The sequence below is a fragment of the Pseudomonas sp. GW823-FHT05G12 genome (assembly GCF_058795575.1).
In genome coordinates this window covers 4,030,049-4,086,380 of sequence record NZ_CM179501.1, presented here as the reverse complement: position 1 = coordinate 4,086,380, position 56,332 = coordinate 4,030,049, and the positions used below count along the sequence as shown (strand labels likewise).

Genomic DNA, 56,332 nt, shown 5'->3' with positions numbered 1-56,332 from the left:
GCCGGTTTGCTCGACGTACAGAAACCGACCTGGTCGGGCGCGATGACCCGGTAACCGGCCTTGCTAAGGGCGTCGATGGTGGTTTCCCAGGTGGCGGCGCAGAAGTTCTTGCCGTGCATCAGCACCACGTTGTGGCCGTTGGCCTGGCCCTGGGCGGGCACGTCCATGTAGCCCATCTGCAGGGCCTGGCCCTGGGATTTGAAGTCGAAATGCTTTAGGGGGTGCGGGTAGCTGAAGCCTTCGAGCTGGGGGCCGTAGGTAGGCGACTCGGCAGCGATGGCCGAACTGCTGGCAAGGCAGGCCAGGGCAAGGGCGGTTGCGCGCAGCATGGGGGCACTCCGTGTAGGGCCGGGTTGAATGGGGCGACTGTAACAGGCAGTGGACCACGCGAAACCTGAAAGGTGTTACCAGGCGTGAAACCAGCCCAGGGTAATCATCGCAAGCACCGCATAGCGGCCAGCCTTGGCCAGGGTCACCAGCAACAGGAAGCGCCAGAATGGCTCACGCATTATCCCGGCGATCAGCGTAAGCGGGTCGCCGATCACCGGCATCCAGCTGAGCAGCAGCGACCATTGCCCCCAGCGTTGGTAGCGCTGCTGCGCACGCGCCAGCTGGGCAGCGCTGAAAGGGAACCAGCGCTTGTCGCGCAGGTGCTCGATGGCCCGGCCCAGCAGCCAGTTGACCACCGAGCCGAGCACGTTGCCCAGGGTGGCTACCAGCAGCAGGGTCGCCCAGGCCTCGGGCTGGCGCAGCAACAGGCCGACCAGCACGGCCTCCGATTGCAGCGGTAGCAGGGTGGCGGCACCAAAGGCGCTGAGAAACAGCGCCCCCAGGCTGAGCATCAGTAGTTGGCGACCACGGTGTCCTGGCCATCCTGGGTCACCCCGATGACCTGGTAGGCATCCTTGTGGTCACCCATCTCCATGCCGGGCGAGCCCATGGGCATGCCCGGCACCGCCAGGCCCTTGAGGTCGTTGCGCTTGGCCAGCAGGCGCACCTGCTCGGCCGGCACGTGGCCTTCGACGAACTTGCCGTCGATCACCCCGGTGTGGCACGACGCAAGGCGTGGCGCCACGCCGAGGCGTTGCTTGACGGCGCTCATGTTTGGCTCGACGTGGTCGTTGACGGTAAAACCGTTGTCACGCAGGTGGCTGATCCAGGCCTTGCAGCAGCCGCAGTTGGGGTCGCGGTAGACGTCGATGGTCTCGGCGGCCTGGGCCAGGCCGGTGACGGCCAGCAGGCTCAGGGTCAGCAGGTGTTTGCGCAGCATGGTGAAGCACTCCTTTAAAAACGCAGGCGGATACCGGCGACCAGGCGGGTCTGGCCCAGATCTTCGCCGTCTTCTCGGGCCTGGTTGGCACGCGAGCCGTGCAGGCGGTTGAAACTGAGCCCGACGTAGGGGGCGAAGCCGCGCGTGATCTCGTAGCGCAGGCGCAGGCCCACCTCGCTGTCGGCCAGCCCCGCACCTTGTTCGCGCCCGGCGTCGTTGCGCCCGTAGAGGTTGGCCTCCAGGGTCGGCTCCAGTATCCAGCGGTTGGTCAGCAGCATAGCGTAAGCGGCTTCCAGGCGCAGCGCGGTCTGTTGCCGCTCGCCTGCATAGGCGGTGGCTTGCAGCTCCAGGCCGTACAACGGTGTGCCCTGGATGCCGAAGGCGGCCCAGGTTTGGCCACTGGCAGGCTTGAAGTCCTGGCGTACACCGGCCACCAGTTCCCACCACGGGCTCACGGCATGGCCCCACAGCGCCTGCAGCTCGGCCTTGTGGGTCTTGCCCTGTTCGCGTTCGCCTTCGGTGCGCAGCCACAAGCGGTCGATATCGCCGCCGACCCAGGCGGTGGCGTTCCAGTTCAGGGCACTGCTGCTCTCGAAGTTCTGGTATTCGAGCTTGTCCACGATCACTGCCCAGTTCAGCGCCCGGTCATGCGCCTGGTGCCCTGGCAATGGCGGGAAGGCGGCGCGGCGGTCGGCGTCGGTGATGACAGGCAGGGGCGTGCGAGGCTGGCTGAGGGAAGGCTGGTCATGGCCCATGCTTTCATGGTCCATAGGCATGGCCTGATGGCCCATCTGGCCGTGGTTCGTGTGTTCGGAACCCGCGGCCATCGCCCGTTCACTGGCCAGCAAGGTCAGCAGCGCCACGCCTGCCACGATGCTGCGGTTGCGGGTGTCATTCATCGACGCGTACCTCGCGGAGCATGCCGGTCTCCATGTGGTAGAGCAAGTGGCAGTGGTAGGCCCAGCGGCCCAGCGCGTCGGCAGTCACCCGGTAGGAGCGTCGGCTGCCGGGCGGGATATCGACGGTGTGCTTGCGCACCAGGAACTGGCCATGCTCGTCTTCCAGGTCGCTCCACATGCCATGCAGGTGGATGGGGTGGGTCATCATGGTGTCGTTGACCAGGGTGATGCGCACGCGCTCACCGTAGGTCAGCCGCAGCGGTTCGGCGTCGCTGAACTTGATGCCGTCGAACGACCAGGCGAAGCGCTCCATATGGCCGGTCAGGTGCAGCTCAATGTCACGCGATGGCGGGCGGCCATCCGGGTCGGGGTAGGGGCTGCGCAGGTCGGCGTAGGTCAGCACGCGGCGACCATTGTCACGCAGGCCTATGCCAGGATCGGCCAGGTTTGGACGCGGTGCCATGGTCTGCATGTCCACCAGCGGGTTGCCGGTTTCACTGACCGGGTGTTGCTGCATTGCTGACATGGCGGCGTGGCCCATGCCGGCCATGCTGCCGTGGTTCATGCCCGCCATCGCATCCATACCGCCGTGGCCCATGTCCTCCATGCTCAGCACTGGGCGTGGGTCGGGGGCAGGCACCGGTGCCTGCAGCCCGGCCGCACGGGCCAGGGTGCCGCGGGCGAAGCCGGTGCGGTCCATGCTCTGGGCGAACAGGGTGTAGGCGGGTTGGTCACCCACGGTCACCAGCACGTCGTAGGTCTCTGCCACGGCAATGCGCAGTTCATCCACGCTCACAGGGGTTACCGGCAAGCCGTCGGCGGCGATCACCGTCAGCTTCAGCCCGGGGATGCGGAAGTCGAAGTAGGTCATGGCTGAGGCATTGATCAGCCGCAGGCGCACGGTTTCGCCTGGCTGGAACAGGCAGGTGAAGTTGCCTTGTGGTGGTTGGCCGTTGAGCAGGTAGGTGTAGGTGGCGGCGCTGATATCGGCGAGGTCGGTTGGGCTCATGCGCATGCGCGCCCAGGCCGTGCGTTCGGCGACGGTGGGGCTCCAGCCGTTTTCGGCCACGTCATCGATGAAGTCGCCAACCGTGCGCTTGTGGAAGTTGTACGCGTCGGACTGCGTCTTCAGCGTCGCCATCAGTTGTTCCGGCGCCTGGTCTGACCAGTCGCTCAATAGCAGCACATGATCGCGCTGGTAGCGGTGCGTTTCGGGCTCGCGTGGCTCGATCACGATTGCCCCGTATACCCCGGCTTGCTCCTGCAGCCCCGAATGGCTGTGGTACCAGTAGGTACCGCTCTGGCGCAGGGTGAACTGGTACAGGTAGTCGCCGCCGGGCTCGATGCCAGCGAAGCTCAGGCCAGGCACGCCGTCCATGTTGGCCGGCAGGATGATGCCGTGCCAGTGGATCGAGGTGTCCTGCGCCAGTCGGTTGCGCACGCGCAACGTCACGGTGTCACCTTCGCGCCAGCGCAGCAGTGGGCCGGGCAGGCTGTTGTTGACGGTCAGTGCGGTACGCGGCCGGCCTGTGATGTTGACCGGGGTCTGGCCAATGAACAGCTCGAAATGCTGGCCGGCCAGATCTCGGCCTTCGGCGGCCTGGGCCAGCGGGCGCCACAGCCCCAGGCCCGCCAGCGTGCTGGCGGCGCTCAGGCCTTTGACAAACGTACGGCGGGAGGGGTTGCGCAACATGGCGTGGCCTCATGCGGAAGAGCCACGATGTTCGCTGCCGCCTGCTGTCAGGTAGCTGAGGTGCACATTACAGTGCTGTCAGCTTGCTGCTTCGTCGATGCGCAGATCGCGCATCAGCAGGCCGTAGTCGAGGGCAACCTGTTCCGGGATCGGCAGATACACCACATGGCCATCGCCCGGTGCGACCTCGATGGCGTGCTGCTGGCGGTTGCACAGGCGGTGCAGGTCGAAGTGGTAGTTACCGCGCGGGGTCATCAGTTCCAGATGGTCGCCCACGGCGAAGCGGTTCTTCACCTTGACCTCAGCCAGGCCGTCGACGCGCACGCCAGTCAGTTCGCCTACGAATTGCTGGCGCTCGGACACCGAGTTGCCGCGCTGGTAGTTCTGGTACTCGTCGTGAACGTGGCGGCGCAGGAAACCTTCGGTGTAACCGCGTTGCGCCAGGGATTCGAGGTTGCCCATCAGGGCGCGGTCGAATGGTCGCCCGGCCACCGCGTCGTCGATCGCCTGGCGATACGACTGTACCGCGCGGGCACAGTAGAAGTGCGATTTGGTGCGGCCCTCGATCTTCAGCGAATGCACGCCCATCAAGGCCAGGCGCTCGACGTGCTGGATGGCGCGCAGGTCCTTGGCGTTCATGATGTAGGTGCCGTGTTCGTCCTCGAACGCCGGCATTTCAGTGCCGGGGCGGTTGCTTTCCTGCAGCAGGAACACTTGGTCGGTGGGTGCACCCAGGCCCAGGGTGGGCTGCACTTGGCGCACGATGTCACCGGTGGCGTTCTCGGTGGCCGGCGTGGCGTCGTACTTCCAGCGGCAGGCATTGGTGCAGGTGCCCTGGTTGGCGTCACGCTTGTTGAGGTAGCCCGACAGCAGGCAACGGCCGGAATAGGCCATGCACAGGGCGCCGTGCACGAACACTTCCAGTTCCATGCCCGGCACCTGCTGGCGGATTTCCTCGATTTCGTCCAGCGACAGCTCCCGCGACAGGATCACCCGGCTCAGGCCAAGTTGCTGCCAGAACTGCACGCTGGCCCAGTTGACGGTGTTGGCCTGCACCGACAGGTGCACCGGCATCTGTGGGAAGTGCTGGCGCACCAGCATGATCAGGCCGGGGTCGGACATGATCAGCGCGTCCGGCGCCATCTCGATCACGGGTGCCAGGTCCTTGAGGAAGGTCTTGAGCTTGGCATTGTGCGGGGCGATGTTGACCACCACGTAGAAGCGCTTGCCCAAGGCGTGCGCCTCCTCGATCCCCAGAGCCAGGTTGGCGTGATCGAACTCGTTGTTGCGCACCCGCAAGCTGTAACGCGGCTGGCCGGCGTAGACCGCATCGGCGCCGTAGGCAAACGCGTAGCGCATGGTCTTGAGGGTGCCGGCGGGGGCCAGCAGTTCGGGCTTGGCAGTAGGGTTCATGTGCGCACCGGGGCAAAAGGCGGGGATGCTAGGGTCGATGGACAAGGTGCGTATTGATTTGCGTCAAGTGAGCACGGCACTTTTGTCCAGGCGCGGTGCACTAATCACTCATAAGCCATTTGAGGAACTGCGATGAACGAAACCGCGCTACAGAACAAGGCCCTGGCAGTACTCTTGGCGTTGGTGACCATTGCCTTCTTCTGGATTCTTCTGCCGTACTACGGCGCAATCTTCTGGGCGGTGATCCTCGGCATCCTGTTCGCCCCGCTGCAGCGTCACTTGCTGATCCGCTGCGGGCGGCGGCGTAACCTTGCCGCGGCCACGTCCACGCTGGTGTGCCTGCTTGTGGCGATCCTGCCGGTGATCATCATCAGCGCCCTGCTGGTGCAAGAGGGCGCCACGCTGTACCAGCGCATCGAAAGCGGGCAGCTGGACATTGCCGGTTACGTCGAGCGCGGCAAGGACATGCTCCCGGCATTCGCCCAGCGTGGGCTGGACAACATGGGCATGGGTAACCTTGACGGGTTGCGTGACAAGATCACCAAGTGGGCAACCCAGGGTAGCCAGGTATTGGCCAGCCGGGCGTTCAGCTTTGGCCAGGGCACATTCGAGTTTCTGATCAGTTTCGGCATCATGATGTACCTGCTGTTCTTTTTCCTGCGTGATGGCCCGGAAGTTGCGCGCCGGGTGCGGATGGCCGTCCCGCTGCCCGAGCACCAGAAGCGTCGTTTGCAGTTGAAGTTCAATCGTGTGGTGAGGGCGACGGTGAAGGGCAACGTACTGGTGGCCATTACCCAAGGTGCGTTGGGAGGTTTTATTTTCTGGGTGCTGGATATCCCGAGTGCGTTGGTGTGGGCGGTGCTGATGGCGTTTCTGTCGCTGCTGCCGGCGGTGGGCGCGGGCATCATCTGGGCGCCGGTGGCGGCGTATTTCCTGCTGACCGGGGCGATCCTGCAAGGGGTGGTGCTTACCGCGTTCGGGGTGCTGGTGATCGGCCTGGTGGATAATGTGTTGCGGCCAATCCTGGTGGGCAAGGATACGCGCATGCCGGACTACCTGATCCTGGTGTCGACGCTTGGCGGGCTGGCGGTGTTCGGCCTCAACGGCTTTGTGATCGGCCCATTGATCGCGGCGCTGTTCGTTTCCAGCTGGGCGATCTTTGCCGCGACCAAACCGCGGGTGCAATTGCCACAATAGCGTTCTAGCTCAGGTTTGTCGGCCGTAGGAGCGGGTTCATCCGCGAAAAGGGCCGGGCCTGCTGGCCAATTACCACCCGCCATTCACCGTTGCCGCCGCTACCGTATTCGGGGGTAAACCCGCTCCTACGCCGGATCGGGGGTAGACACAGGTCGGTGGTTGGGCACAGGCCGTGGTGTAGGAGCGGGTTCACCCGCGAAAGGGCCGGGTCTGCTGGCCAATTTCCACCAGGCGTTCACCGTTGCCGCCGCTACCGTATTCGCGGGTAAACCCGCTCCTACGCGGGATCGGGGGTGGACACAGGTCGGTGGTTGGGCACAGTCCGTGGTGTAGGAGCGGGTTCACCCGCGAAAGGGCCGGACCTGCTGGCCAATTTCCACCCGCCGTTCACCGTTGCTGCCGCCACCGTATTCGCGGGTAAACCCGCTCCTACGCCGGATCGGGGGTAGACACAGGTCGGTGGTTGGGCACAGGCCGCGTGTAGGAGCGGGTTCACCCGCGAAAGGGCCGGGCCTGCTGGCCAATTACCACCCGCCGTTCACCGTTGCCGCCGCTACCGTATTCGCGGGTAAACCCGTTCCTACGCCGGATCGGGGGTGGACACGGGTCGGTGGTTGGGCACAGGCCGCGTGTAGGAGCGGGTTTACCCGCGAAAGGGCCGGGCCTGCTGGCCAATTTCCGCCCGCCGTTCACCGTTGCCGCCGCTACCGTATTCGCGGGTAAACCCGTTCCTACGCCGGATCGGGGGTGGACACAGGTCGGTGGTTGGGCACAGGCCGTGGTGTAGGAGCGGGTTCACCCGCGAAAGGGCCGGGCCTGCTGGCCAATTTCCACCCGCCGTTCACCGTTGCTGCCGCCACCGTATTCGCGGGTAAACCCGCTCCTACACAGATTGGTGGCGGACACACATACAGCGAAACCGCAGGGGTCAGAAGGCTTGCGGCATCTCGCCCTTGGCCAGGCGCCGGTTGATGTCGGCAATCACTTCGGGCAGGTCGTTGATGGTGTCGATCAGGTAGTGCGGGCGGGAGCCGGCAAACAGTGCATGGATGCGCTGGCGCTCGCTTTCCAGTTTCTCGGCACTCAACGCCCGGAAGCCTTCCCAGGTCAGGCCCAGAGCATTGCCCGAGCAGACCAGCGCCACGGTCCACATGCCGGCACGGCGGCCTTCAAGAATGCCAGGCACGGTGTCGTCCACCTTCACGCAGGCCGCTACATCGTCAATCCCCAGCGCAATCACGTTGGCCAAGGCCTGGGCCGGCCATGGGCGGCCGTTCGGGGTTTCATCGGTGGCCACTACATGGTCGGCTACGTAGCCGTTCTGCGCAGCCAGTTCCACCACCTTGTCCATCACCACTTTCGGGTAGCCCGAGCACGAGCCGATCTTCAGGCCGTCCTGGCGTAGACCGGTGAGGGTGTCCAGCGCACCGGGGATCAGTGCCGAGTGCACGGCGATCTTCTCGATCTGCAGCGGCATGAAGCGGTTGTAGATGGCGGTGACGTCATCATCGGTCGGGGTACGGCCGAACACCTTGCGGTAGCGCTCGGCAATTTCCGGTACGTCGCACAGGGTACGGATATGGTCCCATTTGCCCATGCCCATCGGGCCTCGGGCTTCCTCGATCGAAACCTGCACGTCGAACTCGGCAAAGGCCTCGACAAAGATCTGGGTGGGAGCGAATGAGCCGAAATCGACCACGGTGCCAGCCCAGTCGAGGATGGCGGCTTGCAATTGGGTGGGGTTGTTGTAGTCCATGTGCGCAAATTCCTGAGTTCGGGTGGGCAAAGCGTCAGATGTCCAGCACTTCCATTTCCCGCAGCACGTCGGCCACGGCATTCACGGCGGCCTGCATGCCGTCCGCCCCGACCACACCGATACAGCCGACGCGGAAGGTTTCGACCTGGGTCAACTTGCCCGGGTAGAGAATGAAACCCTTGGCCTTGACCCGCTCGTAGAAGTCCTTGAACTGGTAGCGGGCATCGGTGGGGGCGTGGAAGGTGACGATGATCGGCGCCTGGATCTCGGCAGGCAGGAAACTGCGCAGGCCGATGGCTGCCATGCCATCGAGCAGCGTCTTGCAGTTGTCTGCGTAGCGCTGGTGGCGGGCCGGAAGGCCACCTTCCTCGTTGTATTGCTGCAGTGCTTCGTGCAGTGCAGCGACCACGTGGGTAGGCGGGGTGAAGCGCCATTGCCCGGTCTTGGCCATGTAGGCGTGCTGGTCGTGCAGGTCCATGGCCAGCGAGTGGGCATTGCCTTCGGCGGCCGCCAGGGCGTTTTTTTCGGCGAAGACGAAGCCCATGCCGGGTACGCCTTCCAGGCACTTTCCGGAGGCCGCGATCAGTGCTTCGAAGGGGATTTCGCGGGCATCGATCGGCAGTGCACCGAACGAGCTCATGGCATCGATGATCAGGCGCTTGCCATGGCGTTTGATCACCTGGGCGATCTCGGGCAGCGGGTTGAGGATGCCGGTGCTGGTTTCGCAGTGGATCAGCGCCACATGGGTGATGGCCGGGTCTTCGGCCAGCAGCCGGTTGACGTCGGCGGCGGTGGTCGGCTGGTCTTCGGCCGTTTCGAAGGTGCTGTAGGTGCGACCCAGCACTTTGCAGATCTTCGCCAGGCGCTGGCCGTACGCGCCGTTGATCAGTACCAGAACCTTGCCATCGCGTGGCACCAAGGTGCCGATGGCCGCTTCCACGGCGAAGGTACCGCTGCCTTGCAGGGGCACGCAGTGGTGGCTGCTGGCGCCGTCGATGATGGCCAGCAGTTGTTCGCAGACGCTGGCAGTCAATTGGTTGAAGTCACGGTCCCAGGAGCCCCAGTCCACCAGCATGGCTTGGCGGGTGCGGATTGATGTGGTCAGGGGACCTGGGGTCAGCAGAATCGGGGCGTTGCTCATTCCGTTATTCCTCACAAGCGGTGGGCTGAAACTACGGGGCCTAGGTTGCAATTCACGCTGCCATCAATCAAATTGTTTGTTGTTATCCCAGCTATAAGTCAGGCCGATGAATATGAACCTGTTCCAGCTACGCGCCTTCGACGCCGTGGCCCGTGAGGGCAGCTTTACCCGTGCTGCCGAGCGCCTGTTCATCAGCCAGCCGGCGGTGACCGGGCACGTCAAGGCCCTGGAGGAGCACTACCAGATCACCTTGTTGCGGCGTACTGCACGGCGCGTGGAGCTGACCGAGGAGGGCACGCGCCTGGCGGCCATCACCCGCGCCATGTTCGGCCTGGCCGAAGAAGCGCAGGCCATGCTCGAGGCCAGCCGCCAGTTGCTGACCGGGCGCCTGGAGGTAGCTGCCGACGGCCCGCACCGGGTCATGCCGATGCTGGCGCTGCTGCGTGAACGGTACCCAGGCGTCACCGTCAACTTGCGCCTGGGCAATGCTCAGGAGACCTTGGCTGCGCTGCTCGGCGAGCATGCCGACGTGGCGGTGCTGACCGAAATAGAGCCGCGCAAGGGGCTGCATCTGCAAAATCTCTGTGAGTCGCGCCTGTGTGCGCTGTTACCGGTGGGGCACACCTGGGCCAGCGAGCGGGAGGACTTGCCGTTGGCCGAGCTGCACCAGCAGATCATGGTGCTGCGCGAACCCAGCTCCACCACCCGGCGCACCTTCGACAAGGCCTGCATCAAGGCGGGCGTGCATCCGCGTGTATTGCTGGAGCTGGACAGCCGGGAGGCGGTAACCGAGGCAGTGGCCTCGCAGCTGGGGATTGGCGTTGTTTCTTCCACTGAAGTGGCCAATGATCCCCGTGTGGTGGCACGCCCATTGGCCGGCGAGGGCCTTGTCAACCAACACGTAATCGGCTGCCTGGAGCGTCGTCGCGAACTGCGCCTGATTCAGGCATTCCTGGGCCTGGCAGCGGGGCTATGATGGCTGTTTGCTGCGGGGCACCCTAGGCTCTGTATGAAAAGCCTTGATACTCGGTGATGCTGCGTTGAAAACAGCCTCGGAATGCTCATTTACAACCCGTAAACTCCGCTTCCTCGGCTGTTTTCGCCTTGCCTGACCTTCGTCTCAAGGCTTTTCATACAGACCCTAATATGGCCGGCAATCAGCCGACAGGACCGTCGATGAGCGACAAAGACACCATTTCCATGCAGCTGGTGCGCGAAGCGCTGTTGCAGACCTGCCCTGCCGGTGAGCCTGACAGTGGCTTGCTGGCCAGGGCGGGCATCGCCGTTGAACAACTGCACCTGCCAGAGGCAAGGGTCAGTGCCGAGTCCTATGCCCGCCTCTGGCGCTTGCTGGCCCGGCGCTGCAACGACGAATTCTTCGCGATGGACCCGCGCGGTCTGTGCAGTGGCAGCCTGGCGTTCATGTGCCGTGCCAGCATGGGCCAACCGACCCTGGGCGCAGGCCTGGAAACCTCGTTAGCATTTCTGTCGCTGATGCTTCAAGACATGCAGCCCAGCCTGGTGCGCCAGCAAGGCCTGGCCGAAATTGTCATCAATGAGCCGCGTGACGAACCGCGCCGCGCGTTCACCTATTTCACCTTCTGGATGATCGTGCATGGGGTGACCTGCTGGCTGGCCGGGCGGCGCATCCCGATTCTGAGCATTGATTTGCGTTGTGCCGAACCACCCTTTTGCGACGACTACCGGGTCATGTTTTCGGAGAACCTGCATTTTGAGCGTCCACGCACACGCATGATCATTGCTTCGCAATACCTCGACTTGCCCCTGCGGCGCAGCGAGGAGGAGCTGCAGCGTTTTCTGGCCGAAGCGCCGGGCAATATCCTGGTCAAGTACCGTGACCCGGCCAGCCTCGGGCGGCGTATCCGCACCGACCTGTTGCGCCTGGCCCCTGAGCAATGGCCCGATGCTGACCGCCTGGCCCGGCAGCTGTGCCTGTCGCCATCGACCCTGCGGCGGCGTCTGGCAGAAGAGGGGCAGAACTACCAGGGCTTGAAGGACAGCGTACGACGGGAGCTGGCGATCGCCTGGCTCAGCCAGGAAGACGTGGCCATGGGCGAGCTTGCCGAGCGTTTGGGGTTCGCCGACAGCAGCTCGTTCTATAAGGCATTTCGCAAGTGGTTCGGCTGCAACCCGGGGCATTATCGGGCATTGATCCAGGCGCGAGGGGCAGGGCACTGAAGGGCGAACGCTTCCTGCCGTAGCGCATTACCGCGCGGGCCCAGAAGGCTTACCGAGCAGGCGCCGATCGAACCCGTTCCCTCTGCATCCTGGTCCGGCATTTGAACAACATGGTTGGCTTCGTCAAATAGCTGTGGAACCCACCATGATTATCAATGCGACTGACCATGACCCATTCATCGGTGCCCGATTACCTGAGTGGCTCAAACGCGCGTCAAGGGGCCAGATCAACACCCTGCGCACCAGCCTGAACGCGCACCACGCCAGCCAAGCACGCTTGAGTGGCCTGACACTTGAGTTACTGCCGCTCCAGCAGTTTGCCGAGAAGCACCTGGCGGCGTTGCTGGATGCACCGTTGCCGGACGGGCAGGTATTTGCCCAGCTCGAGTGGCTGCGGGTGGCGCCACGCTTCGGCACACTGCCAGGTACCTTGCAACAGACATACGGGTACAGCCAGACGCGTGAGAACGGGTTACTGCGGCTGATGCGCAACTTTGCTGCGAATACCCGCTACTACGAGGGCACGGGGCTGGTTTTGCCAGGCAGCGATAAACCATTGAATGCATCGCTGGAAGCATTGATTACGGCCTGTCGCAATCTGGACGTTGGTCAGCGTTATCAGGACGCGTTGCAAAGGATCTTCCCGCCAGCTACCCAGGCGGTGCTGGCTGAAGACAAACGTTCGGGGTTGAAGCTGGCGACCGAGCTTGCGGCATTGCAGGGAAACATAAGCGTCGATGTGCAGCTCGCCTTGCGTGAGGTGGTGGACCCCGCTCAGGAGGGGCGACAACAAGGGCTCGAAGGCAAACCCATGCTGTTGAGGGCAATAGGGAAACCTGTGGTCGATGGCTTGCTGTTCCACCTGCATGACAAGGCGGGAAATGAACGGGGCATCGTACTTTACCTGCCTGGTGATCCCCGGCAGGCATTGCGGTTCTTCGACAATGCCGCCTCCATGAACAGTACCGTGGCGATGTTGTTGCAAGATCCCGGTTACTGGCAGTACTTCACACAGCTCATCAGCCTTGAGCACCGTGCAGGTTTTGTCAGTACCCTCGGCAAGCGCCTGAAAGACAAGCTGCCGGACCTGGAGCTTGAGGGTGAAACACCTGGAGGAGGGGTTTTCACGCAACTGGCGACTCGGCAAGTGCAACGGGTCAAGGAAGATGCCCGGTTGCTGCTGGTACCAACCGCTGACGCTGATAGCCGGGCGATTAGCGCCAGACACGCTGAGTGGAAGGCGGCAGGTCTGGACCTGGTAAACCTCGCCGGCCTTTTCATCCCGGCTGTGGGGGGCGTGCTGCTGGGGCAGGTGGTTGCCCAGACGTGCGCCGAAGTGTTCGAAGGGATGAGGGATTGGTCGAAGGGGCACCAACACGAAGCGCTGCAGCATCTGCTGGGGGTCGCCGAAACCTTGGCGGCTACCGCGGCGACGGTGGCGGGTGTCAGTTTTGTGCGCAGTGCGTTTGTCGCGGGCCTGGAGCCGGTAAGCGTTGGGAATGGGCGCGGTCGGCTGTGGCAATTCAACGCCAGGAATTATCGATCATTGCCGGGCCCTGTCGATCTGCTCGAGGAGGAGCGCGGTGGCGAGGCGGGCTGCCGCTGGGTCCGTATCGATGGACGTTCCCTCGAAGTGCACCAGCCCGTCGCCGATGGCCCCTATCGCCTGCGCCATGCAGCGAGTGAGGGGGGCTACGGGCCGGTCGTGTTGCACAACGGTGAGCGTGGCTGGCAGCTGATGCGTGAGCAACCCTTAAGCTGGCAGGCGCCTGCCCGCATGCTGGATGCATTATGGCCACAGCTTTCCCCTGTCGACGCGCATCAGGCCGAGCAGATAATGCGGGTGGCAGGTATCGATGCAGACTTGTTGCGCGGCGTTCTCGTGGAGAATCGCCCGGCGCCGGTGAGCCTTGGCCAAACGTTGCGCGCCTTCCAGGCGCATGCACGCATTCAAAGGTTTTTCCAGCGTGTTCGGCTGAAGGCGTTGATGCCATCGGACAGGGAGCTGCTGGCCTGGTGTGAAGCAAGGCCAGGCGTGGGCGCCGGACTGGAGCAGATGCAGGTGCATGAGGCCGGGTTGCGGCCGCAATTGTTTGCTCACCTGACAGAACAGTCACTGGCAGCAGACCCGCTCAGCATGTTGGTAAAACGCGACTTCCCGGGTTTGCCTTCGGCCTACATAAATGAAGTAACCGGCCAGGCGCATGAGCTTGAGCACCAAATGGCGCGGGTCGAGCGGCGGCTGCCATTGCCGTGCGCGAAGAACGCCCGTTCGCTCTTGCGTCTGGCTCGCCTGAGCCGGGGGCTGGCGGGGTTGTATCTGAGCACGGCGTACAGTGATGTCACCGGCGAGTTGGCCCTTGCGTTGCTGGATAGCTTCGAACTCGAGCAACTTGACCTCGACTTGCGCGACCGCGGGCTGGATGGGCGGTCTATCAGGCGCCTCGGTAGCGGCGGGCGAACCGAGGCAAGAAGAATAGTGGTCCGGCATGAAGGCAGGTTTCTGATCTACAACGGGTCAGGTGTGCCACACGTGCTTATCGCTGACGAGCCGGGATGTATCTTCGAGGCGCTTTTTGCCGCACTGACATCAGAGCAGCGGGCAGCGATGCAACTGGTGGGCAGTGCGGCGGCGAGCCAACTGCGTGAGAAGCTTCTGGCGCGGTTACCCGCTACCCATTGGGATATCGCGCGCATGCTCGGCTGGCCAGAGGAGCAGGCCTGGCTCAATCCAGGGCGTCGCATGGACGATGGGCGCGTGGGATACCCGCTCAGTGGTCGCCCTGGCGCTGCTCCCAGGGATGAGCGAGCGATCATTCGCGATCAGCTACGATCGCTTTATCCTGGCCTGGACGAGGCCGCGCTCGATGTGGAGCTGGCGCGTGTGCAACAAGGCCCGCAGCCAGTCTTCGAGCGCCTGGTAGAACTGCAGGAAGCCCATGACCACTTGGTGCTGTACCTGAATCGCTGGGTCGGTGCCGAGTTGCAGGAGGGTCGACGCGCCGCCCGCAGGTTGACGGCCGATAGCATCCTGCGAGCCTGGCGACTGCAGGGCGAGCCTGTTTCGGCCGGCGAGGGGCAAACACAAGGGCAGCGCTTGTCGATGAGCGGTTTGAGTTTGCGCACACTGCCGGCACTGCCGCCGAACATCGATTTCCATCGCATTACCCTGCTGAGCGTGAACGACACCCGGATTACTGACATACCGGTCGACTTCCTTCGCCCCTTCACTGCCCTGACGCACCTGAACCTCAACAACAACGCGTTGATGCGTCTACAAACAGGCATTGCCCATTTACCGAATCTTCAATCGCTTCGGTTGGCGCATAACGAGATACGCCTCGATGCCCAGGCGATCGGCGTTTTGCATGGTTTGTCCAACCTTGCGCATCTTGATCTCAGCCATAACCGGCTGGAAGCGCTGGACATGAGCTTTCATCAACTTTCTCGGCTGACTAGCCTGAACCTGCGTCATTGTCGCCTGGGCAGTTGGCCGCGTCGCCTGGAGCTCTGTGGTCTACTCGAGTGTGCTGACCTGCGCAACAATCAACTCCGCGAAGTGCCCACCGAGATCCAGCTGATGCCTTATGCATTTCGACGCGCCATTCTGATAGAAAACAACCCCTTGTCGGTCATGCAGCAAAGAGGGTTGTATGCACTCGATGTGATCGAAGAGCACCGGCACTCACCTGAGCAGTTGGGTTCAGTTGACCTGGTCAGGGCCCGTACGCGTTGGGTAGGCCATACGGATGCGACGGTTCAGGCCGAGCGGGAGGGCGTGTGGCTGCGGTTGCTGGAGCAAGCGGGTAGCAGCAGGTTGTTCAGGTTGTTGGCTCGCCTGGAGATGACAGCGGACTACAGCGAAGCGGGTGAAGGGCGGGATGCGCTGGTTGACGGCGTATGGACACTGCTGGCTACGCTGGACGGCGACCCGGTGCTGTGCCGGCGGATCTTTGAGCAGGCCGGCCGGCCACTGTCATGTTCGGACGCCGTTGCCAGTCACTTCAGTGCACTGCAAGTATCGGTGAGGCAGGCGCAGGCAGAAGCCGCCGCAGCCAACCCTGAAAGCAGGGGAGAGTTGCTCGAACTGGGCAGGCAACTGTTCCGGCTGGATCAACTGGAAGGGATTGCCTACCAGGATGGCCGGCAGCGTCTGGCTGCCAGTGAACATGTTGACCAGTTGGCATTGGGGCTGGCTTACAGGGTGCAACTTCGTAGCCGTTTGCGGTTGCCCAACCAGCCGTATGCCATGCGCTATCCCGAGTCTGTCGCGCTGACACAGGCCCAGGTAGAGGATGCGTTCCTGCGGGTTACGCGCGCGCAGACCATCGAGGGCCTGACCGATAGCCTGAGCCAGCGCGCGTTCTGGCGCCGTTACCTGCGCCAGCAACATGACCAAATGTTCGATGCCCTCAGTGCGGATTACACTCGGCGCACGCTTGAGCTGCAGGCTCAACGTCCTGTCTTGGCGCCCGCGGCCTTCGAGCAGCAACTACGCCGGCTGCAGGAACAGCAGGTCCTCGATATCGAGCGCCTGGTCGCAGGGCTCACCCAGTCCTACCTGCGTGCAGCCGAGCGCGCAGAGGGGTGATTAGCGGCGGCCAAACCAGTCATCCAGATTGACAGCTTTGGCCATTGCCGCCGCGCATGAGCGGCGCGAACATCGTCGGACCGATGCTTCAACTCCAAAAACAAGAAACCAGGAGTCCGATGATGCGCGATTACGCCGAGGCCGCTCGTACGTTCGACCATGACCAGGCCGTTGTGACGGCATTGCACGGCAACCTTGAAGCCCTTAATGCCTGTGTCGAATGCTGTGACCGGCATGCCGGTGACGGCAGGCTGGCACTGATTCATGAGGACCGCGATGGTAACAGCGCGCGCTATAGCTTCGATCAGCTTCAGGTGCAGGCTGCCCGGTTCGCCAATGTGTTAAAGGCGCAGGGGGTAGGCGCCGGAGACCGGGTTGCCGGCTTGATGCCGCGTACCCCTGAACTGCTGGTGACCATCCTCGCTACCTGGCGCCTCGGGGCGGTTTACCAGCCCTTGTTCACCGCGTTCGGCCCCAAGGCCATCGAGCACCGGCTTGAGCAATCCCATGCCCGAGTGGTGGTCACCGATAGCCACAACCGCGCCAAGCTGGACGACGTGCATGCCTGCCCGACCATCATCACTGTCAAGGCCCGCAGTGGTGAGCTGGACTTCCAGCAATGCCTGGAACGCGCAGCGGACGTATGTGAGCCGGTGATGCGCTCAGGCAACGATCCATTCCTGCTGATGTTCACTTCCGGAACCACTGGCCCGGCAAAACCCCTGGAAGTGCCACTGCGTGCGATCGTCGCGTTTCAGGGCTACATGCGTGATGCCATCGAGCTGCTGCCCGAGGACAACTTCTGGAACCTGGCCGACCCGGGTTGGGCTTACGGCTTGTATTACGCCGTTACCGGTCCGTTGTCGCTGGGGCACGCCACCACGTTCTACGATGGCCCGTTCAGTGTCGAGAGCTGCGCCCGGGTGATCGACAAGCTGGGTATCACCAACCTGGCCGGTTCGCCGACCGCGTATCGCTTGCTGATTGCGGCGGGCAAAGATTTCTCGGCACCGATCAAGGGCCGCCTGCGGGTGGTCAGCAGTGCCGGCGAACCGCTTAACCCCGAGGTGATCCGCTGGTTCGCCGACGAGCTGGGCGTGACCATTCACGATCACTACGGCCAGACCGAACTGGGCATGGTGCTGTGCAACCACCATGGCCTGCAGCATCCGGTGCACCTGGGTTCTGCCGGCTATGCCATCCCCGGCCACCGCATCGTGGTGGTGGACGAGCAGGGCAACGAACTGCCAGCCGGCCAGCCAGGCATCCTCGCCGTTGACCGTGAGCAGTCGCCTCTGTGCTGGTTCGGCGGTTACCACGGCCTGCCGACCAAAGCCTTCGTCGGCAAGTACTACCTCAGCGGCGACACTGTCGAGCTGAACCCGGATGGCAGCATCAGCTTCGTTGGCCGTAGCGACGACGTGATCACCACCTCCGGTTACCGGGTGGGGCCGTTCGATGTGGAAAGCGCGTTGATCGAGCACCCGGCGGTGATCGAGGCAGCGGTGATCGGCAAGCCCGACCCGGAGCGTACCGAGCTGATCAAGGCGTTCGTGGTATTGGCCAGCGGCTACGCCGGCAGCGTCGAGCTGGAAGAAACCTTGCGCCAGCATGTGCGCCAGCGCCTCTACGCGCATGCCTACCCCAGGGAAATCGAATTCGTCAGCGAGCTGCCCAAGACCCCGAGCGGCAAGCTGCAACGCTTCATCCTGCGCAACCAGGAAGTCGCCAAACAACAAGCGCAACAGGCCACCCCTGCCAGCGTCTGAAAGGAAAGTACTCATGCACATAGCCAATAAACATTTCATCGTCAGCGGCGCCGCTTCCGGGCTGGGTGCTGCGACTGCACAGATGCTGGTCGAGGCTGGCGCCAAGGTCATGCTGGTCGACCTCAATGCCCAGGCTGTCGAAGCCAAGGCCCGCGAACTGGGCGACAATGCCCGTTTCACCGTGGCTGATATCAGTGACGAGCAGGCGGCCCAGTCGGCTGTCGATGCAGCTGTCAGCGCCTTTGGCAGCTTGCATGGGTTGGTCAATTGTGCCGGCATCGTCGGTGCCGAGAAGGTGCTGGGCAAGCAGGGCCCGCATGGCCTGGCCAGCTTCGCCAAGGTCATCAACGTCAACCTGATCGGCAGCTTCAACCTGTTGCGTCTGGCTGCGGCGGCCATGGCCGAAGGGGCTGCCGATGAGAGCGGCGAGCGTGGGGTCATCATCAACACGGCCTCCATTGCCGCCTATGACGGCCAGATTGGCCAGGCCGCCTACGCTGCCTCCAAGGGGGCCATTGCCAGCCTGACCTTGCCGGCCGCGCGCGAACTGGCACGCTTCGGCATCCGCGTGATGACCATCGCTCCGGGTATCTTTGAAACCCCTATGATGGCCGGCATGAGCGAAGAGGTACGTGCTTCGCTGGCTGCCGGCGTACCGTTCCCGCCCCGCTTGGGCCGCCCGCAGGAATACGCCGCGCTGGCCCGCCATATCATCGAGAACAGCATGCTCAACGGTGAGGTCATCCGCCTCGACGGTGCGCTGCGCATGGCTGCCAAGTAAGGAGAGCGAACATGACCCTCGCCAATGACCCCATCGTTATCGTCAGCGCCGTGCGCACGCCCATGGGCGGGTTGCAGGGCGACCTCAAGAGCCTGACTGCGCCGCAACTGGGCAGCGCCGCCATTCGTGCTGCCGTGGAACGTGCCGGCATCGATGCCGCCGGTGTCGAGCAGGTACTGTTCGGCTGCGTGCTGCCGGCCGGCCAGGGCCAGGCGCCGGCACGCCAGGCCGCGCTGGGCGCCGGGCTGGACAAGCACACCACCTGCACCACCCTGAACAAGATGTGCGGCTCGGGTATGCAAGCCGCGATCATGGCCCATGACCTGCTGCTGGCCGGCACCGCAGACGTGGTAGTGGCGGGTGGCATGGAAAGCATGACCAACGCGCCGTACCTGCTGGACAAAGCCCGTGGCGGATACCGCATGGGCCACGGCAAGATCATCGACCACATGTTCATGGACGGCCTCGAAGACGCCTACGACAAAGGCCGTCTGATGGGTACCTTTGCCGAGGACTGTGCCCAGGCCAATGCCTTCAGCCGCGAAGCCCAGGACCAGTTCGCCATCGCCTCGCTGACCCGAGCGCAGGAAGCCATCAGCAGCGGCCGTTTTGCCGCCGAGATCGTGCCGGTGGAAGTCACCGAGGGCAAGGAAAAGCGCGTCATCAAGGATGACGAGCAGCCGCCCAAGGCGCGTCTGGACAAGATTGCGCAGCTCAAACCGGCGTTTCGTGAAGGCGGCACCGTGACGGCGGCCAACGCCAGTTCGATTTCCGACGGCGCTGCGGCGCTGGTACTGATGCGCCGCTCCGAGGCCGACAAACGTGGCCTCAAGCCATTGGCCGTCATCCACGGCCACGCCGCCTTTGCCGACACCCCGGCGCTGTTCCCGACCGCCCCGATCGGCGCTATCGACAAACTGATGAAACGCACCGGCTGGAACCTGGCCGAAGTTGACCTGTTCGAGATCAACGAGGCCTTCGCCGTGGTCACCCTGGCGGCCATGAAACACCTCGATCTGCCACACGACAAGGTCAATATCCACGGCGGCGCTTGCGCCCTCGGCCACCCGATCGGCGCTTCTGGCGCACGTATTCTGGTCACCCTGTTGTCGGCCTTGCGCCAGAACAATCTGCGTCGAGGTGTGGCGGCCATCTGCATCGGCGGTGGCGAGGCCACGGCCATGGCTGTTGAATGCCTGTACTGAGGTGAACCATGCTGGTAAATGACGAGCAACAACAGATCGCCGACGCGGTACGTGCCTTCGCCCAGGAGCGCCTGAGACCGTTTGCCGAGCAATGGGACAAGGAACATCGCTTCCCGAAAGAGGCCATCGACGAGATGGCCGAACTGGGCCTGTTCGGCATGCTGGTGCCGGAGCAGTGGGGCGGTAGCGACACCGGTTATGTGGCCTATGCCATGGCCTTGGAGGAAATCGCTGCGGGCGATGGCGCCTGCTCGACCATCATGAGCGTGCACAACTCGGTGGGTTGCGTGCCGATCCTGCGCTTCGGCAACGAGCAGCAGAAAGAACAGTTCCTCACCCCGCTGGCGACAGGTGCGATGCTCGGTGCTTTCGCCCTGACCGAGCCGCAGGCTGGCTCCGATGCCAGCAGCCTGAAGACCCGCGCCCGCCTGGAAGGCGACCATTACGTGCTCAATGGCAGCAAGCAGTTCATTACCTCGGGGCAGAACGCCGGCGTCGTGATCGTGTTTGCAGTCACCGACCCGGAGGCCGGCAAGCGTGGCATCAGCGCCTTCATCGTGCCGACCGATTCGCCGGGCTACCAGGTAGCGCGGGTGGAGGACAAACTCGGCCAGCACGCCTCCGACACCTGCCAGATCGTTTTCGACAATGTGCGCGTGCCAGTGGCCAACCGGCTGGGCGCGGAGGGTGAAGGCTACAAGATCGCCCTGGCCAACCTTGAAGGCGGCCGTATCGGCATCGCCTCGCAAGCGGTGGGTATGGCCCGCGCGGCGTTCGAAGTGGCGCGCGACTACGCCAACGAGCGCCAGAGCTTTGGCAAACCGCTGATCGAGCACCAGGCCGTGGCGTTTCGCCTGGCCGACATGGCAACGAAAATTTCCGTTGCCCGGCAGATGGTATTGCACGCCGCTGCCCTTCGTGATGCGGGGCGCCCGGCGCTGGTGGAAGCGTCGATGGCCAAGCTGTTTGCCTCGGAAATGGCCGAAAAGGTCTGTTCGGACGCCTTGCAGACCCTGGGCGGTTATGGCTATCTGAGTGACTTCCCGCTGGAGCGGATCTACCGCGACGTTCGGGTTTGCCAGATCTACGAAGGCACCAGCGACATTCAGCGCATGGTCATTGCGCGCAATCTTTGAAGGAGCAGACTGCATGGCATTCGAAACCATCCTGTTGGACATCCACGGCAAGGTTGGCCTGATCACCCTCAACCGGCCGCAGGCGCTCAATGCGCTGAACGCGCAGATTGTCGGCGAGATCAACCAGGCTCTGGACCAGCTCGAGCGCGACCCGAACATCGGCTGCGTGGTGCTGACAGGCTCGGCCAAAGCCTTTGCTGCTGGCGCCGACATCAAGGAAATGGCCGAGCTGCAATACCCGCAGATCTACGTCGACGACCTGTTCAGCGACGCCGACCGCATCGCCAATCGCCGTAAGCCGATCATTGCTGCAGTGTCTGGATTTGCCTTGGGCGGCGGCTGTGAGCTGGCGATGATGTGCGACTTTATCCTCGCTGCGGACAATGCCAAATTTGGTCAACCGGAAATCAACCTGGGCGTGCTGCCGGGCATGGGCGGTACCCAGCGCCTGACGCGTGCGGTGGGTAAGGCGAAGGCCATGGAGCTTTGCCTGACCGGCCGCCTGATGGGCGCGGAAGAAGCCGAGCGTGCAGGCCTGGTGGCGCGGATCGTGCCGCAGGCAGAGCTGGTGGAAGAGGCGCTGAAGGTGGCGGCGACCATTGCCAGCAAGTCGATTCCGGTGAGCATGATGGTCAAGGAGAGCGTCAACCGGGCATTTGAAGTCACCCTCAGCGAGGGGGTTCGCTTTGAGCGTCGGGTCTTCCATGCGGCTTTCTCCACCGAAGACCAGAAAGAAGGCATGGCCGCATTCATCGCCAAGCGTGAGGCACAGTTCAAGGACCGTTGATCAGACTCGGTTCGTTGCCGTTGCCGTTGCCGTTGCCGTTGCCGTTGCCGTTGCCGTTGCCGTTGCCGTTGCTGTTGCCGTTGCTGTGGCTTTTGCTTCTAAGTGCGCGATAGTTCAGGCGACGCAGATTGCGACTTCAGGAGGCCGAGCGTAGGGCTTGCGGAGGGAGGTGACGGGCATGGATGCCCGTCAAGCGCTGAGGCCCCATGGATGGGGCCTGCAGCGCGTACTCCCGGGAGCAAGCCCGGAGCGAGGGAACCCCGGAGCGTAGCGCAGGGGCCGGATGATGGGAGCGCAGCGTTTTTTGGTTACTTTTTGTCGCGTTTGACAAAAAGTGACCCGCCGTAAGGGCGGAAAGGTGACTATGCGCCACCTGCGTGAATGAATACCTACTCGATGTGAATGCCCACATCCAAGAAGCAAGAAGCAAGAAGCAAGAAGCAAGAAGCAAGAAGCGAACTCGTCTGTTTTGACTCAGCGAACCGTCCATTTGCGATGGCGACGCTGACTCACCTTTTCGCCCTTACGGCGAGTCACTTTTTGTCAAACGCGACAAAAAGTAACCAAAAAACGCTGCGCTCCCATCATCCGGCCCCTGCGCTGCGCTCCGGGGTACCCTCACTCCGGCCTTGCTCCCGGCAGGACCGCGCCGAAGGCCCCATCCTGGGGCCTCAGCGCTTGACGGGCATCCATGCCCGTCACCTGCCTCCGCAAGGCCTGCGTTCGGCCTCCTGAAGTCGCGAAGATCAAGATCAAGATCAAGATCAAGATCAAGATCAACGGCAACGGCAACGGCAACGGCAACGGCAACGGCAACGGCAACAGCAACAGCAACAGCAACAGCAACAGCAACAGCAGGCGGATGGGCACTGCCAGAATCACAGTTTACTACTGGCCCTTCAGCTGAGCTGGGGTGCCGACCGGCGGATTGTGAGCAGTGGAAGCAAATTCGCACCCATTTGCAGTTGCTCCACGCGGCGTGGCGCCTTAGACTGCCGCCCCCTGTAAAAGAGTGCCGGTTGGCGCTTGAAGAATTCCGCTGGCGATGCATAGGCATCGACGGCACATGAATCGCCCAAATGCACATTTTTTCATAGAGAAATCGATGACCAAGGAACAGTTGCTGGCCATGTCGGCCGATGACTACATGAACGCCGACCAGCTTGCCTTCTTTACTGAGCTGCTGCAGGCGATGAAAGTCGAAACCCATGAACGCATCGAACTCAGCCGCACCACCATCGAAGGCCTGGACACTCCGTCAGACCCTGCCGACGTGGCTTCGGTCGAAGAAGAACGTAGCTGGCTGGTAAATGCCATCGACCGCGACCAGCGCCTGCTGCCACAGCTTGAAATGGCCCTGGACCGTATTGCCGACGAAAGCTTCGGCTGGTGCGATGACAGTGGTGAGCCTATCGGCCTGAAGCGCTTGCTGATCAGCCCGACCACCAAGTACTGCATCGAAGCTCAGGAGCGCCACGAGCAGCTCGACCGCCACCAGCGCCAGGTATAAAACCGCGCGTGGTGCCAAGCCCCTCGGAGCTATCCCTGGGGCTTTTTGCGTTTCTCGACGAGACCGTTTTTGTTGCGCCTTACGAAACACTGCTGTACCGCAATGCGCTGTTTCCGCACCACTGTCAGGCGTATCATGGCTTTATCGTTAGGGTGCTAATTAAGTTCCGGAGGGAATGATGAATAGCCGAGTCGATGTGGCTGTGATGATAGGGTCAGGTGTGCCGGCCACCTTGCAGGCGCTGGGCAAGCGTATTTGCTGGGTTGTGCTGGTCAATGGCGAGCGTCGCGGCACCGCCTTCGCCACGCGCGAAGAAGCGCTTGAGTGCCAGGCTGCCTGGCAGCAGCAGCTGAAGAAAGGGCTGGCTGCCTGAAAATGTTTATTGCCTCTCGACGGGTTTCGGTGTTTTCGGGCATATTTGTCCTACAGTAATGCGCACATGGATGCCAGGGCTTGTCTTCTAGCAGGCTCACGCCATTGGTTGCGTTTTCTGGCGAGTGATTTCAGGCATCACGCTTCCCAAGCCGGGAATGAGCCAAACGCCTTCGGTTGAAGGCGATTCTGGCAAACCAGAGTAAAGATTCCTGCGCGCTGCATCGTCAGCGAGCACAGACATTTCGCATATCGCTTTATTACTCTTTTTGCCTATCGATAAGAAATGGCCGTGCCTCCCCGAGCTTGGGTGAGGGCGGGTTGTAACCGGTTGAGGATTACTTCATTGGCAGTCAGCACACTTGATACACATGCGTTGTTCGCCCTGGGCGACTTGCGCGGTAAATTGGCCCAACTGTTTCAGGGCCGCTTCATCTATGTCACCGAACAGAGTCCCGAAGGCCTGTACATGGCCGAAATCGACACCGAGAGTGCACTGGTAGTCGATGACAAGCAGCGCCTTGAACTGAAAGTCGGCGACCACTTTCGTGCTGCCGTATTGCCCAGCCGCGAAGGTGGCAAGCTGGAAATGCGCTTTCGCGACATCAAGTTGAATGTGTATGGCGTGGGTGATTACGCCTTCGTTTCTGTGCCGGAAGGCGAGGGCATCGTATTTCGTGAAGGCCATGGCGTGATGCTGGTATTCGCCGCGCAGCAGCAAGTGCAGGAAGGCCTGGGCAAGTTGCTTAAAGCAGTGACTGGCAAAGTCGCCAAATGGCGCAAGGGTGAACTGACCACCTTCAAGGCCAGTGAATGACCGACAGTCACGACTCACCAGCCTCGCGGGCCGAGTTTCATCGGCAGCACCAGGCAGATGCCGTAGCTGAGGCAGAACGTTTGCTGGCCGGGCGTGAGAAGCTGCAAGGCGCCTGGTTGACTTGGGTGGCGGCTGAGCTCTATCGCCTCAGCCCGCCACCGTATGCCGCCATGGTCCGGCGCGAGTTGCAGCGTCTCAGCCAAGGTTGAGACGGCAAACCTTCAATTGCCACGGTCCCGGCCGCTGCTGACCTCTTCAGGCACCGGCTCTTTCGACATGCGCTTGCGAAATAGCGCCGCCCGCGCCAGCAACAGCGTGGTTATCGGCACGGTGATCGACAGCAGGATCGGAATCAGCCACGCGTGGAGCACAGGGGTGCCCTTGAGCCACGAAAAGTAGATGATCGAGGCCAGTGCAACGCACCAGGCACCAAGGGTCGAGGCCAGCGCTGGCGGGTGCATGCGCTGGAAGTAGTCTTTCAGGCGTACCAGGCCTATAGCACCGACCAGGGCGAACAGGCTGCCGGTGAGCAATAGCGCGGCGGTGACCAGCTCCAGCCAGAACGGCAGTACCAGGGCTTCAGTCATTCGATCACCTCACCGCGCAGCAGAAACTTGGCCAAGGCAAACGAGCCGACGAAACCAAACAGTGCAATCAGCAGGGCACCTTCGAAGTAGGTGTCACTGGCATAACGGATACCCAGCACCAGCATGGTGAGCATGGCCAGGATGTACAGGTAGTCCAGGGCCAGAACACGGTCTTGGGCGGACGGGCCACGGAACAGCCGGATCAGCGCCAGGCCCATGGCCAGGGCGAAGATGAACAGGCTGGCGAGGACGGCATTGGCGAGCAGGCCTGTCATTGGAAAATCTCCATAAGCGGGCGTTCGTAAGTGTCCTTGAAGTGCTGTATGAAGGCCGCTTCATCGTCCAGCTCAAACACATGCAGCAACAGCACACTGCGGTCCAGTGCCAGTTCGGACCAGACTGTGCCAGGCACCACCGTGGTGATCATCGACAGCGCTGCCAGGCCGTGGGGGTCACGCAATGCCAATGGTATGTGAACGAACGCAGAGCGTGGCGGCTGCTTGCCGGCCCGCAGCACACCACGGGCCACCAGCAGGTTGGAGGTGATCACATCGATGCCGACCCGGCAGATGAGGCGGGCGATGGCCAGGGGGCGCCTTACGTGTGCATGCTGCGGGCGCAGGGGCGCCATCAACAGTGGCGCCAGTATGCCAAGTGCAGCGCCCAGCAGCAGGTTGCCGGGGCTGACCGAGAGGTTCAGCAGCAGCCACAGGCCAAACAGCGAGACCGATAACAGTGGAGCGGGGAACAGTCGGTTCATGGCTGCACCTGTACGTCGCGCGAGGTGGGGCCAGGAATCGGCTGGGCGGCCATCACGGCTTTGATATAGGCATCGGGGGCCTGCAGGCTGGCGGCAGTGTCCTGGGTGTAGCGCAGCAACGGCTCGGCCTTGAAGCTGAGGATGAGGCACAAGCCGAGCAGGATGACGATGGGCAGGCATTCATAGCGCCGCAGCACCGGTGACGGGCGCTCTTCGGGCTTCCAGAAACGCTGGATGCCGACGCGGCCGAAGGCGATCAGCGAGGCCATGCCGGACAGGATCAGCAACGCTACCAGGCCCCAGCCGGCGGCACTCAGCGGCTGCTCGGCCGGTACGCCGAGGCCCAGTGGATTGAACAGCGCGCTGATCAGGTTGAGCTTGCCGACAAAGCCCGACAGCGGCGGCATGCCGATGATCAGTAGTGCGCAGGCAATGAAGCTGAGGCCGAGGAAGGCCATGGTCCACGGGATGATCTGGCCGATTACCACCTGCTGTTCATCGTCGAGGTTGATGCCCTTGGGCGGGAGCAGCGATTCCAGTGGCGGCGGCATGGCGTCTTCTTCTTCGTCCAGCGGCGCTTCATTGGCCGAGCGTGAGCGTTCGACCAGTTCGGCGAGCAGGAACAGTGCGCACAGTGCAAGGGTCGAGTTGACCAGGTAGAACAGCGCAGCGCCGGTCAGGGCCGCCTGGGCAAAACCCACCGCACCCAGCAGCGTGCCGGCCGAAACCAGGATACTGAGTGCCGCCATACGCTCCAGGCGCTGAGCTGCCAGGATCGATACCGCTGCCACCGCCAGGGTAACGAGGCCGCCGTAAACCAGCCATTCGCCGCCGAAGTGAGCCGAGGCCCCGGCCTGCCCGGAGAACAGCAGCGTCCACAGGCGCAGCACGGCGTACAGGCCGACTTTGGTCATGATGGCGAACAGTGCAGCCACCGGCGCGCTGGCTGACGCGTAAGCTGGCACCAGCCAGAAGTTCAGCGGCCAGATACCGGCCTTGACCAGGAAGGCCACGGCCAGGATTGCCGCGCCGGCATGCAGCAGGCCACGGTCGGCCTCCGGTACCAGTGGAACTTTCAGCGCCAGGTCGGCCATGTTCAGGGTGCCGGTCACGCCATACAGCATCGCTGCGCCGATCAGGAACAGCGACGAGGCAAACAGGTTGATAGCGATGTAGTGCAGGCCTGCGCGCACCCGCGCACGCCCCGAACCATGCAGCAGCAGGCCATAGGAGGCGGCCAGCAGCACTTCGAAGAAGACGAACAGGTTGAACAGGTCGGCGGTGAGGAAGGCGCCGTACAGCCCCATCAGCTGAATCTGGAACAGCGCATGGAAGCTGGCCCCAGCACCGTCCCAGCGGGCACGGGCAAATAGCAGCGCGCTGAAACCGATGACCCCGGTCAGGGTCAGCAAGAGCGCGGACAGGTGGTCCACCACCAGCACGATACCGAATGGCGCCGGCCAGTTGCCCGGCAGGTACACGCCGATCGACGCTGCCTGGCCCTGGGTGCGCACCCACAGCAGCAGACAGACCGCGATTGCCAGGCCGGAGAAGGTAGACAGCAGGTTCAGCCTGGCCTTGATGTGCCTGTGCTTTTCACCCAGCAGCAACATTATCGCCGCCGTAATCAGCGGCAGCAGGATGGGGGCGACAATCAGTTGACTCAGATCACTCATTCGTCACGCTCCCGGCCATCCACGTGGTCGGTACCGGTCAGGCCGCGCGAGGCCAGCAGCACCACCAGGAACAGCGCGGTCATGGCGAAACTGATGACGATGGCGGTGAGCACCAGTGCTTGTGGCAGCGGGTCGGTGTAATGCAACAGGTCCTGGGTAACGCCATCCTTGATGATTGGCTCCTTGCCGATGAACAGGCTGCCCATGCTGAAGATGAACAGGTTGACCCCGTAAGAAAGTAAACACAGGCCCATGATCACCTGATAGGTACGCGGGCGCAGGATCAGCCACACCCCGGAGGCAGCCAGCACGCCGATGGCGACTGCAATCACTTCTTCCATCAGGCGGCTCCTGCTTGGCTGGTTTTTGCCGGGTTGCCCGGGCGATAGGCGCGCACCGACTGGTGCGCCAAGGCTGTGAGGATCAGCAACGTCGAGCCGACCACGACGGTGTATACGCCGATATCGAAGAACAGCGCGCTGGCCACGTGCACATCACCCAGCAACGGCAGGTGCAAGTGGGCGGTATGGGTGGTGAGGAACGGGTAACCCAGCAGCATGGCGCCGACCCCGGTCAGGGTCGCGCACAGCAGCCCGGTACCCATCCAGCGCAGCGGCCGCAGGCTCATCTGCGCCTCGACCCACTGGGTGCCGGCCACCATGTACTGGAGGATGAACGCCACCGACATGACCAAGCCAGCGACAAACCCGCCACCGGGCTGGTTGTGCCCGCGCATGAACAGGTACATCGACACCAGCAAGGCGATCGGCAGCAGCAGGCGCACCAGCGCTGCAGGCACCATCATGAAGCCCAGCGCGGTATCGGTGGCATGCCGCGGGTTGATCAGGTCGGTGACCACGTCCGGCGCCAACTGGCGTTGTTGCGCCGGCAGCTGCATGCTCTCTTTCGGAGGACGGAAGCGCCGTAGCAGGGCGAACACGGTCAATGCCACAGCCACCAATACGGTGATTTCACCGAGGGTATCGAAGCCGCGGAAGTCGACCAGCATGACATTGACCACATTGGTGCCGCCGCCCTGAGGCAATGCACGGCTCAAATAGAACGAGGAAATGTCGTTGGGCGTCGGCCGGGTCAGCATGGCGTACGACAGCACCGCCATGCCGCCACCCACGAGCACGGCCAGCAGCAAGTCGCGCAGGCGGCGCAGGCGCGCGCGCTCCAGGCTACCAGGCAGCGGCGACACGCCTTCGATACGCCGTGGCAGCCAGCGCAGGCCGAGCAGGATCAGTACGGTGGTGACCACTTCCACCACCAACTGGGTCAGTGCCAGGTCGGGCGCAGAGAACCAGACGAAAGTGATGCAGGTCATCAGGCCGCAGACGCTGACCATGATCAGTGCCGCCAGGCGGTGGTACTTGGCCTGGTAGGCGGCGCCGATGGCGCAGGCAATGGCGATCAGCCACAGGGCGACGAATACACCGGAACCCGGAATCTTCGGGCGATCACCCCAGCTCAGGCCGCTATTGAGCATCGGCGTGAGGCCCGCGAGGAACGCGGCGAATACCAGCATGAACAGCTGCGACTGCAGCCGCCGGGTGGTGAACAGGCGTTCGATGCGACGCGCCAGCAACATCAGGTGAACCTGGCCGTGCTCGAACAGCCGCTTGCCATTGAAGCGCTCGATCACGGGCGGGTAGGGGAAGCGACCCAGGCGCAGTTGTTTGCGCAGCAACAGGTACAGGACGATGCCGCCGCTCATGGCGACCAGGCTCATGATCATCGGCGCGTTCCAGCCATGCCAGATGGCCAGGCTGTATTCCGGCAGGGTGCCGCCAACCACCGGCAGGGCCGCAGCGGCCAACAGGGGGCCGACCGACTGTGTGGGGAAGATGCCCACGACCAGGCACGTGAGCACCAGCAGTTCCACCGGAGCACGCATCCAGCGTGGCGGCTCGTGCGGGGTATGGGGCAGGTCCTGGGCCGTCGGCCCGAAGAACACATCGACGGTAAAGCGCAGGGCATACGCCACGCTGAAGGTGCCGGCCAGGGTGGCGATCACCGGCAGCGTGGCCTCGACCCAGGCGGTGGAGCTGATGAATACCGTTTCGGCGAAGAACATTTCCTTCGACAGGAAGCCGTTCATCAGCGGCACGCCGGCCATCGAGGCGCTGGCGACCATGGCCAGGGTCGCGGTGTAGGGCACCAGGCGGATCAGGCCGCTGAGGCGGCGAATGTCACGGGTGCCGCTCTCGTGGTCGATGATGCCGGCGGCCATGAACAGCGAGGCCTTGAAGGTGGCATGGTTGAGAATGTGGAATACCGCGGCGACGGCAGCCAGCGGGCTGTTAAGGCCCAGCAGCAGGGTAATCAGGCCCAGGTGGCTGATGGTCGAATAGGCCAGCAGGCCCTTGAGGTCATTCTGGAACATGGCGGCGAAAGCGCCGAGCAGCAGGGTGAGGGCGCCGGCACCGCCGACGATCCAGAACCACTCCTCGCTACCGGAGAGTACCGGCCACAGGCGTGCCAGCAGGAACACCCCGGCCTTGACCATGGTGGCCGAGTGCAAATAGGCCGACACCGGTGTGGGCGCTGCCATGGCGTGGGGCAGCCAGAACTGGAAGGGAAACTGTGCGCTCTTGGTCAGGGCGCCGATGAGTATCAGGGGCAGCAGCACCGGGTAAAGCGCATGCTGGCGGATGGTATGCCCGGCAGCCAGGACCTTGTCCAGGTCATAGCTGCCGACCACATGGCCGAGCAGCAGGGCCCCTACCAGCAGGCACAAGCCGCCTGCACCGGTTACCATCAGCGCCATGTAGGCGCCGCGACGGGCGTCGGCGCGGTGGTGCCAGTAGCCGATCAGCAGGAAGGAGAACAGGCTGGTCAGTTCCCAGAAGAACACCAGTTGGATCAGGTTGCCGGAGATGACCAGGCCGAGCATGGCGCCCATGAAGGCCAGGAAGAACGCGAAGAAGCGTGGTACCGGGTCTTGCGGTGACATGTAGTAGCGCGCATACAGCGATACCAGCGTGCCAATGCCCAGTACCAGCAACGAGAACAGCCAGGCAAAGCCGTCCATGCGCAACACCAGGTTCAGCCCCAGGCTGGGTAACCACAGGAACTCTTCGCGAATGACGCCACCATGGGCAATCTGAGGGTACAGAAGTGCTACCTGGACGGTGCCGACCAGGGCTACGAGCCCGGCAAGAATGGACTCGGCGTTACGTGCGTTGTGCGGCAGCACAGCTGCCAGGCAACTGCCCACGAACGGCAGAAGCAATAGCACTATCAAGGACATAGCGGCCTATTCTGGAGAAGTTTGCAAGAATCATACGTGCCGAGGTGTTTATCACCAACACGCAAGCTGTCGCAGAATCCTACAAACCGGCTGTGACAAGCGGTTTTTTTATAACAGTTTTTTACAAAGAATAGCCGCTGCTGACTGTTTTACAGCCCCGCCTGGCGTTCGCCCGGGTTCTGCACATCGCGTGTTTCGACGGTTTCGCGAGGGCGCCGCACCTTGAGTTCACTGACCACCACGGCGACCACGATCAGCAGGCCGCCGAGCAGCGCCACGCCAGGCAGGCGCTCGCCAGCCAGACGCCCGACGATGCCGGCCCACACCGGTTCACCGGCATAAATGAGTGTGGCGCGGGTAGGCGAGACCGACTTCTGTGCCCAGTTCATCGCCACTTGGATCACTGCACTCATTGCGCCCAGGCCCACTGCGCTGGCCAGCAACAGCCAGGAGAAGTCGGGGATGCGCTCCTGGGTCGGCACGATCATCAGGAACGCCAGCAGCGATGCAGTCGCCAGTTGCACCACAGTAACCCGGCGCACATCGACCTGACCCGCGTAGCGGCTGATCAGAATGATTTCACCGGCGATGGCCACGGCGCTGATCAGGGTGACCAGTTCGCCCTCGCTGAAACGCAGGCTGCCGCCTTCCGGCCCGGCCAGCAGCATCAGGCCGATGAATGCCAGGCAGATACCCATGCTGGGCATCAGGCCAGGGCGACGCCCCAGCACCAGCCACTGCAGCAGCGGCACGAACGGGACGTACAGCGCAGTGATGAACGCTGACTGGCTGCTGCTGATGGTCTGCAGGCCCATGGTCTGCAGGCCATAGCCGAGCATGATCGACACGCCGATCAGCATGCCGGCCTTCAGTTCGGTGAAGGTCAGGCCGGGCAGCGCTCGCGCCGAGACCACACCAACGAACAGCGCGGCTGCCGCAAAGCGCAGGCCGACGAAGAACATCGGGCCGCTGACGGCCATCACGTTATGCACCAACAGGAACGTGCCGCCCCACAACATGGTGATGAATACCAGCACCAGTTCGGCCTTGCTCAGGCGGAAGGTGGCGGCAGGGGTGGGCTTGCTGCTGGGCTGGTTCATGGTCTTGCACACTCGGAAAGGGCGGCGCACAATCGCCGCAAAAGTGGGCAGTATACTGCGCAATCTCGACCAGTGAGCAATATAGTGCACAAGGATTCTTCGCACCGGGCATCGGTGCTGCAACATGTCAGCCTCAATGTGCGCCGCCTGCGCAACGCCGCCGGCTTGAGTCAGGCGGCGCTGGCCGAGCGTTCAGGGGTCAGCCGGCGCATGCTGGTCGCGATCGAGGCGGGCGAGAAGAATGTCAGCCTGACCACATTGGACCTGATTGCCGAAGCCTTGGGCGTGGCTTTCAGTACCCTGATCCAGGCGCCGGAGCTGCGCGACCCCGGGCGCATTGAAGAGCTGGCGTGGGCTGGCGAACACCCGCAGAGCCGAGCGGTGTTGCTGGGCACCAGCCCGGCAAGGCGCGAGGTGGAACTTTGGGAATGGACCCTGGCACCGGGGGAGTGCTATTGCAGTGAGGCCGATGCCGAAGGCTGGAGCGAGCAGATCTACGTGGTCGATGGGCAACTGACGCTGATCATCGAAGATGTCGAGCATCGCTTGCAGGTGGGGCAGTTCCATGTGTTCCCCAGCAATTGCCGGTATGCCTACCGTAACGATGGCGTGGTGGCTGTTCGGTTTGTGCGCAATGTGGTGATTTGAGGCAGCAGGCTTTGGGGCTGCTGTGCGGCCCCAAAGGTCTCAAGCCGATCAGTTTTTCAGCAGCTCGTCGGTCTTCACCACATCGGCATAGGCAAACGCCAGCGCCGCCATCGCCGAATCGTGCACATGAGCCGCCGGCACCTGCTTGCCGTCGAACGTCAGTGGCAGGGTTGCGCAGGCATCGTGCGCCACGGTCACTTGATAGCCCATATCGGCCGCAGCCCGGGTGGCAGCATCAATGCACATGTGGCTCATGCTGCCGACGATGGTCAGCGCCTCGACGCCATGCCGGTCCAGCGTGTGCTCAAGATCGGTACCGAGAAAGGCGTTGACCTTGTGCTTGAGCACCACCGGCTCGCCCGGCAATGGCTCGACCTTGGTGTGGATGGCCGCACCCTGCGAACCGGGGGCAAAGAAGGGGGCATCGGCAGTGTCGAACTCATGCCGCACATGCACCACCAGGTCGCCGCGCTTGCGTGCTGCTGCCAGCAGGCGGGCGGCGTTGTCGGCTGCCTGGTCGACGCCATCGAGGGGCCACTTGCCGCCGGGGAAGTAGTCGTTCTGGATGTCGATGATGATCAGTGCCTGCTTGCTCATGCTGCCTCCTGTGGCAGTAGTCGTCGAGAGACGTTAGTTATAGGCTGTGTTCACCCACCTGAGGATTGGCGCGAACGACACTATGCGGGCAAAAACTGACACCAGCGCTAACCTGGATATCGGCTTGCTGTTGTACCCCGGCGTGCAGCGCGCCGCTGTGCATGGCCTGGCCGACCTGTTCCTGGTGGCCAACCGGGTGGCGGCCGAACTGGGGGCCGTCGAGTTGCCACACATTCGCGTCAGTTGCTGGCAGGCAGATGAGACGGGGCAGTTGTTGCCTGCGTCGGATAACTCTGCTGTCACCGTACCGGGCCTGCGCGTCCTGATCATTCCGCCAAGCCTGGAGTCGGCCCCGCAAACCGAATTGCTCGAACGCCACCGCGCGCCGCTGTGCCTGCTGCACGGGCGTGGTACGGTGCTGGCGTCGGTATGCATCGGTGTATTTTTCATTGCCGCCAGCGGTTTGCTCGACGGGCGCCCGGCCTGCACGCACTGGAACTATGTGCAGGCGCTTGCCCAGCGCTTCCCCAGGGTGCGGGTAGAGGCCCAGCAGCCGTTGCTGGATGACGGCGACATCGTGACCTCGGCAGGGTTGATGGCCTGGACGGACCTCGGCTTGCGCCTGCTGGAGCGCTTTTTGGGGGCGACGGTGGCTCAGGAGACCGCTCGCTATCTGGCCGTCGATCCGGTCGCGGCGCCGCTGCCCGGCGCTGTGTTCAACCCGCGCCTGGACCACGGCGACGAGGCCGTGTTGAAGGTGCAGCACTGGTTGCAGGGCAATGGCGGGCAGGATGCCGACCTGGCCACGATGGCGGCCTGCGCGGGGCTGGAGGCGCGCACTTTCTTGCGGCGCTTTCGTGCCGCTACCGGGCTGCGCCCGACCGAGTATTGCCAGCAGGTGAGGGTGGGGCGGGCGTGCCGCTTGCTGGAGTTTACCCGGCGCACCGTCGAACAGATCGCGTGGGGTGTCGGTTACCAGGATCCGGGCGCGTTTCGCAAAGTGTTCCAGCGTGTCATCGGCCTTACCCCGAGTGACTATCGGCGGCGGTTTGCGGTATCCGGCCAGGGTCTGTAGAAACCACTTGACCTTGACTTTACTTGAGGTCTTACCCTGCTCGGCATCGCGCTGCATGCGTACGTAGCCAGGAGACTGTCGATGTTGGCAACACCTCATGCCTTGTGGTTCACCCAGATGATCGAATACGAAGTACCCAGTATGTACCAGCAAGCATTGGCTCAGGCCCTGGTGGAGCGTAGTGAAGCATTGGCTGCGCGTTGCGAAGGGCTGCAGGGTGTGAGCATCCAGGCCAGCGACGATGGCTGTCGGGTGTTGCAGTACCTGCAATGGCAGTCACGCCAGGCCTGGGCTGCGGCGGCCGTGCACTTCGTCGAGGAATCGTTTCTTGACCTGCTGGGCCAGCATCAGGCACGCGGTGTCAACTTCGCCGCCTACCAGGCCCTGCGCAGCCTGGTGCGCGGGGACGATGGCGTGCTGCATTGCCAGATGGGCGGTCCTCAGGCATACCAAGGTGCGTAGTGCGGGTAGCGGTCCAGGCGGGCACCGATGACCATTTCGCTGATCCATGCCGCCAGGAGCGAGCTATACGCTTTCTGGCTCTGTTCGCTGGACAGCGCGTGGTCGGCGCCGTCGACGATGCGATGGGTGAGCGAGTGGGCGTTGATGAACGCCGAGCGGTAGTTCATCAAGGTACTGTGCGGCACGTAGTCATCCTGCTCGGACTCCACCAGCAACACATCCCCGCCGAATTCGGCGCACGCGGCCAGCGCGCGGTTGTCGGCCGGGCCCAGGGGGCGCTGGCGATAGGCATTCAGGCGTTGACGGTCAAGGGTTTGCTTCGGGCTGCCCCATTCGTCATCCCAGTACATGGCAGGTACCCGCAGGGCCAGCCATCTGACCGGCCGTTCGCGGGTCAGCAGAGTCGCCAGGTAACCGCCATAGCTGCTGCCGATAATGGCGATGGCGCTGCTGTCGACCGCCGGGTGGCTGACCAGTCGATCGTAAGCCACCAGCAAGTCCTGCAGGTTTTGTTCACGGGTGACCGTGAGGCGCTGGCTTTCAGTTTTTTCGTGACCGCGCAGGTCGAAGGTCATGCACACACATCCCAGTCCGGTGATATGCCGGGCGCGGGCCAGGTCACGTTGCTGGCTGCCGCCCCAGCCGTGTACGAAGAGAATGCCCGGCATTTTGGTGCCCGGGCTGACCAAGGTGCCGGCGATGCGGTCATTCTCGACCTGCAGCTCAACGGTTTCACTCTGAATGGCCATGGTCGCGAATCCGCGCAAATTTGCTGAGTTGTCCGAGTTCACTGTCGTTTCCTTGGTAAAAGAGGGTGGCGTCAGCGGGCAGGTCGGGGTTGCCGAATACTTCGTGGGTGGAAGCCCGCACCCGTTGCAATGCGGGGTCATCGGCAAATGCCTGCAGGGCCAACAGTTCGGCACTGCTGGCACCACCCAGGCGCCAGGATTGTTCGAGCACCCCGCTGCACAGATGGCCCGAAGGGCTGATGCCGCGGGCGATGTCATAGTTGCGACGTGAGGCGACAAAGCCCGGGAAGTGCTGCTCGGCGGCTTGTTCGTAAACCATGGCCTGGTTGATGGCAAGGCGCAGGTGGTCGTCCAGTGGGAGCTGTAGCAACGCCTGATAGTCGCCACGTACCACCACCAGGTCAGAACCCCCGTAGACCTCGGTACCCTGATGGTCGCGTGTCAGTTGCTGGGTGCCGTGGTAGCTGCAGGTCAAGCCGGCGACGCGCACCTGGCCGACGCTGAAGGTTTGCACCTCGCTCAGGTCTTCTTCGAGCACCAGGCCCCACTGCGCCAACGTGTGGTCATCCATATCGGCCAGCAGAGGCTCCAGGGCATCTGCAGTGGTGATGACCTGTTGCCCGCGTCCCGCACAAGCCAGTACCGGCTTGACCCTCAGCGGGCCGTCGAGCAGCAGCAACTGTGCGGCAGTGCGAGCGTCGGCTTTGCTGAACACGGTGTAGCCGCGCAGCAGGGCATCGCTGGCCTGCCGGGCGAAGTCGTCGGTCCAGCCCGGCGGGAAGCTGGCCCCGGCGGGTAACGGGTGAGAGATCGCCTTGGTCGCCATGTAGGGGTACGGCACCATGCCGCCAAACAGGTCCTGTTCGCTGCAAATACCCAAGGCGGCATATCGTCTGGGGTCGATCAGGGTCTCGGTTGGCAGATAATAGTAGGCATCGGCTGCATCTGGCGGCCGCATGGGCTGTATAAGTGGGCAGCCCAGCAAACGTGCCAGGCCTTCGGCAAGCTTGAGATGAACGCCGTGCTCGTGTTCGGGCGTGTGGTCGCGGGTGTCAAGCAACACCACGCCGGCTTTCGGTTCGAGGGCACTGGGCATGGTCATTTGCCTGTGTGCAATGAATGTACTGTGTGTGAAGCCGGTGTCCTGGGGAAGTTCAGGGGAACTTGATCGGTGGTCCTGGTCCTGTTGTAGGAAGTGTCCTATTGGCACAGGGCGTCGTGGGCAAGGCATGCCGTATCTTGGTCGTCGCGATTGCAGCGCCCTGGCGGCTGTTCCATTATCGGCCTATTGGATCAACCGTTATGAAGCCGCAGGAGAGCGCATGAACGTCCAGACCACCCTTGAGCAAAGCGTGCCGCAGCGACTGGTGCACGTGCGCCAAGCCATGGCGGCAGGGGGCATCGATGCCTTGCTGGTCCCCTCGGCCGACCCCCACCTATCCGAATACCTGCCCGGTTACTGGCAGGGGCGCCAGTGGCTTTCGGGGTTCCATGGCTCGGTTGGTACGCTGGTGGTCACCCCCGGCTTTGCCGGGCTGTGGGTCGACAGCCGCTACTGGGAGCAGGCAGCTCAGGAGCTGAAGGGCAGCGGCATCGAACTGATGAAACTGTTGCCGGGCAAACCCGGGGCGTTGGAATGGTTGGGCGAAAATGTCGAGCCCAACGGTCGCGTGGCAGTGGATGGTGCGGTCATGGCCCTGGCTTCGGCGCGCCAGCTGGCTGAGCGGCTGAAGGCGCGTGGAGCGCAGCTGGTAACAGACATGGACCTGCTGGGTCAGGTCTGGGACGGGCGCCCGGCGCTGCCAGGTAACCCGGTGTACCAGCACCTGCCGCCCCACGCCACGGTGAGCCGGGCGGAAAAGCTAGCGCAATTGCGCCAGGGCATCCAGGCCAAGGGTGCCGACTGGCACTTCATCGCTACCCTGGATGACATTGCCTGGCTGTTCAACCTGCGCGGCAGCGATGTCTCCTACAATCCGGTTTTCCTGGCCTTTGCCCTGATCAATCAGCAGCAGGCCATCCTGTTCGTGGGCCAGGACAAGGTGGACGAGCACCTGCGTCATGTGCTGGAGGTCGACGGCATCGAGGTGCGCGACTACAGCGAAGCAGGCAAGGCGCTAGGCACCGTTCCTGCGGGGGCGCGGCTGCTGGTGGACCCGGCCCGGGTCACCTGCGGCCTGCTGGACAACCTGGCGGCAGAGGTGATTCTTGTCGAGGGGCTAAACCCCACCACGCTGAGCAAGTCCTGCAAGGGTGACGACGACCTGGTGCATATTCGCCAGGTCATGGAGCAGGACGGCGCAGCCTTGTGCGAGTTTTTCGCCTGGTTCGAGGCGAACCTCGGCCGGGAGGTCATTACCGAGCTGACGGTTGACGAGCAATTGAGTGCCGCGCGTGCTCGACGGCCAAATTTCGTGTCACTGAGCTTTTCTACCATTGCCGCCTTCAATGGCAATGGCGCGATGCCACACTACCGGGCCACCGAGCAGTCGCATGCGCTCATCGAGGGTAATGGCTTGCTGCTGATCGACTCGGGCGGTCAATACCTGGGCGGCACTACCGACATTACCCGCATGGTGCCGGTCGGTAACCCCAGCCAGGCTCAGAAGCAGGACTGCACCCGTGTACTCAAGGGCATGATTGCCTTGTCGCGTGCCACGTTCCCGCGAGGGGTGCTGTCGCCGTTGCTCGACGCCATTGCCCGGGCGCCGATCTGGGCTGACCAGGTCGACTATGGCCATGGTACCGGCCACGGGGTGGGCTACTTCATGAACGTGCATGAGGGGCCTCAAGTGATCGCCTACCAGGCGGCACCTGCACCGCAGACGGCGATGCAAGTGGGCATGATCAGCTCGATCGAGCCGGGGACGTACCGCCCGGGGCAGTGGGGCGTTCGCATCGAGAACCTGGTGGTCAACCGCGAAGCGGGGAAGAGTGCCTTTGGTGACTTCCTGCAGTTCGAAACCTTGACGCTGTGCCCTATCGACACCCGCTGTCTGTTGCCCGAGTTGCTGACCAAGGAGGAGGTGGAGTGGCTGAACGGCTACCACGCCTGCGTACGTGAGCGCCTGGCGCCCTTGCTCCAAGGGGATGCGCTAGCCTGGCTGGAGATGCGTACTGCACCGCTGTAACGCAGCGGAAAAAGGGCAGTTTGCGAACTGCCCTTTTCTCTATTTACAGATGATGATCATGCTCCGGCTGGTGTAACCCGCCGGGTTGATGCCGAACAAATAGTCACCGGCCTCTTCATCGCTATCGCCCGAGCGCGCAATGACCCGGTAGCCGCGCGTGCTGCAGGCGCTTGCGGCCTTGCTGTAGCAATTGTCCCACGAGGAAGAAAGGCCGGAGCAGTTGATATGCAGGCCCTTCTTGCCCCTTTTGACCTCGGTCTTGGCTGTGGCGGCACATCCAGCAATGGCCAAGATGGCCAGGATGAGAAAAATTCGTTTCATTCCTGTCCTTAAATGCAGGGCAAATCAGTTGTCACGACCCTGTCGTTGTCGCTTCGGTTCTTCCTGAACCTTCCCCCAGCGTCCGTGTTCGGCCCAGTAGATAGCGTAAAGATGATGATTCTGTGACAGCTTAATCAGCGAGACAGGCTGCTACAATCATTAATCCTTTCTCAAATGAAAATATTTCTCATATCAGTCTGCTGCGATGGCCGGGCTGGGCGACTTGCGCATGGACAGGGTGGTGCCGACCGAGGCGGTAATGATTGCCAGAATCGCCAGCCATTGAGTGAGCGTCAGCACCTCGCCGAGGAAAAGCAGGCCGGACAATGCGCCAAATGCCGGTTCGATGCTCATCAGGGTGCCGAACGTGCGCGCCGGAATCCGCGTGAGGGCAACCATTTCCAGGCTGTATGGCAGGGCGGTGGACAGTATTGCAACGGCAAACGCCATGGGGATCACGGCAGGTGTGAGCAGAGCGCTACCGGCGTGGGCGATACCGATGGGGGCGACGAACAGGGCCGCGACCACCACCCCCAGGGCCGCGCTCTGGATGCCGTGCTCGGCCCCTGCACGTTGCCCGAACAGGATGTACAGCGCCCAGCACACACCCGCCCCCAGCGCATAGGCGGCGCCCACTGGGTCGAGTGCCTGGCCGCTGTGACCTGCCGGCAGCAACAGCAGCAGGCCTGCGATGGCCAGGGCAATCCACAGGAAATCGATCGCTCGGCGCGAGGAGAAGATCGCCACGGCCAACGGGCCGGTGAATTCCAAGGCGACGGCGATACCGATTGGTACCGTTTGCAGGGCCATATAGAAGAGGAAGTTCATGCCGCCCAGTGCCATGCCGTAGATGACCACATTGCGCAACGTGTTGGCGGTCATGCGTACCCGCCACGGGCGCAATATAAGCAGCATGATGATGCTGGCGAAGATCAGGCGCAGGGTGGTGGTGCCTTGTGCGCCGACGATCGGGAACATGCTTTTGGCCAGGGAGGCGCCGGACTGAATCGATGCCATGGCGATAAGCAGTAGGCCGATCGGGAAGAGGGTGGCGGCCAGGCTGCGGGGTTGGGTGTTCATTTAAGTGCGGCAATCCTTGGGCGGGGGAGGTGGTGAGCAATATAGTGCGCAATTGGTGGGGGAGGTGGTAGCCCTCAAGCGGCTTTGCCAGAAATATTTCAAATCATTGAAATTAAAGGTTGACCTTCTCGATGGCCTCCCTATAATGCGCACCACTCCAACGCGGTAGCGAAGCAAAGCTAGCCACTGTGTTGAGTCAAGTGTTTGAAGCTAAACGAGTTTCTCGCAAAAAACTTCAAAATAAACGCTTGACAGGCTCTGAGGAAGGCGTAGAATGCGCGCCTCGGTTGAGATGAAAAGCTCTTAACCAACGCTCTTTAACAAATCGAATCAAGCAATTCGTGTGGGTGCTTGTGAGTACGGACTGATAGTCAAAAAGATTATCAGCATCACAAGTGACCATGCGAGAAATCACATAGTCATTTGAGATTGCTGAGCCAAGTTTAGGGTTTCTTAAAAACCCAAGCAGTATTGAACTGAAGAGTTTGATCATGGCTCAGATTGAACGCTGGCGGCAGGCCTAACACATGCAAGTCGAGCGGATGACGGGAGCTTGCTCCTTGATTCAGCGGCGGACGGGTGAGTAATGCCTAGGAATCTGCCTGGTAGTGGGGGACAACGTTTCGAAAGGAACGCTAATACCGCATACGTCCTACGGGAGAAAGCAGGGGACCTTCGGGCCTTGCGCTATCAGATGAGCCTAGGTCGGATTAGCTAGTTGGTGGGGTAATGGCTCACCAAGGCGACGATCCGTAACTGGTCTGAGAGGATGATCAGTCACACTGGAACTGAGACACGGTCCAGACTCCTACGGGAGGCAGCAGTGGGGAATATTGGACAATGGGCGAAAGCCTGATCCAGCCATGCCGCGTGTGTGAAGAAGGTCTTCGGATTGTAAAGCACTTTAAGTTGGGAGGAAGGGCAGTAAGCTAATACCTTGCTGTTTTGACGTTACCGACAGAATAAGCACCGGCTAACTCTGTGCCAGCAGCCGCGGTAATACAGAGGGTGCAAGCGTTAATCGGAATTACTGGGCGTAAAGCGCGCGTAGGTGGTTTGTTAAGTTGGATGTGAAAGCCCCGGGCTCAACCTGGGAACTGCATCCAAAACTGGCAAGCTAGAGTACGGTAGAGGGTGGTGGAATTTCCTGTGTAGCGGTGAAATGCGTAGATATAGGAAGGAACACCAGTGGCGAAGGCGACCACCTGGACTGATACTGACACTGAGGTGCGAAAGCGTGGGGAGCAAACAGGATTAGATACCCTGGTAGTCCACGCCGTAAACGATGTCAACTAGCCGTTGGAATCCTTGAGATTTTAGTGGCGCAGCTAACGCATTAAGTTGACCGCCTGGGGAGTACGGCCGCAAGGTTAAAACTCAAATGAATTGACGGGGGCCCGCACAAGCGGTGGAGCATGTGGTTTAATTCGAAGCAACGCGAAGAACCTTACCAGGCCTTGACATGCAGAGAACTTTCCAGAGATGGATTGGTGCCTTCGGGAACTCTGACACAGGTGCTGCATGGCTGTCGTCAGCTCGTGTCGTGAGATGTTGGGTTAAGTCCCGTAACGAGCGCAACCCTTGTCCTTAGTTACCAGCACGTTATGGTGGGCACTCTAAGGAGACTGCCGGTGACAAACCGGAGGAAGGTGGGGATGACGTCAAGTCATCATGGCCCTTACGGCCTGGGCTACACACGTGCTACAATGGTCGGTACAGAGGGTTGCCAAGCCGCGAGGTGGAGCTAATCTCACAAAACCGATCGTAGTCCGGATCGCAGTCTGCAACTCGACTGCGTGAAGTCGGAATCGCTAGTAATCGCGAATCAGAATGTCGCGGTGAATACGTTCCCGGGCCTTGTACACACCGCCCGTCACACCATGGGAGTGGGTTGCACCAGAAGTAGCTAGTCTAACCTTCGGGGGGACGGTTACCACGGTGTGATTCATGACTGGGGTGAAGTCGTAACAAGGTAGCCGTAGGGGAACCTGCGGCTGGATCACCTCCTTAATCGACGACATCAGCCTGCTGATGAGCTCCCACACGAATTGCTTGATTCATTGTAAAAGACGATGCTGTAACGCGACCCTGTTATAGGTCTGTAGCTCAGTTGGTTAGAGCGCACCCCTGATAAGGGTGAGGTCGGCAGTTCAAATCTGCCCAGACCTACCATTACATGGTTCAGCCGTAGAATACGGGGCCATAGCTCAGCTGGGAGAGCGCCTGCCTTGCACGCAGGAGGTCAGCGGTTCGATCCCGCTTGGCTCCACCACTTTCGCCGTACGCAGTCACTTGTCAGAACTTAGAAATGAACATTCAGCTCGAATGTTGATTTCTGGCTTTTGTCAGATCGTTCTTTAAAAATTCGGATATGTGATAGATATAGACTGAACACCAGTTTCACTGCTGGTGGATCAGGCTAAGGTAAAATTTGTGAGTTCTGCTCGAAAGAGCAACGTACGAATTTTCGGCGAATGTCGTCTTCACAGTATAACCAGATTGCTTGGGGTTATATGGTCAAGTGAAGAAGCGCATACGGTGGATGCCTTGGCAGTCAGAGGCGATGAAAGACGTGGTAGCCTGCGATAAGCTTTGGGGAGTCGGCAAACAGACTGTGATCCAGAGATCTCTGAATGGGGGAACCCAGCCAGCATAAGCTGGTTATCTTGTACTGAATACATAGGTGCAAGAGGCGAACCAGGGGAACTGAAACATCTAAGTACCCTGAGGAAAAGAAATCAACCGAGATTCCCTTAGTAGTGGCGAGCGAACGGGGACCAGCCCTTAAGTTGATTTGAGATTAGTGGAACGCTCTGGAAAGTGCGGCCATAGTGGGTGATAGCCCCGTACACGAAAATCTCTTGTCAATGAAATCGAGTAGGACGGAGCACGAGAAACTTTGTCTGAATATGGGGGGACCATCCTCCAAGGCTAAATACTACTGACTGACCGATAGTGAACCAGTACCGTGAGGGAAAGGCGAAAAGAACCCCGGAGAGGGGAGTGAAATAGAACCTGAAACCGTATGCGTACAAGCAGTGGGAGCCTACTTTGTTAGGTGACTGCGTACCTTTTGTATAATGGGTCAGCGACTTATATTCAGTGGCGAGCTTAACCGAATAGGGGAGGCGTAGCGAAAGCGAGTCTTAATAGGGCGTTTAGTCGCTGGGTATAGACCCGAAACCGGGCGATCTATCCATGGGCAGGTTGAAGGTTAGGTAACACTGACTGGAGGACCGAACCGACTACCGTTGAAAAGTTAGCGGATGACCTGTGGATCGGAGTGAAAGGCTAATCAAGCTCGGAGATAGCTGGTTCTCCTCGAAAGCTATTTAGGTAGCGCCTCATGTATCACTGTAGGGGGTAGAGCACTGTTTCGGCTAGGGGGTCATCCCGACTTACCAAACCGATGCAAACTCCGAATACCTACAAGTGCCGAGCATGGGAGACACACGGCGGGTGCTAACGTCCGTCGTGAAAAGGGAAACAACCCAGACCGTCAGCTAAGGTCCCAAAGTCATGGTTAAGTGGGAAACGATGTGGGAAGGCTTAGACAGCTAGGAGGTTGGCTTAGAAGCAGCCACCCTTTAAAGAAAGCGTAATAGCTCACTAGTCGAGTCGGCCTGCGCGGAAGATGTAACGGGGCTCAAACCATGCACCGAAGCTACGGGTATCATCTTACGATGATGCGGTAGAGGAGCGTTCTGTAAGCCTGTGAAGGTGAGTTGAGAAGCTTGCTGGAGGTATCAGAAGTGCGAATGCTGACATGAGTAACGACAATGCGAGTGAAAAACTCGCACGCCGAAAGACCAAGGTTTCCTGCGCAACGTTAATCGACGCAGGGTTAGTCGGTCCCTAAGGCGAGGCTGAAAAGCGTAGTCGATGGAAAACAGGTTAATATTCCTGTACTTCCAGTTATTGCGATGGAGGGACGGAGAAGGTTAGGCCAGCCTGGCGTTGGTTGTCCAGGTTTAAGGTGGTAGGCTGAAATCTTAGGCAAATCCGGGATTTCAAGGCCGAGAGCTGATGACGAGTTGCCTTCAGGCGACGAAGTGGTTGATACCATGCTTCCAAGAAAAGCTCCTAAGCTTCAGATAACTGGGAACCGTACCCCAAACCGACACAGGTGGTTAGGTAGAGAATACCAAGGCGCTTGAGAGAACTCGGGTGAAGGAACTAGGCAAAATGGCACCGTAACTTCGGGAGAAGGTGCGCCGGCGAGGGTGAAGGACTTGCTCCGTAAGCCCATGCCGGTCGAAGATACCAGGCCGCTGCGACTGTTTATTAAAAACACAGCACTCTGCAAACACGAAAGTGGACGTATAGGGTGTGACGCCTGCCCGGTGCCGGAAGGTTAATTGATGGGGTTAGCGCAAGCGAAGCTCTTGATCGAAGCCCCGGTAAACGGCGGCCGTAACTATAACGGTCCTAAGGTAGCGAAATTCCTTGTCGGGTAAGTTCCGACCTGCACGAATGGCGTAACGATGGCGGCGCTGTCTCCACCCGAGACTCAGTGAAATTGAAATCGCTGTGAAGATGCAGTGTATCCGCGGCTAGACGGAAAGACCCCGTGAACCTTTACTATAGCTTTGCACTGGACTTTGAATTTGCTTGTGTAGGATAGGTGGGAGGCTTTGAAGTGGGGACGCCAGTTCTCATGGAGCCATCCTTGAAATACCACCCTGGCAACTTTGAGGTTCTAACTCAGGTCCGTTATCCGGATCGAGGACAGTGTATGGTGGGTAGTTTGACTGGGGCGGTCTCCTCCCAAAGAGTAACGGAGGAGTACGAAGGTGCGCTCAGACCGGTCGGAAATCGGTCGTAGAGTATAAAGGCAAAAGCGCGCTTGACTGCGAGACAAACACGTCGAGCAGGTACGAAAGTAGGTCTTAGTGATCCGGTGGTTCTGTATGGAAGGGCCATCGCTCAACGGATAAAAGGTACTCCGGGGATAACAGGCTGATACCGCCCAAGAGTTCATATCGACGGCGGTGTTTGGCACCTCGATGTCGGCTCATCACATCCTGGGGCTGAAGCCGGTCCCAAGGGTATGGCTGTTCGCCATTTAAAGTGGTACGCGAGCTGGGTTTAGAACGTCGTGAGACAGTTCGGTCCCTATCTGCCGTGGACGTTTGAGATTTGAGAGGGGCTGCTCCTAGTACGAGAGGACCGGAGTGGACGAACCTCTGGTGTTCCGGTTGTCACGCCAGTGGCATTGCCGGGTAGCTATGTTCGGAAGAGATAACCGCTGAAAGCATCTAAGCGGGAAACTTGCCTCAAGATGAGATCTCACTGGGATCTTGAATCCCCTAAAGGGCCGTCGAAGACTACGACGTTGATAGGTTGGGTGTGTAAGCGCTGTGAGGCGTTGAGCTAACCAATACTAATTGCCCGTGAGGCTTGACCATATAACACCCAAGCAATTTGCCGACGCAGATTGCGGTGGTGAAGACGAAAAAACCGAAAATTCGTAAGACCACAAATATCGCATATCCGAATTCGCTGGGCTGTCCATCTGGACATTCTGGCAACAGAATTTCTTGACGACCATAGAGCATTGGAACCACCTGATCCCATCCCGAACTCAGTAGTGAAACGATGCATCGCCGATGGTAGTGTGGGGTTTCCCCATGTGAGAGTAGGTCATCGTCAAGATTAATTTCGCAAAACCCCTATCTGCGCATGCAGGTAGGGGTTTTGTCTTTGTGGGCAAAAAACTGGACATGCTCGAGAGCGGAGATGGCACCGGCTTCGCCGGTGTTCGCGGGTAAACCCGCTCCTACGGCGGCCTGTGTCCAACCACCGATGTGTGTCTACCACCAATCTGTGTAGGAGCGGGTTTACCCGCGAATACGGTGGCGGCGGCAACGGTGAACGGCAGGTGGAAATTGGCCCGCAGGCCCGGCCCATTCGCGGGTAAACCCGCTCCTACAAATCATGAAATGTGCGTCATTTATACCTGACGAATGACAGCGTAATGCTACGCTCGCGGAAATACTCACCACGGATACTTACCATGGAAATGAACTGGCATCAGGCCCTGCAAGAGAGCCTAAGCTGGCTGGCAATCGCCTCGTTCATCACCCTTGTCAGCTTCACTGCAGCCGCAACTCTGGCCGTGCGTTTTACACGCTGGGGCAGCCAGTTCTGGCAGCTTGCGGGGCCCTATTTCAGTTTCAGGCGCAGTTGGCGGCCGTTGCTGGTGTTTGCCCTGCTGCTGGTCCTGACGCTGTTTTCGGTTCGCCTGAACGTGCTGTTTTCGTTTTGGTACAACGGCTTCTACAGCGCCTTGCAGGGCCTCGACCAGACGGCGTTCTGGTACCTGCTCGGCGTCTTCGCGGTGCTGGCCACCATCCATGTGCTGCGCTCGCTGTTCACCTTCTATGTCAGCCAGGCATTCAGTATCAAGTGGCGGGTCTGGCTGACCGAGCGCCTGACCCACGACTGGATGCAGGGCGATGCCTATTACCGTGGCCAGTTCCTTGCCGAGCCAGTGGACAACCCTGACCAGCGTATCGAACTGGACGTTAACGCTTTCGTCACCAACTCAGTCAGCCTTGCCTTGGGCGCAGTCAGTGCGCTGGTTTCACTGGTGGCGTTCACCGGCATCCTCTGGGGGCTGTCAGCACCGTTGACGGTGGCCGGCGTGGAGATCCCTCGGGCGATGGTATTTGCCGTTTACCTGTATGTCATCATCGCCACCTGGGTCGCCTTCCGCCTCGGGCGCCCACTGATCCGGCTTAACTTCCTCAACGAGAAACTTACCGCCAACTTCCGTTACGCGTTGATGCGCCTGCGTGAGAACGCCGAGAACATTGCCTTCTACCAAGGTGCGCAAGTCGAGCGGGGCACGTTGCTCGGCCGTTTTGCTGCCTTGATCGTGAATGTCTGGGCATTGGTGTACCGGAACCTGAAGTTCAGTGGTTTCAACTTGGGTGTCAGTCAGGTTGCCGTTGTGTTTCCGTTCATTCTTCAGGCGCCGCGCTTCTTCAGTGGGGCGATCAAGCTGGGCGACGTCATGCAAACTTCCCAGGCCTTTGGGCAGGTGCAGGATTCTCTGTCGTTCTTCCGTGAGTCGTACGATGCGTTCGCGCAGTACCGCGCGACCCTTGATCGTCTCACCGGCTTTCTCGATGCCAACCAGCAGGCAAGTGCGTTGCCGCGCGTCACCACCGAAGACCAGGCGCATGCGCTGCAGATCGCGGGGTTGCAGGTGCTACGCCCGGACGGACATGCCCTTATCGCCGACCTGGACCTGAGCTTGCACGCCGGTCAGGCGTTGTTGATCAAAGGGCCATCGGGCAGTGGTAAAACCACGCTGCTGCGTGCCCTGGCGGGCCTTTGGCCGTATGCCGAAGGCAAGGTCAGGCGGCCAACGGGCCATCAGGCACTGTTCTTGTCGCAACGGCCGTACCTGCCGCTGGGTGACTTGCGTACCGTCATTGCCTACCCGGCAGCCAGCAACCCCAAGGATGAACTGCTCATGCAGCAGGCATTGCGCCAGGTCAACCTGGCCCATCTCGCCGAGCGTCTGGACGTCAGCTGTGACTGGTCACACATCCTCTCGGTGGGCGAGCAGCAGCGCCTGGCGTTCGCCCGGGTGCTGTTCAACAGGCCACAGGTGGTGTTCCTCGACGAGTCCACCTCGGCGATGGATGAAGGGCTCGAGCATGCCCTGTATGCGTTGTTGCGTTCGGAGATGCCGAGTGCATTGCTGGTCAGTGTCGGCCACCGTAGCACGCTGGCGGCGTTCCATACCCACCGGCTTGAGGTGGATGGGCATGGCGGTTGGTCGTTGCTGGAGCAGGAGGCTGCGCTGGCTTAGTTCGGCTTGTGGGTGAGATCGCCATCCGGCATCGCGATTAGCTTGGCCCCTTCACTGCGTGCATTGGCGACATCCTTACTCGAACGCTTTCACCGGCAGGCGGCGCTCCCTGTCCAGACGTTCGGCCTCTGCGGCGGGGCGTCCGGGTTACAGGATGGAACTGTTCAACCTGCGTACGCCGCAGCCGTGAACCGCCAGGCTAGCCAGGTTCAGCGCAGCAGCGTCAGTCCTGCAAGGGTGGTGACGGCAAAGCCCGCACCAACCAGGAAGGTTGCCTGGTACCCTGCACGCTCCCACAGCAATCCGGCAACCACGCTGGCTATCAGCAGCGCCGCACCGGTCAGCAGGTTGAACAGGCCGAAGGCGGTACCGCGCAAGTTGGCGGGGGCGCTGTCGGCGATCATGGCAGAGAAGATGCCCTGGCTGAAGCCCAGGTGCAGGCCCCAGGCCGTTACTCCAAAGGCAAGCCCGACCCATCCTGGCAAAAGGGCCAGCAGCAGGTCGGCAGTGATCAGCAGGCCTAGCCCGGCCATCAGCACGCCACGGCGCCCCACTCGGTCCGACAACACGCCGGCAGGGTAGGCCGACAGTGAGTAGGCCATCGCCATCAATACCAGTACCGCCGGCGCCCATAGCGGTGTCAGGCCTATGTTCTGAGCCCGCAGCAGCAAGAACGCCTCGCTGAAACGGGCGAGGGTGAACAACGTGGCCAGACCGATCAGGCGCCAATAGACCGGCCCGAGGCGCCGCAGCTCGTGCAGTGCCAACGGTGAGCGCACCGGACGCCCCATCGCTGGGGCCGCAGGTTCGTGAACGAAGGCAATCAGGATATACACCGCCACGAACGCCGGGATAACAGCTACCCAGAACACGGTCTGGAAATGGCTCGCTGTCAACCACATCAATACGATCGCCAGCAATGGCCCGAGGATAGCGCCTACGGTATCGAGCGCCTGACGCAGGCCGAACGCCGCGCCTCGCAGCTCGACCGGCGTAACATCGGCCACCAGCGCATCGCGTGGGGCCCCCCGAATACCCTTGCCGACGCGGTCGACGAAGCGTGCCGCAGTCAGCCACTCAAGTCCGGGAGCCATGGGAAATACCGGCTTCATCAGCGCACTGAGGCCGTAGCCGAGGACTGTCAGCAGCTTGCGTTTACCCAGTCGGTCGCTGAGGGCACCAGAGAACACCTTGGTGAACGATGCGGTCGACTCGGCGATTCCTTCGATAAGCCCCACCGCTATCACCGAAGCGCCGAGCACACTGACCATGTACAGGGGCAGTAGGGCGTGGATCATCTCCGAGGAAATGTCCATCAACATCGACACGAAGCCCAGCGCCCAGATACTGCGGGGCATCTTCGGCAGGCTTTTGGCAGTGTTCGCGCAGCTGTTGTCATCGCCACGCATCTGGTCTCTCCGCAGCGTTGTACGTCGAAACTGTAGATGCCTGCACACAGGATGCAAACTGGATAGGTGGATAGCAGCAACAGCCTGTGGAGATGACGAAACTTTCCATAAATGCAGGGGTGGTTATTCCGTCAGAGAGTGTCTTCGCCCGTTTCGCGGGTAAACCCGCTCCTACAGGCGACCGCGAAGGCTTATCAAATTTAGGGGGCAGTCCGGCGTGGCTCACAAGCTTCGCTGTGGCAAAGATCACGGTTCAGCAAAGTTCAGTAACAAACATGTAAACTTCGTAAATAAGATTTACTCGCATTTGCGATTCTCTATATTTACCACCCCTGTTGGCCGCCAAACTGAGTGCGGGGCTGGTGGGCGAGGGCTCCCGGTTTCCGACAGGGATGTGCCTTTTCGCTCATGAATCGCAGGAGATGTACCCATGCAGTGCAGAACTTCACCCAACAGCCTGGCCCTGGCGTTCGTTGCGCTGGCGTCGCCGTCCATGCTGGCGACCGCAGCAGAGTCCGAGGAGCGGCGTGCGGGTGAGGTCCTGGAAGTGCCCGTCGCCGACAACGCTCTGGTGATCCAGGACACCCTGATCACCGCCGAGCGCGAGGCGCGACAGGCCCTGGGCACGTCGATCATCACGGCCGAAGACATCAAGCGCCACCCGCCGGCCAATGACCTGTCCGACATCATCCGCCGCGAGCCCGGGGTTAACCTGACAGGCAACAGTGCCAGTGGGGCACGCGGAAACAACCGGCAGATCGACCTGCGCGGCATGGGCCCGGAAAACACCTTGATCCTCATCGACGGCAAGCCATCCAGCGCGCGCAACGCCGTGCGCTATGGCTGGAACGGTGACCGTGATACTCGGGGTGAAACCAACTGGGTGCCGGCCGAAGCGGTCGAGCGCATCGAGATCTTGCGTGGCCCGGCCGCCGCACGCTATGGCTCCGGCGCCATGGGCGGGGTGGTCAACATCATCACCAAGCGTCCTTCCGACGAGTTGAAAGGCAGCGTCAGCCTGTACACGCAGCTGCCGGAAGACAGCGCAGAGGGCGCCAGCCGCCGAGCCAACTTCAACCTCGGTGGCGGCCTGACCGATAACCTGGGTTTCCGCCTGTACGGCGGCCTGGCAAAGACTGACGCCGACGATCTCGACATCAACGCCGGGCATGCCACCAGCGCCCTGGTAGCGGGGCGGGAAGGCGTTCGCAACAAGGACATCAACGGCCTGCTGAGCTGGAAACTGAACGACGAGCACCGCTTGGAAGCCAGTGCCGGCTACAGCCGTCAGGGCAACATTTTTGCCGGCGACACCATGAACAGCAACGGCGGCGGAGACGTTGACTTCGTCTCCAGCCTCTACGGCCACGAAACCAACGTGATGCAGCGCAGTACTTATGACCTGACCCACCTCGGTGATTTCACCTGGGGTACCAGCAAGACCACGCTGGCCTATGAATACGTACGCAACTGGCGGCTTAACGAGGGCTTGGCTGGCCGCACCGAAGGTGCCCCAAGCAACGAAGGTGGGGCTATGTCACGTTTGCGCAACACACGCCTGAGCAGTGAGGTGAACCTGCCGTTCGCCATGGGCAGCACAGACCATGTGCTTACCTTGGGCGGCGAGTACCTGTACGAAACCCTCAACGACCAAGGTTCGTTGCGCCCGCAAAGCTCCGACCCCACCAACAATGACGGCCTTGTCGGCTTCGATCGCAGCAGCTCGAAGATGACCGCACGCAGCTATGCGCTGTTTGTCGAAGACAACATCATCGTTGGCGACACCACCCTTACGCCGGGCCTGCGTTTCGACCACCACGAAACCTTCGGTGACAACTTCAGCCCCAGCCTGAACCTGTCGCACAAGCTCACCGAAGCGCTGTCGGTAAAAGGCGGCATCGCCCGTGCCTACAAGGTTCCGAACCTGTACCAGTCCAACCCCAACTACCTGCTGTACAGCCGCGGTAATGGCTGCAGCGTGCAACAGACCAACAATGGTGGCTGTTACCTGCAGGGCAACGCCGACCTCAAGCCCGAGATCAGCATCAACAAGGAAATCGGCCTGCTGTACGACCGTGGTACCTGGCGCACCAGTGCCACCTACTTCCGCAATGACTACAAGAACAAGATCATCGGTGATACCGATGTGCTTTACACCATTGGTACCGGCAGCCGCGTGACGCAGTGGGACAACGCCGGCAAGGCGCGCGTGGAAGGTGTCGAAGGCAACTTCTTCATCGAGTTGGCCCCGACCCTGGACTGGAACACCAACCTGACCTGGATGCTCGACAACGATAATCGCGAAACGGGCGAGCCGCTGTCGGTGATCCCGGAATACACCGTCAACACCAGTCTCGACTGGCGCGCCACCGAGCAACTGTCATTCCAGCTGGCGGGTACATACTTCGGCAAGCAGAAATCGCCGACCTACGACTACCGCACCCAGCAGGACTACGACAAGACCGCCCAGCAGGACGTCGAGGCCTATGGCCTGGTGGACGTGAGCGCCGGGTACAAGTTCAATGCCAACTACGACGTGCGGGTAGGCGTGAACAACGTCTTCGACAAGCAGATCCTGCGCGGCGGCAACGCCAGCAGCTCGGGGGCAAACACGTATAACCAGCCGGGCAGGGCGGTGTTTGCTGCGCTGAATATCAACTTCTGATCCCAAGGGCCGCCCTGCGGCCCAATCGTGGTTCAATCGGGTCGCGAAGGGCCGACGACATTCTTGCAGCCAAACGTCTCGCAGCGTGCTAAACCATGCTCCCCAGCCCGCTGCGAGAAATGCCTGGTGAAAGCCATCCGCCTGACCCTGATCTGCCATGCCCTGACCCAGGCCCAGAAGAACGGGCGCCTGCACCATTCTGATGACGGCATCCTGCCGCTTGCCCGACAGTCAGACGGCGATAGTTCAGGCGTGCAACTGCTGAGTGCGCCAGAGCGGCGGGCTTGCGAGACGGCAGCGTGGTTAACGGGGGCAGTACAGATCGAGCCAGGTTTGGCCGATTGCGACCTTGGGCGTTGGCAGGGTTTGTCGTTGAAGCAGCTACAAGCCGAGCAACCGCAGGCGTTGGCCGAATGGCTGCAGGATCCGGCCAGTGCCGTGCATGGTGGCGAGTCGTTCGCTGCGCTATGCCAGCGCCTGGCCGCCTGGCTGGCGGCCTTCGACAGGCCGGGTGACTGGCTGGCGGTGACCCACCCGATGGTCATGCGCGCCATGCTGGTACAGGTGCTAGGGTGCCCGATGAGTGCCGGGCAGCGTATCGACGTGCTGCCGCTGTCACGTCTGCAACTGAGCTTTACCGGGCAGTGGCGGTTGCGCCTGGGCTAAGGCTCAGAACGCCAGCTTGTAACCGATCAGCAGCAGCATCGTTGCCAGGCAAGGGCGCAGCACGCGGTCGGAGATCCGCCCAGTGAGGTGGCTACCCAGGTAGATGCCTGGCAGCGAGCCCAGCAGCAGGTAGCCCAGCAGCGACCAATCCATGTTGCCCATGCCCGCGTGGCCCAGGCCTGCTACCAAGGTCAGTGGCACGGCGTGGGCAATTTCAGTACCGACCAGGCGACGGGTGACCAGAAACGGGTACAGCAGGAACAGCGCCACCGTACCCAGGGCGCCAGCACCGATGGAGGTGAGGGTGACCATTATTCCAAGCACCACGCCGGTCAGCACTGTGAGGATGTTCAGGCTGCGGTCGCTGAGGTGATAGTGATCACCGGCATGGCGGCTGGCGAAGGCCTGCAGGCGCGATTTGAACAGGATGGCCAGCGCGGTCAGGATCAGCACCACCGCCAGGCCTTGCTTGATGATGGCGTTGAGCGCCGAGGTATCGGCGTGCAGGGTGCTGAGGAACCACAGGGTCAGCGCCGCTGCGGGCACGCTGCCCAGGCTGAGCAGGCCGGTGATCTTCCAGTCGATGTTCTTGTTGCGCGCATGCACCCAGACGCCACTGGCCTTGGTGATCGCTGCATACAGCAGGTCGGTGCCGACAGCGGTCGCCGGGTGGATGCCAAACCACAAAAGGATCGGGGTCATCAGCGAGCCGCCACCGACGCCGGTCATACCGACGATGAAGCCCACGACCAGGCCAGCAATGGTGAAACCGAAAGAACCTACATCCATACGCTACTCGACTGCCCAACTTTGCCCGTTATCGGATGCCAGTCAGCATATAGATTTTTTTATAGCCAAATAGACTTCTTCGTTATTAGGTTATAACCAGGCTTGCCTTGGCAGGCGCAGCGGATCAACGATCGGTCATCACTACCATGACATGGGCATCACCACCGTCATCGCTTTCCGACAGGTAGATGTGCCCCACCTGGCTGTCGAAATACGCAGTCTCCTGCGGCCCGATGCTGACCGCTTCTCCGGTCTCGAACTCGATGCGCACGCGCCCGCTCAGCACCAGCGCGAACTCTTGCCCGGGGTGGCGGATAAAATCGTCGAACTGGCCGCGTTCCCGGGCAATGATGCGGGCATAGGCCGGTGTCATGCGTCGTGCGGGGAAATCCCCGGCAATCGGATAATAGTCGTAGGTGCCGGTCGAATAACCCGCCGCTGCGGGCAGTGAGTCGACCACCACGGTCACCGGCACCGGGGCGCTGACCGTGCCGCTGGCGCGGAACAGCTGGGCAATATCGACATTCAGCGCCCGCGCAGCAGCGGCCAGTTTTTCATAGCTGACCGACACCTGCGCCAGTTCCATCTTCGACAACGTGGACAGCGGCACGCCACTGGCTTCGGACAGTTGCTTGAGGGTCATCTGGCGCGCCTTGCGCACCTGGCGCAGGCGCTGGCCGACGACGGCACGGTCAAGCTGGGGTAGAGCTGCGGGCATTCAGGGATCTCGGCATGCGGCGGTGGTCGGGCATCTTACCTTGGACCCTTGCGCATTTCTAAATTCTCATATATTAGAATTCTCATAAATGATAATTGCCTGGCAGGAGCGTGCATGACCCCGACCTACGACACCCTGATCATCGGTGCTGGCATCGCCGGCGCCTCGCTGGGCTACCGCCTGGCCGGCCAGCAGCGTGTGCTGCTGGTCGAGCGTGAATCGCAGCCTGGCTACCATTCCACCGGGCGTTCGGCGGCCATGTTCATGGAGGCTTACGGCACCCCACAGATCCAGGCACTGACCCGCGCCAGCCGGGCCTTCTACGAAGCGCCACCGCAGGGCTTCTGCGAGCACCCGCTGCTGGAGCCGCGAGGCTGTCTGTATGTCGCCAGCCTGGAGCAGCGGGAACTGCTTGAGCAAACTTACGCGCAGAACCTGGCCAATGGCACAGAAGTCACCCTGCTGGACCGGGACGCGGCCTTGGCACTGATACCCAGCCTGCGTGGCGAAACCCTGGCCGGCGCGGTGCTTGAGCCAGGTGCGATGGACCTTGACGTACATGCCTTGCACCAAGGCTTCTTGCGTGGTTATCGCACTGCCGGCGGTGAACTGCGCTGCAACGCCGAGCTGATCCAGGCCTGGTACCTGGACGACGTGTGGCAGGTGGAGTTGGCTGATGGCAGCCGCCTGCAGGCCCGATGTCTGGTCAATGCTGCAGGTGCCTGGGCGGACCGTGTGGCCGAGCAGTGCGGGGTGGCGCGCATCGGTTTGCAACCGTGCCGTCGTAGCGCCTTCACCTTCCCTGGTCCGGCAGAGCAGGACTTTACTCGCTGGCCTGCGGTGATTGGTGTCGATGAAAGCTTCTACTTCAAGCCTGATGCCGGCCAACTGTTGGGGTCGCCAGCCAATGCCGACCCGGTTGAGCCCCAGGATGCCGCGCCCGAGGAGTTCGACGTGGCCTTGGGTATTTACAACATTGAAGCCATGACCACCCTGGCGATCCGCCGCCCGAGCCACACCTGGGCCGGGTTGCGTTCGTTCGTTGCCGACGGCGACCTGGTGATCGGTTTCGATGCGCATGCCCCCGCGTTTTTCTGGCTGGCGGCCCAGGGGGGCTATGGCATCCAGTCGGCAGCGGGCGCCTCGCGCCTGGCCGCCGACGTGCTACTGGGCCAGCCGTTGTGTGCCAGCCTTGTCAGCCAGGGCGTGGCGCCCGAGCGCCTGTCCCCGGCCCGTTTCCAGCAACCCTGAAAGGAGCATCCCATGAGCAATGACATTCAGCGTTTCCCCAGCAGCTTGCCGTTCCCGTTTTCCCGCGCGGTAAAGGCCGGTGGCTTTCTGTTCCTCTCCGGGCAGGTGCCGATGAGCGCCGGCGGCGAAGTGGTGCGCGGTGATATCCAGACCCAGACCCGTGCTGCCTGCGAGCGTATCGCCGAAAGCCTGGCGGCCTGTGGCGCGCGTTTCGACCAGGTGGTGAAGGTCACGGTCTGGCTGTCGGACATGCGCCATTTCGCCGGCTTCAACGAGGTGTACAAGGCGTTCTTCGGCGCGGCGCTACCGGTGCGTTCCACCGTGGCTTCGGCGTTGGCCCTGGGCGTGGATGTGGAGATCGAAGTGCAGGCGTTCGTCGGCGACGCCTGACCGGGCAAAGAGCCCGTGTAGAGGCGACCTTGTGTCGCGATGGGCTGCAAGGCCGCCCCTACGACCGGTATGCGACGGCGATGACAAAACAACAATAAATCCAGAGGTTCACATGCAAGAGCAGCTGAAGATCGCCGGCGCATTTGTCGGCGTGATCGTGGGGGCGGGGTTCGCTTCAGGGCGGGAACTGTTGTTGTTCTTTGTCGATTTCGGCGTGTGGGGCTTGGCTGGCGCGTTGGTCAGCGCCGCCTTGTTCACCTTCCTCGGCATGGCGCTGGCGGGGCTGGGCAATCGTCAGCAGGCCACCTCGCACAAGGATGTGATTTTGGCCATCTGCGGCCGTCACCTGGGCATGTTCGTCGACTGGTTGATCACCTTTTTCATGTTCGCCGTCACCGTGGTCATGCTGGCCGGCGGTGGTGCCTTGCTGGAGCAGCAGTTCGGCATCCCGGCCCTGACCGGCAGCGTGCTGGTGACGCTGGTGGTGGTCGGTATCGTGTGCCTGGACGTGCGCAAGATGATGCTTGCAATTGGCGCCATCACACCCTTGCTGATCCTGGTGGCTTCGGCGATAGCGCTGTATGCGGTGATCACCCGCGAGCAGAGCTTTGCTGCGCTCGATCAGGTGGCCAGCCAGCAAC

At 61.7% G+C, this 56,332-nt stretch carries 47 protein-coding genes, 2 tRNA genes and 3 rRNA genes (2 of these 52 cut by a window edge); 29 read left to right on the top strand and 23 right to left on the bottom strand.

What is annotated here, in order from left to right; all coding sequences use genetic code 11:
• From AC3RCM_RS18695 to trhP, 6 genes are all read right to left on the bottom strand, one after another.
• Positions 1 to 329 carry the 5' end (the start) of an alpha/beta fold hydrolase gene (locus AC3RCM_RS18695; protein ID WP_064491219.1) on the bottom strand. It extends 670 nt beyond the left edge of the window, so 329 of the gene's 999 nt are visible here — the first part of the coding sequence; it begins with the start codon at positions 327 to 329; its stop codon lies beyond the left edge, outside the window.
• Between the two features lie 75 nt (positions 330 to 404).
• Positions 405 to 842 (bottom strand): YqaA family protein, encoded by a 438-nt coding sequence (locus AC3RCM_RS18690; RefSeq protein ID WP_010953185.1) that lies wholly within the window; start codon positions 840 to 842, stop codon positions 405 to 407.
• A complete protein-coding gene (locus AC3RCM_RS18685) occupies positions 842 to 1,270 on the bottom strand; it encodes a DUF411 domain-containing protein (RefSeq protein WP_003248913.1) in 429 nt (142 codons plus the stop codon). The genes AC3RCM_RS18690 and AC3RCM_RS18685 overlap by 1 nt, the downstream gene beginning before the upstream one ends.
• 14 nt (positions 1,271 to 1,284) lie before the next feature.
• Complete coding sequence (locus AC3RCM_RS18680) at positions 1,285 to 2,169, bottom strand: copper resistance protein B (protein ID WP_492629055.1); 885 nt, start codon at positions 2,167 to 2,169, stop codon at positions 1,285 to 1,287.
• Positions 2,162 to 3,859 carry a copper resistance system multicopper oxidase gene (locus tag AC3RCM_RS18675; protein ID WP_492629697.1) on the bottom strand — a complete coding sequence of 566 codons (1,698 nt, stop codon included), beginning with the start codon at positions 3,857 to 3,859 and terminating at the stop codon, positions 2,162 to 2,164. Before AC3RCM_RS18675 ends, AC3RCM_RS18680 begins: the two co-directional genes overlap by 8 nt.
• 81 nt (positions 3,860 to 3,940) lie before the next feature.
• A complete protein-coding gene (trhP, locus tag AC3RCM_RS18670) occupies positions 3,941 to 5,275 on the bottom strand; it encodes a prephenate-dependent tRNA uridine(34) hydroxylase TrhP (protein WP_049587511.1) in 1,335 nt (444 codons plus the stop codon).
• A gap of 132 nt (positions 5,276 to 5,407) precedes the next feature.
• Between trhP and AC3RCM_RS18665 the strand changes: the two genes are divergently transcribed.
• On the top strand, positions 5,408 to 6,472 hold the full coding sequence (locus AC3RCM_RS18665; RefSeq protein WP_064491216.1) for an AI-2E family transporter: 1,065 nt from the start codon (positions 5,408 to 5,410) through the stop codon (positions 6,470 to 6,472).
• Positions 6,473 to 7,400: 928 nt separating this feature from the next.
• On the opposite strand, the gene phnX is transcribed toward AC3RCM_RS18665, so the two are convergent.
• Both phnX and AC3RCM_RS18655 read right to left on the bottom strand, forming a co-directional pair.
• Positions 7,401 to 8,228, bottom strand: coding sequence for a phosphonoacetaldehyde hydrolase (gene phnX / locus AC3RCM_RS18660; protein WP_492629054.1), 828 nt, complete (start codon positions 8,226 to 8,228; stop codon positions 7,401 to 7,403).
• A gap of 34 nt (positions 8,229 to 8,262) precedes the next feature.
• Positions 8,263 to 9,369, bottom strand: coding sequence for a 2-aminoethylphosphonate--pyruvate transaminase (locus tag AC3RCM_RS18655; protein WP_104887318.1), 1,107 nt, complete (start codon positions 9,367 to 9,369; stop codon positions 8,263 to 8,265).
• 112 nt (positions 9,370 to 9,481) lie between these two features.
• Between AC3RCM_RS18655 and AC3RCM_RS18650 the strand changes: the two genes are divergently transcribed.
• From AC3RCM_RS18650 to AC3RCM_RS18590, 13 genes are all read left to right on the top strand, one after another.
• Positions 9,482 to 10,345 (top strand): LysR substrate-binding domain-containing protein, encoded by an 864-nt coding sequence (locus AC3RCM_RS18650; protein ID WP_492629696.1) that lies wholly within the window; start codon positions 9,482 to 9,484, stop codon positions 10,343 to 10,345.
• A 200-nt stretch (positions 10,346 to 10,545) separates the two neighbouring features.
• Positions 10,546 to 11,568: an AraC family transcriptional regulator gene (locus tag AC3RCM_RS18645; protein ID WP_020192118.1), complete on the top strand. Its 1,023-nt coding sequence runs from the start codon at positions 10,546 to 10,548 to the stop codon at positions 11,566 to 11,568.
• 145 nt (positions 11,569 to 11,713) lie between these two features.
• Positions 11,714 to 16,159, top strand: coding sequence for an NEL-type E3 ubiquitin ligase domain-containing protein (locus AC3RCM_RS18640; protein ID WP_492629053.1), 4,446 nt, complete (start codon positions 11,714 to 11,716; stop codon positions 16,157 to 16,159).
• Positions 16,160 to 16,281: 122 nt separating this feature from the next.
• Entirely contained in the window at positions 16,282 to 17,928 is a 1,647-nt protein-coding gene (locus AC3RCM_RS18635) for an acyl-CoA synthetase (protein ID WP_144180099.1), read from the top strand.
• Between the two features lie 13 nt (positions 17,929 to 17,941).
• On the top strand, positions 17,942 to 18,709 hold the full coding sequence (locus AC3RCM_RS18630; protein WP_064492895.1) for an SDR family NAD(P)-dependent oxidoreductase: 768 nt from the start codon (positions 17,942 to 17,944) through the stop codon (positions 18,707 to 18,709).
• Between the two features lie 11 nt (positions 18,710 to 18,720).
• Positions 18,721 to 19,914: an acetyl-CoA C-acyltransferase gene (locus AC3RCM_RS18625; protein ID WP_010953196.1), complete on the top strand. Its 1,194-nt coding sequence runs from the start codon at positions 18,721 to 18,723 to the stop codon at positions 19,912 to 19,914.
• 8 nt (positions 19,915 to 19,922) lie between these two features.
• Positions 19,923 to 21,050, top strand: coding sequence for an acyl-CoA dehydrogenase (locus AC3RCM_RS18620; RefSeq protein WP_064492896.1), 1,128 nt, complete (start codon positions 19,923 to 19,925; stop codon positions 21,048 to 21,050).
• Positions 21,051 to 21,063: 13 nt separating this feature from the next.
• A complete protein-coding gene (locus AC3RCM_RS18615) occupies positions 21,064 to 21,837 on the top strand; it encodes an enoyl-CoA hydratase (RefSeq protein ID WP_003250095.1) in 774 nt (257 codons plus the stop codon).
• A 691-nt stretch (positions 21,838 to 22,528) separates the two neighbouring features.
• Positions 22,529 to 22,744, top strand: a complete 216-nt coding sequence (locus tag AC3RCM_RS18610; RefSeq protein WP_492629052.1) for a hypothetical protein — start codon at positions 22,529 to 22,531, stop codon at positions 22,742 to 22,744.
• A 198-nt stretch (positions 22,745 to 22,942) separates the two neighbouring features.
• Positions 22,943 to 23,347: a TraR/DksA family transcriptional regulator gene (locus AC3RCM_RS18605; protein ID WP_003250099.1), complete on the top strand. Its 405-nt coding sequence runs from the start codon at positions 22,943 to 22,945 to the stop codon at positions 23,345 to 23,347.
• Positions 23,348 to 23,525: 178 nt separating this feature from the next.
• On the top strand, positions 23,526 to 23,720 hold the full coding sequence (locus AC3RCM_RS18600; RefSeq protein WP_012271507.1) for a hypothetical protein: 195 nt from the start codon (positions 23,526 to 23,528) through the stop codon (positions 23,718 to 23,720).
• 345 nt (positions 23,721 to 24,065) lie between these two features.
• Positions 24,066 to 24,536, top strand: coding sequence for a hypothetical protein (locus AC3RCM_RS18595; protein ID WP_014591718.1), 471 nt, complete (start codon positions 24,066 to 24,068; stop codon positions 24,534 to 24,536).
• Complete coding sequence (locus AC3RCM_RS18590; RefSeq protein WP_010953202.1) at positions 24,533 to 24,745, top strand: hypothetical protein; 213 nt, start codon at positions 24,533 to 24,535, stop codon at positions 24,743 to 24,745. Before AC3RCM_RS18595 ends, AC3RCM_RS18590 begins: the two co-directional genes overlap by 4 nt.
• Positions 24,746 to 24,757: 12 nt before the next feature.
• On the opposite strand, the gene AC3RCM_RS18585 is transcribed toward AC3RCM_RS18590, so the two are convergent.
• From AC3RCM_RS18585 to AC3RCM_RS18555, 7 genes are all read right to left on the bottom strand, one after another.
• Complete coding sequence (locus AC3RCM_RS18585; protein ID WP_003250107.1) at positions 24,758 to 25,123, bottom strand: Na+/H+ antiporter subunit G; 366 nt, start codon at positions 25,121 to 25,123, stop codon at positions 24,758 to 24,760.
• A complete protein-coding gene (locus AC3RCM_RS18580) occupies positions 25,120 to 25,398 on the bottom strand; it encodes a K+/H+ antiporter subunit F (RefSeq protein ID WP_003250109.1) in 279 nt (92 codons plus the stop codon). The genes AC3RCM_RS18585 and AC3RCM_RS18580 overlap by 4 nt, the downstream gene beginning before the upstream one ends.
• Complete coding sequence (locus AC3RCM_RS18575; protein ID WP_014591717.1) at positions 25,395 to 25,883, bottom strand: Na+/H+ antiporter subunit E; 489 nt, start codon at positions 25,881 to 25,883, stop codon at positions 25,395 to 25,397. The genes AC3RCM_RS18580 and AC3RCM_RS18575 overlap by 4 nt, the downstream gene beginning before the upstream one ends.
• Positions 25,880 to 27,559 carry a monovalent cation/H+ antiporter subunit D gene (locus AC3RCM_RS18570; RefSeq protein ID WP_064491044.1) on the bottom strand — a complete coding sequence of 560 codons (1,680 nt, stop codon included), beginning with the start codon at positions 27,557 to 27,559 and terminating at the stop codon, positions 25,880 to 25,882. Before AC3RCM_RS18570 ends, AC3RCM_RS18575 begins: the two co-directional genes overlap by 4 nt.
• Positions 27,556 to 27,900 (bottom strand): Na+/H+ antiporter subunit C, encoded by a 345-nt coding sequence (locus AC3RCM_RS18565; protein WP_003250128.1) that lies wholly within the window; start codon positions 27,898 to 27,900, stop codon positions 27,556 to 27,558. Before AC3RCM_RS18565 ends, AC3RCM_RS18570 begins: the two co-directional genes overlap by 4 nt.
• The gene (locus AC3RCM_RS18560) at positions 27,900 to 30,815 is read right to left on the bottom strand and encodes a monovalent cation/H+ antiporter subunit A (RefSeq protein ID WP_064491045.1); all 2,916 of its coding nucleotides are present in this window, start codon (positions 30,813 to 30,815) and stop codon (positions 27,900 to 27,902) included. The genes AC3RCM_RS18565 and AC3RCM_RS18560 overlap by 1 nt, the downstream gene beginning before the upstream one ends.
• A 149-nt stretch (positions 30,816 to 30,964) precedes the next feature.
• Positions 30,965 to 31,915, bottom strand: a complete 951-nt coding sequence (locus AC3RCM_RS18555) for a DMT family transporter (protein WP_064491046.1) — start codon at positions 31,913 to 31,915, stop codon at positions 30,965 to 30,967.
• A gap of 84 nt (positions 31,916 to 31,999) precedes the next feature.
• Between AC3RCM_RS18555 and AC3RCM_RS18550 the strand changes: the two genes are divergently transcribed.
• Positions 32,000 to 32,563 (top strand): helix-turn-helix domain-containing protein, encoded by a 564-nt coding sequence (locus AC3RCM_RS18550; RefSeq protein ID WP_026031877.1) that lies wholly within the window; start codon positions 32,000 to 32,002, stop codon positions 32,561 to 32,563.
• Positions 32,564 to 32,611: 48 nt separating this feature from the next.
• Here the strand turns inward: AC3RCM_RS18550 and AC3RCM_RS18545 are convergent, their stop codons facing one another.
• Positions 32,612 to 33,160 carry a cysteine hydrolase family protein gene (locus tag AC3RCM_RS18545; protein ID WP_019437605.1) on the bottom strand — a complete coding sequence of 183 codons (549 nt, stop codon included), beginning with the start codon at positions 33,158 to 33,160 and terminating at the stop codon, positions 32,612 to 32,614.
• Positions 33,161 to 33,242: 82 nt separating this feature from the next.
• Between AC3RCM_RS18545 and AC3RCM_RS18540 the strand changes: the two genes are divergently transcribed.
• Positions 33,243 to 34,235, top strand: a complete 993-nt coding sequence (locus AC3RCM_RS18540) for a GlxA family transcriptional regulator (RefSeq protein WP_064491047.1) — start codon at positions 33,243 to 33,245, stop codon at positions 34,233 to 34,235.
• Positions 34,236 to 34,316: 81 nt separating this feature from the next.
• The gene (locus tag AC3RCM_RS18535; RefSeq protein ID WP_010953211.1) at positions 34,317 to 34,697 is read left to right on the top strand and encodes an antibiotic biosynthesis monooxygenase; all 381 of its coding nucleotides are present in this window, start codon (positions 34,317 to 34,319) and stop codon (positions 34,695 to 34,697) included.
• Here AC3RCM_RS18535 and AC3RCM_RS18530 read toward each other — a convergent pair.
• Positions 34,676 to 35,446, bottom strand: coding sequence for an alpha/beta hydrolase family protein (locus AC3RCM_RS18530; RefSeq protein WP_064491048.1), 771 nt, complete (start codon positions 35,444 to 35,446; stop codon positions 34,676 to 34,678). The genes AC3RCM_RS18535 and AC3RCM_RS18530 overlap by 22 nt on opposite strands.
• Positions 35,430 to 36,548 (bottom strand): DUF3182 family protein, encoded by a 1,119-nt coding sequence (locus AC3RCM_RS18525; RefSeq protein WP_064491049.1) that lies wholly within the window; start codon positions 36,546 to 36,548, stop codon positions 35,430 to 35,432. The genes AC3RCM_RS18530 and AC3RCM_RS18525 overlap by 17 nt, the downstream gene beginning before the upstream one ends.
• 220 nt (positions 36,549 to 36,768) lie before the next feature.
• Here AC3RCM_RS18525 and AC3RCM_RS18520 point away from each other — a divergent pair, with 220 nt between their 5' ends.
• Positions 36,769 to 38,577, top strand: coding sequence for an aminopeptidase P family protein (locus AC3RCM_RS18520; RefSeq protein WP_019437609.1), 1,809 nt, complete (start codon positions 36,769 to 36,771; stop codon positions 38,575 to 38,577).
• Positions 38,578 to 38,616: 39 nt separating this feature from the next.
• On the opposite strand, the gene AC3RCM_RS18515 is transcribed toward AC3RCM_RS18520, so the two are convergent.
• Together AC3RCM_RS18515 and rhtA are read right to left on the bottom strand one after the other, a co-directional pair.
• The gene (locus tag AC3RCM_RS18515) at positions 38,617 to 38,898 is read right to left on the bottom strand and encodes a hypothetical protein (RefSeq protein ID WP_014591706.1); all 282 of its coding nucleotides are present in this window, start codon (positions 38,896 to 38,898) and stop codon (positions 38,617 to 38,619) included.
• A gap of 192 nt (positions 38,899 to 39,090) precedes the next feature.
• The gene (gene rhtA / locus AC3RCM_RS18510) at positions 39,091 to 39,978 is read right to left on the bottom strand and encodes a threonine/homoserine exporter RhtA (protein ID WP_336094830.1); all 888 of its coding nucleotides are present in this window, start codon (positions 39,976 to 39,978) and stop codon (positions 39,091 to 39,093) included.
• Between the two features lie 473 nt (positions 39,979 to 40,451).
• Between rhtA and AC3RCM_RS18505 the strand changes: the two genes are divergently transcribed.
• The 6 genes from AC3RCM_RS18505 to AC3RCM_RS18480 all read left to right on the top strand — a co-directional run bounded on the left by AC3RCM_RS18505 (position 40,452) and on the right by AC3RCM_RS18480 (position 47,803).
• Positions 40,452 to 41,988: ribosomal RNA gene (locus AC3RCM_RS18505) — 16S ribosomal RNA — on the top strand.
• Between the two features lie 85 nt (positions 41,989 to 42,073).
• Positions 42,074 to 42,150 (top strand) — tRNA-Ile (locus tag AC3RCM_RS18500).
• Between the two features lie 24 nt (positions 42,151 to 42,174).
• Positions 42,175 to 42,250 (top strand) — tRNA-Ala (locus AC3RCM_RS18495).
• A gap of 243 nt (positions 42,251 to 42,493) precedes the next feature.
• Positions 42,494 to 45,386, top strand: a 23S ribosomal RNA gene (locus AC3RCM_RS18490).
• 131 nt (positions 45,387 to 45,517) lie between these two features.
• Positions 45,518 to 45,633, top strand: a 5S ribosomal RNA gene (gene rrf, locus AC3RCM_RS18485).
• Together the 16S, 23S and 5S rRNA genes with 2 tRNA genes alongside form the textbook arrangement of a ribosomal RNA operon.
• Before the next feature lie 361 nt (positions 45,634 to 45,994).
• The gene (locus tag AC3RCM_RS18480) at positions 45,995 to 47,803 is read left to right on the top strand and encodes an ABC transporter ATP-binding protein/permease (RefSeq protein WP_336088544.1); all 1,809 of its coding nucleotides are present in this window, start codon (positions 45,995 to 45,997) and stop codon (positions 47,801 to 47,803) included.
• Positions 47,804 to 48,012: 209 nt separating this feature from the next.
• On the opposite strand, the gene AC3RCM_RS18475 is transcribed toward AC3RCM_RS18480, so the two are convergent.
• Positions 48,013 to 49,212 (bottom strand): MFS transporter, encoded by a 1,200-nt coding sequence (locus tag AC3RCM_RS18475; protein WP_019438693.1) that lies wholly within the window; start codon positions 49,210 to 49,212, stop codon positions 48,013 to 48,015.
• Between the two features lie 430 nt (positions 49,213 to 49,642).
• On the opposite strand from AC3RCM_RS18475, the gene AC3RCM_RS18470 reads away from it, so the two are divergent.
• Together AC3RCM_RS18470 and AC3RCM_RS18465 are read left to right on the top strand one after the other, a co-directional pair.
• Complete coding sequence (locus AC3RCM_RS18470; protein WP_409320528.1) at positions 49,643 to 51,877, top strand: TonB-dependent siderophore receptor; 2,235 nt, start codon at positions 49,643 to 49,645, stop codon at positions 51,875 to 51,877.
• Positions 51,878 to 52,003: 126 nt separating this feature from the next.
• Positions 52,004 to 52,543 carry a histidine phosphatase family protein gene (locus AC3RCM_RS18465; RefSeq protein ID WP_198747909.1) on the top strand — a complete coding sequence of 180 codons (540 nt, stop codon included), beginning with the start codon at positions 52,004 to 52,006 and terminating at the stop codon, positions 52,541 to 52,543.
• Between the two features lie 3 nt (positions 52,544 to 52,546).
• On the opposite strand, the gene AC3RCM_RS18460 is transcribed toward AC3RCM_RS18465, so the two are convergent.
• A complete protein-coding gene (locus tag AC3RCM_RS18460) occupies positions 52,547 to 53,332 on the bottom strand; it encodes a sulfite exporter TauE/SafE family protein (protein ID WP_019438690.1) in 786 nt (261 codons plus the stop codon).
• A 124-nt stretch (positions 53,333 to 53,456) separates the two neighbouring features.
• On the bottom strand, positions 53,457 to 54,050 hold the full coding sequence (locus tag AC3RCM_RS18455) for a helix-turn-helix domain-containing protein (RefSeq protein WP_010953221.1): 594 nt from the start codon (positions 54,048 to 54,050) through the stop codon (positions 53,457 to 53,459).
• A 114-nt stretch (positions 54,051 to 54,164) separates the two neighbouring features.
• Between AC3RCM_RS18455 and AC3RCM_RS18450 the strand changes: the two genes are divergently transcribed.
• The 3 genes from AC3RCM_RS18450 to AC3RCM_RS18440 form a co-directional block, all read left to right on the top strand.
• On the top strand, positions 54,165 to 55,301 hold the full coding sequence (locus tag AC3RCM_RS18450; RefSeq protein WP_104887329.1) for an NAD(P)/FAD-dependent oxidoreductase: 1,137 nt from the start codon (positions 54,165 to 54,167) through the stop codon (positions 55,299 to 55,301).
• A gap of 12 nt (positions 55,302 to 55,313) precedes the next feature.
• Complete coding sequence (locus tag AC3RCM_RS18445) at positions 55,314 to 55,691, top strand: RidA family protein (RefSeq protein WP_010953223.1); 378 nt, start codon at positions 55,314 to 55,316, stop codon at positions 55,689 to 55,691.
• A 112-nt stretch (positions 55,692 to 55,803) separates the two neighbouring features.
• Positions 55,804 to 56,332: the beginning of a YkvI family membrane protein gene (locus tag AC3RCM_RS18440; RefSeq protein WP_010953224.1), read on the top strand. Its footprint extends 536 nt past the window's final position; the window shows 529 of its 1,065 coding nt (coding positions 1–529); its start codon is at positions 55,804 to 55,806; the stop codon falls past the right edge of the window.

What these genes read in the sequence shown, in the direction of transcription:
- AC3RCM_RS18690 (WP_010953185.1), bottom strand. Translation starts at nt 842, where the DNA reads ATGCTCAGCCTGGGGGCGCTGTTTCTCAGCGCCTTTGGTGCCGCCACC.
- AC3RCM_RS18685 (WP_003248913.1), bottom strand. Translation starts at nt 1,270, where the DNA reads ATGCTGCGCAAACACCTGCTGACCCTGAGCCTGCTGGCCGTCACCGGC.
- AC3RCM_RS18680 (WP_492629055.1), bottom strand. Translation starts at nt 2,169, where the DNA reads ATGAATGACACCCGCAACCGCAGCATCGTGGCAGGCGTGGCGCTGCTG.
- trhP (WP_049587511.1), bottom strand. Translation starts at nt 5,275, where the DNA reads ATGAACCCTACTGCCAAGCCCGAACTGCTGGCCCCCGCCGGCACCCTC.
- AC3RCM_RS18665 (WP_064491216.1), top strand. Translation starts at nt 5,408, where the DNA reads ATGAACGAAACCGCGCTACAGAACAAGGCCCTGGCAGTACTCTTGGCG.
- phnX (WP_492629054.1), bottom strand. Translation starts at nt 8,228, where the DNA reads ATGGACTACAACAACCCCACCCAATTGCAAGCCGCCATCCTCGACTGG.
- AC3RCM_RS18655 (WP_104887318.1), bottom strand. Translation starts at nt 9,369, where the DNA reads ATGAGCAACGCCCCGATTCTGCTGACCCCAGGTCCCCTGACCACATCA.
- AC3RCM_RS18650 (WP_492629696.1), top strand. Translation starts at nt 9,482, where the DNA reads ATGAACCTGTTCCAGCTACGCGCCTTCGACGCCGTGGCCCGTGAGGGC.
- AC3RCM_RS18645 (WP_020192118.1), top strand. Translation starts at nt 10,546, where the DNA reads ATGAGCGACAAAGACACCATTTCCATGCAGCTGGTGCGCGAAGCGCTG.
- AC3RCM_RS18640 (WP_492629053.1), top strand. Translation starts at nt 11,714, where the DNA reads ATGATTATCAATGCGACTGACCATGACCCATTCATCGGTGCCCGATTA.
- AC3RCM_RS18635 (WP_144180099.1), top strand. Translation starts at nt 16,282, where the DNA reads ATGCGCGATTACGCCGAGGCCGCTCGTACGTTCGACCATGACCAGGCC.
- AC3RCM_RS18630 (WP_064492895.1), top strand. Translation starts at nt 17,942, where the DNA reads ATGCACATAGCCAATAAACATTTCATCGTCAGCGGCGCCGCTTCCGGG.
- AC3RCM_RS18625 (WP_010953196.1), top strand. Translation starts at nt 18,721, where the DNA reads ATGACCCTCGCCAATGACCCCATCGTTATCGTCAGCGCCGTGCGCACG.
- AC3RCM_RS18620 (WP_064492896.1), top strand. Translation starts at nt 19,923, where the DNA reads ATGCTGGTAAATGACGAGCAACAACAGATCGCCGACGCGGTACGTGCC.
- AC3RCM_RS18615 (WP_003250095.1), top strand. Translation starts at nt 21,064, where the DNA reads ATGGCATTCGAAACCATCCTGTTGGACATCCACGGCAAGGTTGGCCTG.
- AC3RCM_RS18610 (WP_492629052.1), top strand. Translation starts at nt 22,529, where the DNA reads ATGCCCGTCACCTGCCTCCGCAAGGCCTGCGTTCGGCCTCCTGAAGTC.
- AC3RCM_RS18605 (WP_003250099.1), top strand. Translation starts at nt 22,943, where the DNA reads ATGACCAAGGAACAGTTGCTGGCCATGTCGGCCGATGACTACATGAAC.
- AC3RCM_RS18600 (WP_012271507.1), top strand. Translation starts at nt 23,526, where the DNA reads ATGAATAGCCGAGTCGATGTGGCTGTGATGATAGGGTCAGGTGTGCCG.
- AC3RCM_RS18590 (WP_010953202.1), top strand. Translation starts at nt 24,533, where the DNA reads ATGACCGACAGTCACGACTCACCAGCCTCGCGGGCCGAGTTTCATCGG.
- AC3RCM_RS18585 (WP_003250107.1), bottom strand. Translation starts at nt 25,123, where the DNA reads ATGACTGAAGCCCTGGTACTGCCGTTCTGGCTGGAGCTGGTCACCGCC.
- AC3RCM_RS18580 (WP_003250109.1), bottom strand. Translation starts at nt 25,398, where the DNA reads ATGACAGGCCTGCTCGCCAATGCCGTCCTCGCCAGCCTGTTCATCTTC.
- AC3RCM_RS18575 (WP_014591717.1), bottom strand. Translation starts at nt 25,883, where the DNA reads ATGAACCGACTGTTCCCCGCTCCACTGTTATCGGTCTCGCTGTTTGGC.
- AC3RCM_RS18570 (WP_064491044.1), bottom strand. Translation starts at nt 27,559, where the DNA reads ATGAGTGATCTGAGTCAACTGATTGTCGCCCCCATCCTGCTGCCGCTG.
- AC3RCM_RS18565 (WP_003250128.1), bottom strand. Translation starts at nt 27,900, where the DNA reads ATGGAAGAAGTGATTGCAGTCGCCATCGGCGTGCTGGCTGCCTCCGGG.
- AC3RCM_RS18560 (WP_064491045.1), bottom strand. Translation starts at nt 30,815, where the DNA reads ATGTCCTTGATAGTGCTATTGCTTCTGCCGTTCGTGGGCAGTTGCCTG.
- AC3RCM_RS18555 (WP_064491046.1), bottom strand. Translation starts at nt 31,915, where the DNA reads ATGAACCAGCCCAGCAGCAAGCCCACCCCTGCCGCCACCTTCCGCCTG.
- AC3RCM_RS18545 (WP_019437605.1), bottom strand. Translation starts at nt 33,160, where the DNA reads ATGAGCAAGCAGGCACTGATCATCATCGACATCCAGAACGACTACTTC.
- AC3RCM_RS18540 (WP_064491047.1), top strand. Translation starts at nt 33,243, where the DNA reads ATGCGGGCAAAAACTGACACCAGCGCTAACCTGGATATCGGCTTGCTG.
- AC3RCM_RS18535 (WP_010953211.1), top strand. Translation starts at nt 34,317, where the DNA reads ATGTTGGCAACACCTCATGCCTTGTGGTTCACCCAGATGATCGAATAC.
- AC3RCM_RS18530 (WP_064491048.1), bottom strand. Translation starts at nt 35,446, where the DNA reads ATGGCCATTCAGAGTGAAACCGTTGAGCTGCAGGTCGAGAATGACCGC.
- AC3RCM_RS18525 (WP_064491049.1), bottom strand. Translation starts at nt 36,548, where the DNA reads ATGACCATGCCCAGTGCCCTCGAACCGAAAGCCGGCGTGGTGTTGCTT.
- AC3RCM_RS18520 (WP_019437609.1), top strand. Translation starts at nt 36,769, where the DNA reads ATGAACGTCCAGACCACCCTTGAGCAAAGCGTGCCGCAGCGACTGGTG.
- AC3RCM_RS18515 (WP_014591706.1), bottom strand. Translation starts at nt 38,898, where the DNA reads ATGAAACGAATTTTTCTCATCCTGGCCATCTTGGCCATTGCTGGATGT.
- rhtA (WP_336094830.1), bottom strand. Translation starts at nt 39,978, where the DNA reads ATGAACACCCAACCCCGCAGCCTGGCCGCCACCCTCTTCCCGATCGGC.
- AC3RCM_RS18480 (WP_336088544.1), top strand. Translation starts at nt 45,995, where the DNA reads ATGGAAATGAACTGGCATCAGGCCCTGCAAGAGAGCCTAAGCTGGCTG.
- AC3RCM_RS18475 (WP_019438693.1), bottom strand. Translation starts at nt 49,212, where the DNA reads ATGCGTGGCGATGACAACAGCTGCGCGAACACTGCCAAAAGCCTGCCG.
- AC3RCM_RS18470 (WP_409320528.1), top strand. Translation starts at nt 49,643, where the DNA reads ATGCAGTGCAGAACTTCACCCAACAGCCTGGCCCTGGCGTTCGTTGCG.
- AC3RCM_RS18460 (WP_019438690.1), bottom strand. Translation starts at nt 53,332, where the DNA reads ATGGATGTAGGTTCTTTCGGTTTCACCATTGCTGGCCTGGTCGTGGGC.
- AC3RCM_RS18455 (WP_010953221.1), bottom strand. Translation starts at nt 54,050, where the DNA reads ATGCCCGCAGCTCTACCCCAGCTTGACCGTGCCGTCGTCGGCCAGCGC.
- AC3RCM_RS18450 (WP_104887329.1), top strand. Translation starts at nt 54,165, where the DNA reads ATGACCCCGACCTACGACACCCTGATCATCGGTGCTGGCATCGCCGGC.
- AC3RCM_RS18445 (WP_010953223.1), top strand. Translation starts at nt 55,314, where the DNA reads ATGAGCAATGACATTCAGCGTTTCCCCAGCAGCTTGCCGTTCCCGTTT.